At 60.1% G+C, this 57671-nt stretch carries 48 protein-coding genes (1 of these 48 cut by a window edge); 18 read left to right on the top strand and 30 right to left on the bottom strand.

Features of this window, described 5'->3' with window-relative positions:
• A protein-coding gene (locus BLQ41_RS19205) for a LysR substrate-binding domain-containing protein (protein WP_090188661.1) crosses the window boundary here: on the bottom strand, window positions 1–136 show its beginning. The gene continues 749 nt to the left of window position 1, outside the view; only the first 136 of its 885 coding nucleotides appear in the window; it begins with the start codon at window positions 134–136; its stop codon lies beyond the left edge, outside the window.
• Between the two features lie 159 nt (window positions 137–295).
• On the opposite strand from BLQ41_RS19205, the gene BLQ41_RS19200 reads away from it, so the two are divergent.
• Window positions 296–784: a GFA family protein gene (locus BLQ41_RS19200; RefSeq protein WP_090183298.1), complete on the top strand. Its 489-nt coding sequence runs from the start codon at window positions 296–298 to the stop codon at window positions 782–784.
• Between the two features lie 148 nt (window positions 785–932).
• Here the strand turns inward: BLQ41_RS19200 and BLQ41_RS19195 are convergent, their stop codons facing one another.
• From BLQ41_RS19195 to miaE, 3 genes are all read right to left on the bottom strand, one after another.
• The gene (locus BLQ41_RS19195; RefSeq protein WP_090183297.1) at window positions 933–2219 is read right to left on the bottom strand and encodes an ATP-binding protein; all 1287 of its coding nucleotides are present in this window, start codon (window positions 2217–2219) and stop codon (window positions 933–935) included.
• Complete coding sequence (locus BLQ41_RS19190) at window positions 2220–2927, bottom strand: response regulator (protein ID WP_090183295.1); 708 nt, start codon at window positions 2925–2927, stop codon at window positions 2220–2222.
• A 210-nt stretch (window positions 2928–3137) separates the two neighbouring features.
• Window positions 3138–3746, bottom strand: coding sequence for a tRNA-(ms[2]io[6]A)-hydroxylase (gene miaE, locus BLQ41_RS19185; RefSeq protein WP_090183294.1), 609 nt, complete (start codon window positions 3744–3746; stop codon window positions 3138–3140).
• Window positions 3747–3908: 162 nt separating this feature from the next.
• Between miaE and BLQ41_RS19180 the strand changes: the two genes are divergently transcribed.
• Complete coding sequence (locus tag BLQ41_RS19180) at window positions 3909–4772, top strand: universal stress protein (protein ID WP_090183292.1); 864 nt, start codon at window positions 3909–3911, stop codon at window positions 4770–4772.
• Between the two features lie 39 nt (window positions 4773–4811).
• Here BLQ41_RS19180 and BLQ41_RS19175 read toward each other — a convergent pair whose 3' ends face one another.
• Complete coding sequence (locus BLQ41_RS19175) at window positions 4812–5282, bottom strand: DUF1289 domain-containing protein (RefSeq protein ID WP_008149863.1); 471 nt, start codon at window positions 5280–5282, stop codon at window positions 4812–4814.
• 407 nt (window positions 5283–5689) lie between these two features.
• On the opposite strand from BLQ41_RS19175, the gene acnB reads away from it, so the two are divergent.
• Window positions 5690–8299, top strand: a complete 2610-nt coding sequence (gene acnB / locus BLQ41_RS19170) for a bifunctional aconitate hydratase 2/2-methylisocitrate dehydratase (protein WP_090183290.1) — start codon at window positions 5690–5692, stop codon at window positions 8297–8299.
• A gap of 222 nt (window positions 8300–8521) precedes the next feature.
• Here acnB and BLQ41_RS19165 read toward each other — a convergent pair whose 3' ends face one another.
• Window positions 8522–13426: an NAD-glutamate dehydrogenase gene (locus BLQ41_RS19165; RefSeq protein WP_090183289.1), complete on the bottom strand. Its 4905-nt coding sequence runs from the start codon at window positions 13424–13426 to the stop codon at window positions 8522–8524.
• A 503-nt stretch (window positions 13427–13929) separates the two neighbouring features.
• Here BLQ41_RS19165 and BLQ41_RS19160 point away from each other — a divergent pair.
• The 10 genes from BLQ41_RS19160 (at window position 13930) to BLQ41_RS19115 (ending at window position 27115) form a co-directional block, all read left to right on the top strand.
• On the top strand, window positions 13930–14286 hold the full coding sequence (locus BLQ41_RS19160; protein WP_090183288.1) for a hypothetical protein: 357 nt from the start codon (window positions 13930–13932) through the stop codon (window positions 14284–14286).
• A gap of 276 nt (window positions 14287–14562) precedes the next feature.
• Window positions 14563–15522 (top strand): AAA family ATPase, encoded by a 960-nt coding sequence (locus BLQ41_RS19155; protein WP_020800601.1) that lies wholly within the window; start codon window positions 14563–14565, stop codon window positions 15520–15522.
• 5 nt (window positions 15523–15527) lie between these two features.
• Window positions 15528–16472: a DUF58 domain-containing protein gene (locus BLQ41_RS19150; protein ID WP_090183286.1), complete on the top strand. Its 945-nt coding sequence runs from the start codon at window positions 15528–15530 to the stop codon at window positions 16470–16472.
• Complete coding sequence (locus tag BLQ41_RS19145; RefSeq protein ID WP_090183285.1) at window positions 16469–16963, top strand: DUF4381 domain-containing protein; 495 nt, start codon at window positions 16469–16471, stop codon at window positions 16961–16963. Before BLQ41_RS19150 ends, BLQ41_RS19145 begins: the two co-directional genes overlap by 4 nt.
• Entirely contained in the window at window positions 16956–18035 is a 1080-nt protein-coding gene (locus BLQ41_RS19140) for a vWA domain-containing protein (protein WP_090183283.1), read from the top strand. Before BLQ41_RS19145 ends, BLQ41_RS19140 begins: the two co-directional genes overlap by 8 nt.
• Entirely contained in the window at window positions 18032–19774 is a 1743-nt protein-coding gene (locus BLQ41_RS19135; protein ID WP_090183282.1) for a vWA domain-containing protein, read from the top strand. Before BLQ41_RS19140 ends, BLQ41_RS19135 begins: the two co-directional genes overlap by 4 nt.
• Window positions 19771–21411 carry a BatD family protein gene (locus BLQ41_RS19130; protein ID WP_090183280.1) on the top strand — a complete coding sequence of 547 codons (1641 nt, stop codon included), beginning with the start codon at window positions 19771–19773 and terminating at the stop codon, window positions 21409–21411. The genes BLQ41_RS19135 and BLQ41_RS19130 overlap by 4 nt, the downstream gene beginning before the upstream one ends.
• A gap of 228 nt (window positions 21412–21639) precedes the next feature.
• Window positions 21640–22884: an exonuclease SbcCD subunit D C-terminal domain-containing protein gene (locus BLQ41_RS19125; protein ID WP_090183279.1), complete on the top strand. Its 1245-nt coding sequence runs from the start codon at window positions 21640–21642 to the stop codon at window positions 22882–22884.
• On the top strand, window positions 22881–26522 hold the full coding sequence (locus BLQ41_RS19120) for an AAA family ATPase (RefSeq protein ID WP_090183277.1): 3642 nt from the start codon (window positions 22881–22883) through the stop codon (window positions 26520–26522). The genes BLQ41_RS19125 and BLQ41_RS19120 overlap by 4 nt, the downstream gene beginning before the upstream one ends.
• Window positions 26519–27115 (top strand): glutathione S-transferase, encoded by a 597-nt coding sequence (locus BLQ41_RS19115; protein ID WP_090183276.1) that lies wholly within the window; start codon window positions 26519–26521, stop codon window positions 27113–27115. Before BLQ41_RS19120 ends, BLQ41_RS19115 begins: the two co-directional genes overlap by 4 nt.
• A 127-nt stretch (window positions 27116–27242) precedes the next feature.
• Here BLQ41_RS19115 and BLQ41_RS19110 read toward each other — a convergent pair whose 3' ends face one another.
• The 9 genes from BLQ41_RS19110 to BLQ41_RS19075 form a co-directional block, all read right to left on the bottom strand.
• Window positions 27243–27500, bottom strand: coding sequence for a hypothetical protein (locus BLQ41_RS19110; protein WP_090183274.1), 258 nt, complete (start codon window positions 27498–27500; stop codon window positions 27243–27245).
• Entirely contained in the window at window positions 27497–27709 is a 213-nt protein-coding gene (locus BLQ41_RS19105) for a hypothetical protein (protein WP_090183273.1), read from the bottom strand. The genes BLQ41_RS19110 and BLQ41_RS19105 overlap by 4 nt, the downstream gene beginning before the upstream one ends.
• Window positions 27710–27824: 115 nt before the next feature.
• Window positions 27825–27950, bottom strand: coding sequence for a hypothetical protein (locus BLQ41_RS31155; protein ID WP_269458060.1), 126 nt, complete (start codon window positions 27948–27950; stop codon window positions 27825–27827).
• Between the two features lie 210 nt (window positions 27951–28160).
• Window positions 28161–28340: a hypothetical protein gene (locus BLQ41_RS19100; RefSeq protein WP_090183271.1), complete on the bottom strand. Its 180-nt coding sequence runs from the start codon at window positions 28338–28340 to the stop codon at window positions 28161–28163.
• Window positions 28341–28496: 156 nt separating this feature from the next.
• The gene (locus BLQ41_RS19095; RefSeq protein WP_090183269.1) at window positions 28497–29672 is read right to left on the bottom strand and encodes a lactonase family protein; all 1176 of its coding nucleotides are present in this window, start codon (window positions 29670–29672) and stop codon (window positions 28497–28499) included.
• Window positions 29659–29955 carry a DUF5629 family protein gene (locus BLQ41_RS19090; RefSeq protein ID WP_090183268.1) on the bottom strand — a complete coding sequence of 99 codons (297 nt, stop codon included), beginning with the start codon at window positions 29953–29955 and terminating at the stop codon, window positions 29659–29661. Before BLQ41_RS19090 ends, BLQ41_RS19095 begins: the two co-directional genes overlap by 14 nt.
• A gap of 199 nt (window positions 29956–30154) precedes the next feature.
• Window positions 30155–31735 carry an aldehyde dehydrogenase (NADP(+)) gene (locus BLQ41_RS19085; protein ID WP_090183266.1) on the bottom strand — a complete coding sequence of 527 codons (1581 nt, stop codon included), beginning with the start codon at window positions 31733–31735 and terminating at the stop codon, window positions 30155–30157.
• A 10-nt stretch (window positions 31736–31745) separates the two neighbouring features.
• Window positions 31746–32738, bottom strand: a complete 993-nt coding sequence (araD1, locus tag BLQ41_RS19080; protein ID WP_090183264.1) for an AraD1 family protein — start codon at window positions 32736–32738, stop codon at window positions 31746–31748.
• A gap of 153 nt (window positions 32739–32891) precedes the next feature.
• Complete coding sequence (locus tag BLQ41_RS19075) at window positions 32892–34214, bottom strand: MFS transporter (protein ID WP_090183263.1); 1323 nt, start codon at window positions 34212–34214, stop codon at window positions 32892–32894.
• A 192-nt stretch (window positions 34215–34406) separates the two neighbouring features.
• On the opposite strand from BLQ41_RS19075, the gene BLQ41_RS19070 reads away from it, so the two are divergent.
• Complete coding sequence (locus BLQ41_RS19070) at window positions 34407–36143, top strand: IlvD/Edd family dehydratase (RefSeq protein ID WP_090183261.1); 1737 nt, start codon at window positions 34407–34409, stop codon at window positions 36141–36143.
• 208 nt (window positions 36144–36351) lie between these two features.
• Window positions 36352–37080: a FadR/GntR family transcriptional regulator gene (locus BLQ41_RS19065; RefSeq protein ID WP_090183259.1), complete on the top strand. Its 729-nt coding sequence runs from the start codon at window positions 36352–36354 to the stop codon at window positions 37078–37080.
• Between the two features lie 166 nt (window positions 37081–37246).
• On the opposite strand, the gene BLQ41_RS19060 is transcribed toward BLQ41_RS19065, so the two are convergent.
• The 8 genes from BLQ41_RS19060 to BLQ41_RS19025 all read right to left on the bottom strand — a co-directional run bounded on the left by BLQ41_RS19060 (window position 37247) and on the right by BLQ41_RS19025 (window position 48255).
• The gene (locus BLQ41_RS19060) at window positions 37247–39631 is read right to left on the bottom strand and encodes an efflux RND transporter permease subunit (RefSeq protein ID WP_167360496.1); all 2385 of its coding nucleotides are present in this window, start codon (window positions 39629–39631) and stop codon (window positions 37247–37249) included.
• A gap of 16 nt (window positions 39632–39647) precedes the next feature.
• A complete protein-coding gene (locus BLQ41_RS19055) occupies window positions 39648–40700 on the bottom strand; it encodes a WD40/YVTN/BNR-like repeat-containing protein (protein ID WP_090183255.1) in 1053 nt (350 codons plus the stop codon).
• 1036 nt (window positions 40701–41736) lie between these two features.
• Entirely contained in the window at window positions 41737–44394 is a 2658-nt protein-coding gene (pepN, locus tag BLQ41_RS19050) for an aminopeptidase N (RefSeq protein WP_090183253.1), read from the bottom strand.
• A 10-nt stretch (window positions 44395–44404) separates the two neighbouring features.
• On the bottom strand, window positions 44405–45235 hold the full coding sequence (locus tag BLQ41_RS19045) for a DUF2797 domain-containing protein (RefSeq protein WP_090183251.1): 831 nt from the start codon (window positions 45233–45235) through the stop codon (window positions 44405–44407).
• The gene (locus tag BLQ41_RS19040; RefSeq protein ID WP_090183249.1) at window positions 45232–45492 is read right to left on the bottom strand and encodes a YeaC family protein; all 261 of its coding nucleotides are present in this window, start codon (window positions 45490–45492) and stop codon (window positions 45232–45234) included. The genes BLQ41_RS19045 and BLQ41_RS19040 overlap by 4 nt, the downstream gene beginning before the upstream one ends.
• Before the next feature lie 35 nt (window positions 45493–45527).
• Window positions 45528–46397, bottom strand: a complete 870-nt coding sequence (locus BLQ41_RS19035) for a rhomboid family intramembrane serine protease (RefSeq protein WP_090183248.1) — start codon at window positions 46395–46397, stop codon at window positions 45528–45530.
• Entirely contained in the window at window positions 46394–47368 is a 975-nt protein-coding gene (locus BLQ41_RS19030; RefSeq protein WP_390899747.1) for a metallophosphoesterase, read from the bottom strand. Before BLQ41_RS19030 ends, BLQ41_RS19035 begins: the two co-directional genes overlap by 4 nt.
• Window positions 47365–48255 carry an NAD(+) kinase gene (locus tag BLQ41_RS19025; protein ID WP_010459816.1) on the bottom strand — a complete coding sequence of 297 codons (891 nt, stop codon included), beginning with the start codon at window positions 48253–48255 and terminating at the stop codon, window positions 47365–47367. The genes BLQ41_RS19030 and BLQ41_RS19025 overlap by 4 nt, the downstream gene beginning before the upstream one ends.
• A gap of 111 nt (window positions 48256–48366) precedes the next feature.
• Here BLQ41_RS19025 and BLQ41_RS19020 point away from each other — a divergent pair, with 111 nt between their 5' ends.
• Entirely contained in the window at window positions 48367–49317 is a 951-nt protein-coding gene (locus tag BLQ41_RS19020) for a DUF1853 family protein (RefSeq protein ID WP_090183245.1), read from the top strand.
• A gap of 69 nt (window positions 49318–49386) precedes the next feature.
• On the opposite strand, the gene BLQ41_RS19015 is transcribed toward BLQ41_RS19020, so the two are convergent.
• From BLQ41_RS19015 to BLQ41_RS19005, 3 genes are all read right to left on the bottom strand, one after another.
• Window positions 49387–50670, bottom strand: a complete 1284-nt coding sequence (locus BLQ41_RS19015; protein WP_090183244.1) for an arsenic transporter — start codon at window positions 50668–50670, stop codon at window positions 49387–49389.
• A 12-nt stretch (window positions 50671–50682) separates the two neighbouring features.
• A complete protein-coding gene (locus BLQ41_RS19010) occupies window positions 50683–51048 on the bottom strand; it encodes a metalloregulator ArsR/SmtB family transcription factor (RefSeq protein WP_090183242.1) in 366 nt (121 codons plus the stop codon).
• A 150-nt stretch (window positions 51049–51198) separates the two neighbouring features.
• Window positions 51199–51759, bottom strand: a complete 561-nt coding sequence (locus BLQ41_RS19005) for an NADPH-dependent FMN reductase (RefSeq protein WP_090183241.1) — start codon at window positions 51757–51759, stop codon at window positions 51199–51201.
• A gap of 173 nt (window positions 51760–51932) precedes the next feature.
• Here BLQ41_RS19005 and BLQ41_RS19000 point away from each other — a divergent pair, with 173 nt between their 5' ends.
• Together BLQ41_RS19000 and BLQ41_RS18995 are read left to right on the top strand one after the other, a co-directional pair.
• Complete coding sequence (locus tag BLQ41_RS19000) at window positions 51933–52193, top strand: hypothetical protein (protein WP_090183239.1); 261 nt, start codon at window positions 51933–51935, stop codon at window positions 52191–52193.
• A gap of 88 nt (window positions 52194–52281) precedes the next feature.
• Window positions 52282–53175 (top strand): LysR family transcriptional regulator, encoded by an 894-nt coding sequence (locus tag BLQ41_RS18995; protein ID WP_090183237.1) that lies wholly within the window; start codon window positions 52282–52284, stop codon window positions 53173–53175.
• Here BLQ41_RS18995 and BLQ41_RS18990 read toward each other — a convergent pair.
• The 4 genes from BLQ41_RS18990 to rnhA form a co-directional block, all read right to left on the bottom strand.
• Window positions 53141–53755 (bottom strand): GNAT family N-acetyltransferase, encoded by a 615-nt coding sequence (locus BLQ41_RS18990; RefSeq protein WP_090183236.1) that lies wholly within the window; start codon window positions 53753–53755, stop codon window positions 53141–53143. The genes BLQ41_RS18995 and BLQ41_RS18990 overlap by 35 nt on opposite strands.
• Window positions 53756–53769: 14 nt before the next feature.
• The gene (locus tag BLQ41_RS18985; protein ID WP_090183234.1) at window positions 53770–56025 is read right to left on the bottom strand and encodes an Orn/Lys/Arg family decarboxylase; all 2256 of its coding nucleotides are present in this window, start codon (window positions 56023–56025) and stop codon (window positions 53770–53772) included.
• A 128-nt stretch (window positions 56026–56153) separates the two neighbouring features.
• Window positions 56154–56912, bottom strand: a complete 759-nt coding sequence (gene dnaQ, locus BLQ41_RS18980) for a DNA polymerase III subunit epsilon (protein ID WP_090183233.1) — start codon at window positions 56910–56912, stop codon at window positions 56154–56156.
• 221 nt (window positions 56913–57133) lie between these two features.
• Entirely contained in the window at window positions 57134–57586 is a 453-nt protein-coding gene (gene rnhA, locus BLQ41_RS18975; RefSeq protein ID WP_008028618.1) for a ribonuclease HI, read from the bottom strand.
• Window positions 57587–57671 lie beyond the last annotated feature (85 nt).

The raw sequence follows: 57671 nt of genomic DNA, 5'->3' as shown, positions 1-57671 counted from the left end.
GTTCTTCGAGTTGGCGAATCTGATGACTGACAGCGCTGTCGGTGACGCACAGCTCGGCGGCGGCCCGGCCGAAATGGGCGTGCCGCGCGGCGCATTCGAAGGTTCTGAGTGCTGCCAGAGAAGGCAATCGTCGCATGAGTTCAGCCCCTGTGATGAAGGCGCCCATGCTGCCTTGGCGATCGATAGGCGTCCAGCCACACCTGACACAGATTCATCCGGCGCCGCGATGCTGCAGTCGAGAGGCGCTGACGGTCTAGGCTGTATCGGGTCAGTCCCAGACCCGTTGGAGGATGCCATGCAGCTCGAAGGTTCCTGCCATTGCGGCGCCGTGTCGTTCAGTTTGACCAGCGCCCACCCCTACCCTTACCAGCGCTGCTACTGCTCGATCTGTCGCAAGACCCAGGGCGGTGGCGGGTATGCGATCAACCTCGGAGGCGATGCCCACAGCCTCACAGTGCGCGGCCGCAAGCACATCTCGATTTACCATGCGCGACTCAAGGACGAGGGCGATAAGCGCGCCCGACGCAGCACCGCCGAGCGGCATTTCTGTTCCCTGTGCGGTTCGGGCTTATGGCTGTTCAGCCCTGAATGGCCGGAGCTGATTCATCCGTTTGCATCCGCCATCGACACCCCGCTGCCGGTGCCGCCGGAACACACGCACTTGATGCTCGGCTCCAAGGCGCCGTGGGTGGAAGTCACCCTGCGTCCCGGGGACAAGCAGTTTGACGAGTATCCAGAAGAGTCCATCGCCGATTGGCATGAACGTCTGGGGTTGAGCCGCTAAGCCTATTCACGGTCTTTGACAGACTTGCTGAAGGCCCCATCGCGGGCAAGCCCGCTCCCACAGTAATAGGTGTCGTACACAAATCCCGTAAACACCAGAAATCCTGTGGGAGTGGGCTTGCCCGCGATAGGGCCTTAGCGCGACACACTCAATCCAGATGCGCCCAGGTCATGCGAAACGACGCCCCGCCCCATGGCGAATCCGCCACTTCCACTTGCCCGCCATGGGATTGCGACACCCGGCGCACCAGCGCCAATCCCAGGCCAAAACCACCGGTGCGACGGTCGCGGCTGGCATCGAGCCGCGAGAACGGTTCGAAGATTTTCTCCCGTCCGTCCACCGGCACGCCCGGCCCATCATCGTTGACCTGCACTTCATAATGATCACCGGTGCGCACCAACGACACCTCAACCCGCTCATCGGCATAGCGAATGGCATTGCGCAGCAGGTTGATCACTGCTCGCGCCATAAAGCGCGGTTCGATGCGCACCTCATCGACCTGGCACTCGACGATCACCAGCTGCACCCCGGCGGCTTCGGCTTCAAGCGCCACACTGCCCACCACGCTGTCCAGCCAACTGATAGCCTGAATATTCTCTCGGTTGATCACCGTGGCGCCACGCTCCAGGCTGGCGTAGGTCAGCAACTCGGAGACCATTTCCTCCAGCTCGCCGAGGTCGGCGTACATGTCGGCGATCAGTTCGCCGCTCTGGGTCGGATCGGGTTGCTGCTTGAGCTGATCGAGCTCAAACGACAGCCGGGCAATGGGCGTGCGCAACTCGTGGGAGACGGCGTTGGTCAGCTCACGCTGATTGGCGATCAAACCTTCAATGCGTGCCGCCATCAGGTTGAAGTGTTCGGCCAGGTCGCGAATGTTCGAGCGTTTGGACAGCTGGATGCGTGACGACAAGTCGTTATCGCCAAAGCGCTCGGCCGCCAGGCGCAGTTTTTCCAGATCGCGCCAATGCGGTCGAACCCAGAAAAACAGCACGATGCCGATCAACACAGCCAGCATCAGATAGGCCGCCGTGATGTAGAACGGCATCAGGCTCGGCTCGGGCGGCAGCTTGATGCTCAATAGCTGGGCACCGCCATCGATCGAGGAAATGAACTGGGTGTACTTCTCGCGAATCACCAGTTTGCCTTCGGCCAGCAAGGCTTTCTCATAATCGTCGAGAGCCAAATGATCCGACTCGACCAGACTCAGCCCCAGTCCGTAGTGCTGGCGTAGCGTGTCCAGTTGTTGCTCGCGTTGCGAGCCTTCCAGACCGCGCAATTGCTCGACCAGCGAATACGCCTGCCCCCGAACCGCCTCGCGGTTATAGGCCTGCATCTGCCCGTCGAGCAGCACGTTGAACGTGTGCTCGACCGTCTGCAAGGCCAGCACCAACCCCACCGCCAGTACCACGTACAACCCCAGAAATAACCGCAGCATTTACAGCTCCCACGCAAACGGATTGAAGAGGTAACCCTTGCCCCAAACGGTCTTGATGCACATCGGTTCGCGCGGGTTGTCCTTGAGCTTGCCGCGCAACTTGCTGATGTAGACGTCAACGCTGCGGTTGAGGCCGTCGAAGGCAATGCCGCGCATGCGGTTGAGGATGTCGTCGCGGGACAGGATCTTGCCGGCGGCGCTGGCGAGCAGCCACAACAGTTCGAACTCCATGGTGGTCATGTCGATGACTTCGTCCGCCAGCCTGACTTCGCGACAGCTGCGGTCGATGCTCAGATGGCCGAACTCCAGGGCGTTGCACACGTTGCTCTCGGGCGTCTGGCGGCGCTGCAAGGCTCGCAGGCGTGCGAGCAGCACTGGCGGCTTGATCGGTTTGATGACGTAATCGTCGGCGCCGGACTCCAGGCCGAGAATATGATCGAGGTCGTCTTCCTTGGCCGTCAGGATGACGATCGGTGTATCGGACACACTGCGAATTTCGCGGCAGACCTGCAGGCCGCTCTGGCCCGGCAGCATCAGGTCGAGCACGACCATTTTCGGCTTGAATTCCAGGAACGCGGCCAACGCCAGGTCACCGCGATGCACCTGCCGGACTTCAAAGCCGTGTTGGGACAGGAAATACGCGATCAACCCGGCCAGTTTTTCGTCGTCTTCCACCAGCAATACTTTGCCAAAACCCAGGTTATCCATAACGACCGTCTGCCAACCCCTTGTGTGAAGTGGCCAGCATTATGGGGTCAATCGATGACGGGACGGTTATCGCAGGCAGCAAAAACCGGCCTCCAGGGCCGGTTTTTGGCGATGTTTCATACAATTAAGAGTTTTTAACAATTTAAGATCAAAAGATCGCAGCCTCGTTTCACTCGACAGCTCCTACATCGAAATGCGATCCCTTGACCTTTACGCCGCGACCGGGACGCCGCTGTGAAAGCGAAACTCCACGTCCGGCGATTCGATCAGTTCCTGCTCGGCGGCGCGGACCTTGTCGATGACGTGAGCGATATCCTTGGCATCGCCGTACTGGTAAGCCAGTTTCAGATAACCCTGGAAATGCCGCGCTTCGCTTTTCAGCAGGCCGAAGTAGAACTTGCCCAGCTCTTCGTCCAGATGCGGCACCAGCGCCTCGAAACGCTCGCAACTGCGGGCCTCGATAAACGCGCCCACCACCAGGGTATCCACCAGTTTCACTGGCTCGTGGCTACGTACCACTTTGCGCAAACCCGAGGCGTAACGCCCGGCGGAGAGCTGACGCAGCTCGATCTTGCGTTTTTTCATCAGGCGCATGACTTGTTCGTGGTGCACCAGCTCTTCCCGGGCCAGGCGCGACATCAGGTTGATCAAGTCGACGTGAGAGTGATATTTGGCGATCAGGCTCAACGCCGTGCTGGCCGCCTTGAACTCACAGTTCTTGTGGTCGATCAGCAGGGTTTCCTGATCGGCAAGCGCGGCCTGGACCCAGCCATCGGGGGTGCGGCAGCCGAGGAACTCGTGAATTTCGGGAAGGATCATGGGGCTCACGGATAAAAGGTTCAAAACGAAGGGCGCCGATTATACCGGCCTGCCGGCAGACCACCAGTCGCGACCGTTGATATGCATCAAGTACCCGGTTGGCGACCAGCAACTATAGTTGTCCAACGCCATGCTTTTTAACCGTAAATGGAGATCCCGATCATGCAAGCCATTCGCAGCATTCTGGTGGTCATTGAACCCGAACACTCGGAAAGCCTGGCGCTCAAGCGGGCCAAGTTGATTGCTGGCGTGACCCAGGCACATCTGCACCTGCTGGTGTGCGACCGCAAGCATGACCATAGCGCGATGTTGGGCGTGCTCAAGGCGGCCCTGGTGGCGGACGGCTACAGCGTCACTACCGAACAGGCCTGGAACGAAAGCCTGCATGAAACCATCATCGATGTGCAGCAGGCGGAAGGTTGCGGGTTGGTGATCAAACAGCATTACCCCGACAGCCCACTGAAAAAGGCACTGCTGACGCCCGAGGACTGGAAGATATTGCGCAACTGCCCGACGCCGGTGCTGCTGGTGAAAACCGTCGGCTCCTGGAAAGACAAGGTGATTCTGGCGGCGATTGATGTCGGCAATACCGATGACGAACACCGCCATTTGCACAACACCATCATTGATTACGGCTATGACATTGCCAGCCTGGCGAAGGCCAAGCTGCATGTGATCAGCGCCCATCCGTCGCCGATGCTGTCGGCCTCCGATCCAACGTTACAGCTCAGCGAAACCATCGAGGCTCGTTATCGCGAGCAGTGCAAGGCGTTTCAGGCCGAGTTCGACATTGATGACGAACACCTGCATATCGCCGAAGGACCCGCAGATGTGTTGATCCCGTACAAAGTGCACGAGCTTCAGGCCGCGTTGACGGTGATTGGCACAGTGGCACGGTCCGGGTTATCAGGAGCGTTGATCGGCAATACCGCCGAAGTGGTGCTCGATGCGGTGGAGAGCGATGTGCTGGTGCTCAAGCCGGAAGAGATCATGGATCATCTGGAAGAGATCGTGACCCACCATTGAGATGTTCGGCGTCAAGCAGATCGCCTTCGCGGGCAAGGGTTACCCGCCGAAGGCGTCCTTGAGAAAGCCCGGCGCGATGTAGCGCTGGTAATGCGCCTCGGACAACAGAAAGAACTCCCGATCAATGGCATCGCGCAGCTCCGGCAGGTTCCAGTCGCGAAACTCCGGCATCAGCACCATCCCGTAGGCTTCCAGATTGTTGATCACCCGCGCCCCACGGGCGATCAATTGATACGCCCAGCAATACTCGGACTGGTGCGGCACGAAGCGAATCTTGCGCTGCTCCAGCTGCAGACGCAGGCGCTGGGGATCGAACACTTCCAGCTTGCTGGCCATCACCTGCGAAAGCAGCAGCTCCAGACGCAGCCACACCGCGCGCTTTTCTTCCTCGTTGTAACCATTCCAGTTGATCACTTCATGGTGGAAACGCTTGCAACCACGGCACACCAGATCACCGTAAACAGTGGAACAGAGGCCGACGCAGGGGGTTTTGATGGTCTGATTGGGCATAGTTAGGCAAAACACGGGAAAGCAGAACAGGCCGGCATGTTAGCCCTTTGTCTAACATTGATCACCCCTCAATCTTGATGGCCTAACTTACCTTTAATTTTTTTTTGCCGTAGAATCAGCCAGCCTTTTAAGGCGCCAATGTCCGTTAGAAGCTGTTTTCAAAGCGTCACGAGCACAGTCGTTCCTTCAGAGCGGTGTTGGCGACGGGTTTTTCCAGCGGGGAAAAACCCAACGCCAACCCTCATCAGCTCCCGTTCTGCAGGCGTAAAACTTTGAAAGCAGCTTCTGTAAGGAATTGTCGGTAATTCTGGCTAAGTGGCCCAAAACGCCATGCAGCGCATGAGTACGGCAATTTCGGGATGAGCGTCCCGGACACCCATTTGGGACCACTGATGAGGGTAATAACTGTGCTTGAAGCCTACCGCAAACATATCGAAGAGCGTGCAGCACTGGGTATCGTTCCCCAGCCGCTTAACGCCGAACAAACTGCAGGCCTGGTCGAGCTGCTGAAAAATCCCCCGGCTGGCGAAGAAGCTTTCCTCGTTGACCTGATCACCAATCGCGTTCCGCCTGGAGTGGACGAAGCAGCCTATGTAAAGGCCGGTTTCCTCTCTGCCCTCGCCAAAGGCGAAGCTACCTCCCCTCTGATCGACAAGAAACGCGCTGTTGAACTGCTCGGCACCATGCAAGGCGGCTACAACATCGTGACCCTGGTCAACCTGCTGGACGACGCCGAGCTGGCGCCAGTCGCAGCCGAAGAACTCAAGCACACCCTGCTGATGTTCGACGCCTTCCACGACGTCGCAGAACGCGCCAAAAAAGGCAACGTTCACGCCAAAGGCGTGCTGCAATCCTGGGCTGACGGCGAGTGGTTCAAGAACCGCCCTGTCCTGGCCGACAAGATCAGCCTGCGCGTGTTCAAGGTCACCGGCGAAACCAACACCGACGACCTGTCCCCTGCCCCTGATGCCTGGTCCCGCCCGGACATCCCGCTGCACGCCCTGGCCATGCTGAAAATGGCCCGTGAAGGCATCGTGCCTGACGCCCAAGGCGTTACCGGCCCGATGAAACAGATCGAAGAAATGCGCGGCCAAGGCTTCCCGATCGCCTACGTCGGCGACGTGGTCGGTACTGGTTCTTCGCGTAAATCCGCCACCAACTCGGTGCTGTGGTTCTTCGGCGACGACGTTCCTTACGTCCCGAACAAGCGTGCCGGCGGTTTCTGCTTCGGCAGCAAGATCGCTCCGATCTTCTACAACACCATGGAAGATGCTGGCGCACTGCCGATCGAATTCGACGTCACCAACATGAACATGGGCGACGTGATCGACCTGTACCCGCATGCTGGCAAAGTCTGCAAACACGGCACTGACGAAGTCCTGACCACTTTCGAAATGAAGACTCCGGTGCTGTTGGACGAAGTCCGTGCCGGCGGTCGTATTCCGCTGATCATCGGCCGTGGCCTGACCGAAAAAGCCCGTACTGAACTGGGCCTGCCACCTTCGACCCTGTTCAAACTGCCGGAAGTTCCGGCTGAAAGCACCAAGGGTTACACCCTGGCGCAGAAAATGGTCGGCAAGGCGTGCGGTCTGCCAGAAGGCAAAGGCGTTCGTCCTGGTACCTACTGCGAACCGAAAATGACCACCGTGGGTTCCCAGGACACCACCGGTCCTATGACCCGTGACGAACTGAAAGACCTGGCGTGCCTGGGCTTCTCGGCCGATCTGGTCATGCAGTCGTTCTGCCACACCGCGGCTTACCCTAAGCCGATCGACGTGACCACCCACCACACCCTGCCTGACTTCATCATGACCCGCGGCGGCGTTTCCCTGCGTCCGGGCGACGGCATCATCCACAGCTGGCTGAACCGCATGCTGCTGCCGGACACCGTCGGTACCGGTGGTGACTCGCACACCCGTTTCCCAATGGGCATTTCGTTCCCGGCCGGTTCCGGCCTGGTTGCGTTCGCTGCAGCCACCGGCGTCATGCCGCTGGACATGCCGGAATCGATCCTGGTGCGCTTCAAAGGCAAAATGCAACCGGGCGTCACCCTGCGTGACCTGGTTCACGCCATTCCTTACTTCGCGATCCAGGCTGGCCTGCTGACCGTCGAGAAGAAAGGCAAGAAGAACGCCTTCTCCGGCCGCATCCTGGAAATCGAAGGCCTGGACAACCTGAGCATCGAGCAAGCTTTCGAGCTGTCCGACGCTTCGGCTGAACGTTCGGCTGCCGGTTGCACCATCAAGCTGTCGAAAGAGTCGATCACCGAGTACCTGAACTCCAACATCACCCTGCTGCGCTGGATGATCGGCGAAGGCTACGGTGACGTGCGTACCCTGGAACGTCGTGCTCAAGCAATGGAAGCCTGGGTTGCCAACCCTGAGCTGATGGTTGCCGATGCTGACGCCGAATACGCTGAAATCATCGAAATCGACCTGGCTGACATCAAAGAGCCTGTGCTCTGCGCGCCAAACGATCCGGACGACGCCCGTCTGCTGTCCAGCGTTGCTGGCGAGAAGATCGACGAAGTGTTCATCGGTTCGTGCATGACCAACATCGGTCACTTCCGCGCTGCCGGTAAACTGCTGGATCAGGTCAAGGGTCAGCTTCCAACCCGTCTGTGGCTGTCGCCTCCGACCAAGATGGACGCTCACCAGCTGACCGAAGAAGGCTACTACGGCATCTACGGCAAAGCCGGCGCACGCATGGAAATGCCAGGCTGCTCGCTGTGCATGGGTAACCAGGCACGCGTAGAGCCGAACTCGACTGTAGTGTCGACATCGACCCGTAACTTCCCGAACCGTCTGGGTGACGGCGCGAACGTCTACCTGGCCTCGGCTGAGCTGGCGTCCGTTGCTTCCATCCTGGGTCGCCTGCCGACCGTCGAGGAATACATGGAATACGCTGGCAAGATCGACAGCATGGCGGCCGATGTCTACCGCTACCTGTCCTTCGACCAGATCGCCGAGTTCCGTGAAGCTGCTGCGAACGCCAACATCCCGGTCGTTCAAGCCTAACGCTGCAACGCCATAAAAAACGCCGCCCATCGAGAGATGAGCGGCGTTTTTTTATGCCTGCACGTTTCAATTGAAGGGTGTACATCTGCTAAATAATGGTCGGCTGGCAGGTCCGATCGTCGGATCGCCACTCGGAGGGGCCCTAACTGACAACACAAAACCGCCAGACAAAAAAAAGCCCCGCATCTCTCAATGCGGGGCTTTTTCATTCAGCGGCTGATATCAGGCCGCAGGCTCCAGCTCGTCAGCGCTGACAGGCGCAGCGGCCGTCACCACTGCTTGCCCGCTCAACGCCAGATCCAGCAGCTCACGGTTGGCGACCGCGTACATGGCGTAGTCAGTGCCGCTGGCGGCACGGATTTCCACCAGCATGGCGCGCCAGCGTTCGATCATGCCTTCGTGCTCTTCCATCCACAGCGCCAGACGGGTTTCCACGTCCTGAGTGCCGTCGCCCTGTTGCAGGACGGAGATGGTGATCGCACGCTGTTGCCAGTCGACGTCATCGCGGAACGCTTCACGGGCCAGGGCTTGCCAGTTGTTTTCAACCGGCAGAGCGCTGATCTGTTGCAGGTACCAGGTGATGTCCAGCGCGCTGCCCACGGCGAAGTAAGCCTTCGCGACGTCTGCTGCGTTCTGGCCGGTCACGTCGGAGGCTTCGATGATCGGCAGCAAGGTGTACAGGTGGGTAGTGCCTGCAACCATGCGCGCCAGCAACTCAGGGACGCCAGCGGCGACGTAAGCCTGATAGCGGGTCTGCCAGCCTTCGCGGGTCGGGCCTTCCAGCAGTTCGTCGAGTTTGAGGCCCAGCGCTGCCAGGTGTGGACCGAAGTGTGCGACGTCACGGGCAGCATTCTGCTCGTTACGGCGGCTGCGCAGGAACCAGCGCGTAGCGCGGCGGCCCAGACGCATCAGCTCGTCCATCAGCTCCAGTTGCACGTCGGCCGAAACCTGATAGTCCAGGGCTTCTATCTGCCGGAACCAGTGCGGGAGGTGGAAGATATCCCGAACTATTACATACGCACCCGCAACATTCGCCGGGCTCATGCCGGTCGACTCTTTGAGTCGTTGAACGAAGGTGATGCCCATGTGGTTCACCAGATCGTTGGCGATCTGGGTGCTGACGATTTCACGCTTCAGACGGTGACGGCGCATGGCGTCGGAGAACTTGCTCACCAGACTCGGCGGGAAAGCGGTTTCCATGTCGCGCGTCAGGTAGTCGTCGTCCGGCACCAGGGAGTTGAGCAGCGCTTCCTTGAGGTCGATCTTGCTGTAGGAGATCAACACCGACAGCTCGGCACGGGTCAGGCCGTGGCCTGCCGCAACACGCTCGTTGATCGCTTCTTCAGCCGGCAGGAACTCGATGGCGCGATCCAGCTTGCCGCGGCCTTCCAGATCGTTCATCAGACGCTTGTATTCAGCAATACGCGGCAAGGCACGACGGGCAGCCAGCGACAGCGCTTGGGTCTGCTTGTAGTTGTTGCCGAGCACCAGGTTGCCCACTTCGTCGGTCATGCTCGCCAGCAACTGGTTACGTTGCTTGTCGGTCATGTCGCCGGCGTGAACCACTTCGTTCAGCAGGATCTTGATGTTCACTTCGTGGTCGGAGCAGTCCACGCCACCGGCGTTGTCGATGAAGTCGGTGTTGGAACCGCCGCCATTGAGGCCGAATTCGACACGACCCAGTTGGGTCATACCGAGGTTACCGCCCTCGCCCACGACTTTGCAGCGCAGTTCGTTGCCGTTCACGCGCAGAGCATCGTTGGCCTTGTCGCCGACATCGGCGTGGCTTTCGGTGCTGGCTTTGACGTAAGTGCCGATACCGCCGTTCCACAACAGGTCCACTGGCGCCTTGAGCAAGGCGTTCAGCAGTTCGGTCGGGGTCAGCTTGTCGGCCTGAATGTCGAAGCGCTCTTTCATCTGCGGGGAAATCGCGATGCTTTTCGCGCTACGGGAGAAGATCCCGCCGCCTTCGGACATGATGCTGGTGTCGTAATCCGACCAGGCCGAACGAGGCAGGTCGAACAGGCGCTGACGCTCGGCGAAGCTGTTGGCAGGCTCCGGGTTCGGGTCGATGAAGATGTGCAGGTGGTTGAAGGCTGCGACCAGTTGCAGCTTGTCGGACATCAACAAACCGTTACCGAACACGTCACCGGCCATGTCGCCGACGCCGACTACGGTAATGCTGTCTTTCTGGACATTGATGCCGCGTTCACGGAAGTGGCGTTGAACGCCGACCCACGCGCCCTTGGCGGTGATGCCCATCTTCTTGTGGTCGTAACCGGCCGAACCACCGGACGCGAACGCGTCACCCAGCCAGAAGCCGTAGTCGATGGCGATGCCGTTGGCGATGTCGGAGAAGGTTGCAGTGCCCTTGTCCGCGGCCACTACCAGGTACGGGTCATCGTCGTCATGACGCACGACGTTGGCCGGCGGCACCAGAGCGCCGTCCTTCAGGTTGTCGGTGATGTCCAACAGGCCCGAGATGAAGATGCGGTAGCAGGCGATGCCCTCGGCCGCGATCTCGTCACGACTGCCGCCCAGTGGCAGGCGACGCGGCAGGAAGCCGCCCTTCGCGCCGACGGGCACGATGACCGAGTTCTTCACTTGCTGGGCTTTTACCAGGCCCAGGACTTCGGTGCGGTAGTCTTCTTCGCGGTCGGACCAGCGCAGACCACCGCGAGCAACGTTGCCGAAGCGCAGGTGCACGCCTTCGACGCGAGGCGAGTAAACGAAGATTTCGAACTTCGGTACTGGCTTCGGCAGCTCAGGGATCTGGTGCGGATTGAACTTGAAGCTGAAGTAGGACTTGTTCTGACCGTGGGAGTCGGTCTGGTAGAAGTTGGTGCGCAGGGTCGCCTTGATCAGGTCCAGGTAGCGACGCAGGATGCGGTCTTCGTTCAACACCTGAACGTCGTCCAGTGCCGTCAGAATCGCCTGTTCCAGACGCTGCTGCTTGTCTTCCAGATCGTCGCTGGTCAGCTTGCGCGCCAGGTAGAAACGGGTCTTGAACAACCGGGTCAGCTCACGAGCGATGTCGGTGTGGTTGTTCAGGGTGCTGGCGATATAACCCAGGTCGAAGCCAAGGCGGATCTGCTTCATGTAACGCGCATAAGCACGCAGCAGCGCCACGTCGCGCCACGGCAGGCCGGCGGTCAGTACCAGGCGGTTGAATGCATCGTTCTCGGCATCGCCACGCACGATGTGGACGAAAGCGTCCTGCAAGGTGTCGTTGAGTTGCTGGATGTCGAGTTCCAGGCCTTCGGCAGCGGTGAACGCGAAATCGTGAATCCAGAACTCGCGGCCGTTGTTGTGACGCAGGCGGTACGGGAATTCACCCAGAACGCGCAGACCGAGGTTTTCCAGGATCGGCAACACGTCGGACAACGCCAGCGGAGTATCGGCGTGATACAGCTTGCAGTGCAGTTCGCGTTGGCCCGATACCTGACCCAGTGGCTGATAAAAGCTCATGACCAGTGGATTTTTTTCGCTCAGGCTCAGCAGGTGCTGCATGTCGACCACGGCCGAGTGGGCAGCGAAACGCTCGCGGTAACCGGCCGGGAAGCCTTTCGGGAAGTCAGCCAGCACGTTGGTGCCGTGTGCTTCGCCGAAGCTCTCGACGACCAGGCTCGCGTAGTCGTCCTGCCAGCTGCGGCAGGCTTGCACCACTTCTTTTTCCAGCAGAACCGGGTCGATGTCCAGGCGGTTCTTCGGATCGACACGCAGAATCAGCTGCACGCGCGCCAGCACGGACTCGGAGAAGAAGGTCCAGAACTCGCAGTCCGAGGCTTTCAGGCGATCCATCAGCACTTGCTGGATCTTCTGGCGCACTTCGGTGGAGTAGATGTCGCGTGGCACGTAAGCCAGGCAGTAGCAGAAGCGGCCGTACGGGTCTTTGCGCAGGAACACGCGGATCTTGTTGCGTTCCTGGATCTGCACGATCGACATCACGGTGCTGAACAGCTCGTCGACCGGGGTCTGGAACAGATCATCACGCGGCAGCACTTCGACCACCTGCGCCAGTTCCTTGCCCAGGTGAGCCTTGGGCTGGAAGCCGGAACGGCGTTCGATTTCTTCGACCTTGCGGCGGATGTACGGGATGACCCGCACGCTCTCGCCATACACCGAAGAGGTGTACAGGCCCATGAAACGGCATTCCTTGATGACATTGCCGTCGGCATCGATTTCACGGATCGACACGTAATCCGGGTAAGCCGGACGGTGCACACGGCTCGGATGCGCGGCCTTGGCGAACGACAGCAGGGTCGGTTCGCGCAGGTAGTTCACGGCATAGTCTTCGATGCGCAGGTCATCGTAGGTCAGGCCGGTGCGCAGCAGCTTGGTCAGACCGAGGAAGGAATCCTGGTCATAGACGATATGGCCGCCATCGGCTTCGTCGCGAACCACGAATTCTTCATAGCCGAGGAAGGTGAAGTGGTTGCCCACCAGCCATTCCAGGAAGCTTTTGATCTCGGCTTTTTCTTCCGGATCGACCGCGAACTTGCTGTTGTCCAGGCCGGTCAGGATTTCCTGGACCTTGTCTTTCATCGGTTCGAAATCGGCGACCGCAACGCGGACTTCGCCGAGAACCTGTTCCAGTTCCTTGCTCAGGACATTCAGTTCGGCCGTGTTGGCACAACGGTCGATTTCCAGGTACATCAGGGATTCTTGCAAGATCCCTTCGCCCTGGGTGCCTTTTGGCAGGATTTCCAGCAGCTCGCCCTTGCTGCCGCGACGCACGCTCAGCACAGTGGTTTGCAGGGTATGGATGCTGTAGCCGCGACGATTCAGCTCGGTGCGCACCGAGTCCACCAGAAATGGCAGGTCGTGGTGCAGCACTTCGACCGCGGTGTGGGTCGACTGCCAGCCGTGGCGTTCGTAATCAGGGTTGTAGACGCGCACTTGCGGTTGCGCGTGATCGAAGCGCTCAAGCAGGCGCCACGCAGAAAGGGTGCAGCCGGCGAGGTCGGACAACCGACGCTGGGTCAGCTCGTCCAGGGAAATGATGCCGAAGAATTGTTCAGCGAACAGCGCCACTTGTGGCAGTGCCTGTTCACTGATGTGCTGCGCCAGTGCCGCTTTCAGTTGGTGCTGGAAGTCGGCTTTGCTGGCTGCGGTGAAGAACGCCATCTGTGGTACTCCGCTTGGGCTTGTTATTGATGGAAGCGTCGCGTGCAAAACCCCTTTCGGGGCGATCCGTCACCCTGTTCCTGATTCTCGGGCAGAGGAAACAGGGTGACAGGTGGGTGAAGCTGGACGAGACACTCAGGTCACATTCACCTTCCAAGAATGGGCATCTGCAAAAACGACTCTGCGATCAATTGCACAATGTCTTTACAGGTATCCATTCGATGCGCAGCTTAACGAGTGCGGCAAGGCCTGTGCTTGCGGTGCTGCGACATATTCGGTCATCGGTACGCAGCTCTCGGCATGCGCCTCGAACAACACTAGCAGTCGTGCAGGAAAACGGGCGTTTTATGCCTGCTTTTACGGCACCTACGTACTCGAAATGACCAGCAACACTTCAAGTGTTCACGACACTTCCTCTGACACTCAGACGAGCAGAAATTCCCGCGGGCTGGCAGAATCGGCTTTTATTGCGTTCATAACGCTCGCCGAGCCAGGAATTACCCATGCAAATGACCACCGCCCTCTTGATCGTCAACCCGTGCGATGACGAAGAAGACAACATGGCCATGCTCTGCTGTCACAGCGATCAGGGCGACATGTTCCTGATGACCCGTTACCCGGACGAGGACGAGCTGGAAATCACCCTCGACGGTGAGCCTTCAACGCTGGACGGCGTGAAAGTCACCCTCAGCCCTACCCGCCTGCTGATCGAAATCGCGGCTGGCGATGCTGATGCGCTCAATGGTGATGATTCGCTGGAGATCACGCACAGCACCGACTCAGCGGATTTGGCCGAAGTGGAAGAAACACTGCAAAACATTCTTAAGGGCACTGGTACCTACATAAGCCAACTGAGCTGACTCCTCCCTTCCGGACACTGATCGTTCCAACGCTCCGCTTGGGAATGCAACCTGTCACGCTCTGCGTCACGACTATAAAGCTGGACGCAGAGCGTCCGATGATGCATTCCCACGCAGAGCGCGGGAACGATCTGTCGTAAGGCGGGGGAACGAGCGTTAATCCGCACTTTGCACAAAATGCCGTTAGTCGCCGCCCCCCGCGATGGATTAAAGTAACGCCCCCAGCCCTGGCGTTATTCGAACGTCTTCGGTCCCCCTTTCCAGGAACAGTCATCGATGGAACATCGTGAAGCGCTGCTAGCGCTGCGAACCTTTCTTTCAACGCAGATTCTAGGCCAGGAAAAACTCATCGAGCGCTTGCTCATCGCCCTGCTCGCCGACGGCCACATGCTGGTCGAAGGTGCCCCTGGCCTGGCCAAGACCAAGGCCATCAAAGAACTCGCCGAAGGCATCGAAGCCCAGTTCCACCGCATCCAGTTCACCCCCGACCTGCTGCCGGCCGACATCACCGGTACGGAAATCTATCGCCCGGAAACCGGCAGTTTCGTGTTCCAGCAAGGCCCGATCTTTCACAACCTGGTGCTGGCGGACGAAATCAACCGTGCCCCGGCCAAGGTGCAATCGGCACTGCTGGAGGCCATGGCCGAGCGTCAGGTCAGTGTCGGGCGCAGCACGTATGAGCTGTCGCCGCTGTTTTTGGTCATGGCCACGCAAAACCCGATCGAGCAGGAAGGCACCTACCCGCTGCCCGAAGCCCAGCTCGACCGCTTCCTGATGCACGTGAAAATCGGTTTCCCGGACGCTGCCGTCGAACGCCGGATCCTGCAACAGGCCCGTGGCGAAGCGCTGAACGGCGAAACCAAACCCGAACGCCGGGTCAGCCAGCAGGCGATCTTCGCCGCCCGCAAGGAAATCCTTGGCCTGTACATGGCCGACGCCGTGGAGGAATACCTGGTGCAACTGGTCATGGCCACGCGCACGCCGGGCAAGTTCGACCCGGAAATGGCCGAGTGGATCGCCTACGGCGCCAGTCCGCGCGGCTCGATTGCCCTCGACCGCTGCGCCCGGGCTCACGCCTGGCTGGCCGGTCGCGACTTCGTCAGCCCGGAAGACATCCAGGCGGTGTTGTTCGACGTGTTGCGCCACCGCATCATTCTTTCCTTTGAAGCCGAAGCTGCTGGCATCGACCAGGACCGGGTGGTCCAGCGGATTCTCGACGTCGTAGCCGTCGCTTGACCCCGATGAACGCCCTCCTGCCGCCCGAGCCGGGCATCCGCGTCAGCCTCTCCGAGCTGATCGAGATGCGCCATCGCGTGCGCGAAGTGCAGCTGTTTTCCACGCCGAGCCAGCGCAGCCCGCTGATCGGCCTGCACCACTCCAAGCTGCGCGGGCGCGGCGTGGACTTCGATCAGGTGCGGGTCTATCAGGCCGGCGACGACGTGCGCACCATCGACTGGCGCGTCACCGCCCGGACCCAGGAACCGCACACCAAACTGTTCCACGAAGAACGCGAGCGGCCGATTTTCATCATGGTCGAGCAAAGCCGCCGGCTGTTTTTCGGCTCGGGACTGATGTTCAAATCGGTGCTCGCAGCTCAAGCGGCGAGCCTGATTGGCTGGGCAGCCCTAGGCCATAACGACCGCGTGGGCGGGCTGGTATTCGGCGACAACGAGCACTACGAGATCAAACCCCGGCGCAGCAAGCAAAGCCTGCTGCAGTTGCTCAACCGCCTGGTGCGGGTCAACCAGTCGCTGCACACCGAGACCGAGCAGCACCGCGATTCGCTCAACCTGGCCCTGCGTCGCGCACGGGAAGTGCTGCGTCCTGGCAGTCTGGTGATCGTGATCTGCGATGAACGCGCCTTGACCGAAGGTTCCGAGCAGCAGCTGAGTTTGTTGTCGCGCCATTGCGACCTGTTGCTGCTGCCGCTGTCCGATCCGCTGGACCACGCCCTGCCCGCCGCCGGGCTTTTGCGCTTTGCCGAGCGAGGCGCGCAGCTGGAACTTGACACGCTCAATTTCGACCTGCGCCAGACCTACCGCGCCCAGGCCGAAGCCCGCATCGCCCGCTGGGAACTGCTCGCGCAGAAGTTGCGGGTCTTGCTGATGCCGCTGAGCACCCAGAGCGAAATGGTCGAGCAGCTGCGCGAGTACTTGAACCCACAGAAACCGGGGAAAGGTCGATGAGCAGCCTCGATCAATTGCAACCGCTGATCACCCCGCCCCCCATCGATTTCTGGCCACCCGCGCCCGGCTGGTGGCTGCTGCTGTTGTTGCTGCCGCTGATCGGTTTCGGACTGTGGAAGGCGCGGCGCTTCATTCCGAACAAACGCCCTGTCGTGCGTGCCGAACAACCGCTGGATCCGGTGCGTATCGCCGCGCTGGCCGAACTGGCGCGGATGCCCAAGCCTTATGACGGCGCACCGGCCGGCGCCTGGCTGCAGCAACTCAACGGCTTGCTCAAGCGCCTGTGCCGCAACCATTACCCCTACAGCCAGAGCCACACTCTCAACGGGCGCAAATGGCTGGCGTTCCTCGACAACCGCTGCCCAGCCGCCGGCCTGACCCGCTGGATGGTGCTGGTCGAAGGCGCCTACAAACCCGAATGCAAACTCGACGACAAGGCCATCGCCGGCCTGACTCAAGCCGTCGACACCTGGATTCGCAAACATGTTTGAGTTCGCCTGGCCGTGGATCTTCGTCCTGCTGCCGCTGCCCTGGCTGATGCGCATCCTGCTGCCAGTGGCCGACAGCGGCGAACCGGCGCTCAAGGTCAGTTTCCTCAACGACCTCGAGGGTCTGGCCCGTCGCCGCGCCCGGGCCAACCTGCCGGCATGGCGTCAGCAAGCACCGTTCATCCTGCTGTGGCTGTTGTTGCTGATGGCTGCCGCTCGCCCGCAATGGCTGGGCGAACCGCTGCCGATCGCGGCCAGTGGTCGCGATTTGCTGGTGGCGGTGGACGTGTCCGGCTCCATGGATTTTCCCGACATGCAGTGGCAGGACGAAGACGTCAGCCGCCTGTCGCTGGTCAAGCATTTGCTCGGTGACTTCCTTGAAAGTCGCGAAGGCGACCGCGTCGGCCTGATCCTGTTCGGCAGTCAGGCTTACCTGCAAGCGCCGCTGACGTTCGACCGGCACACCGTGCGCGTGTGGCTCGACGAAGCGCGCATTGGCATTGCCGGCAAGAACACCGCCATCGGCGATGCCATCGGCCTTGCTCTCAAGCGTCTGCGCCTGCGTCCGGCGCAAAGCCGCGTGCTGATCCTGGTCACCGACGGCGCCAACAATGGCGGTGAAATCGACCCGCTCACCGCAGCACGTCTGGCGGCCAGCGAAGGCGTGAAAATCTACCCGATCGGCATCGGTGCCGACCCGGAGCAAAGCGGTACATTAGGGTTTCTTGGGGTCAATCCGAGCCTGGACCTCGACGAGCCGGCCTTGAAGGCCATCGCCCAAGCCACGGGCGGCCAGTATTTCCGCGCCCATGACGGCAAGGAATTGCAGGCGATCAAGGACACCCTCGACAAACTCGAACCGGTGACCCAGCAGCCGACTCAGGCCCGCCCGGCTCAGGCGTTGTATCACTGGCCCCTGGCGCTGGCGCTGCTGCTGAGCATGTTGCTGGTGGTGCGCGAGCGTTGGCCGAATAACCCGCTGCAGCGACTGTTTACCAAGGATCTGTTTTTGCAAACGCAATTGCCCGACTGGCGCCAGCGGCTCAACCGCCTGCGCCTGCGGAGGCGCCGATGAGTGCGCTGTGGCCGTACTGGTTCCGTCCTTGGTGGCTGCTGTTGTTGCCCGTTCTCGGCTGGTTGCTCTGGCAGCTCTGGCATCGGCAGAAACGTGCCGGACGCTGGCAGATGATTCTGCCACCGGCCTTTCACGCCGCGTTGCTGAGCGGTGGCAGCGGTCGCGACAGCAAACTGCCATGGATCACCCTGGGAATCGCCTGGGTTCTGACCGTTCTGGCCCTGTTGGGACCGAGCTGGCAGCGGGTCGAACAAATCAGCCAGAAACCCGCCGACCCGGTGGTCGTCGTGCTTGAACTGACCCCGGAAATGCTCGCCACCGACGTCGCCCCAAATCGACTGGAGCAAGCCCGGCGGAAATTGCTGGACCTGCTGCAAAACCGCAGCGACGCCCAGACGGCCATTGTCGTCTATGCCGGCAGCGCCCACACGCTGGTACCTTTGTCGGATGACCTCTCCACCAGCCGCAACCTGCTGGACGCGCTCAAGCCTTCGCTGATGCCCGTGACCGGCCATCGTGCCGATCTCGCGGTGACCAAAGCCCTGTCCCTGCTCCATCAGGGTGATTTGGGCGAAGGCCGAATCCTGCTGATCGGCTCAACCCTGACCGAGCTGGAACGCGAAGGTATTCAACAGGCGCTGGATGGCAAATCGACACAGTTTCTGATGCTTGGCATCGGCACTGCTGAAGGGGCGCCGGTGGCGCAGGAGGACGGCAGTTTCCTCAAAGATGATCAGGGCGCGATTCTGGTGCCTCGCCTGGACAACCCAAGCCTGAAAGCCTTTGCCAACGACCTTGGCGGGCGATATCACCAGGCGCGTCTTGACGATTCCGACCTGCGCGGGCTCGGCCTGCTCGACGGTCCACGCAATCTGCGCAACGACGGCCAGACCCTGCGCCTCGACACTTGGGCCGATCAGGGTTACTGGTTGCTGCTACCGTTGTTGTTGCTCGCTGCGTGCGCCGGTCGCCGCGGCTGGTTGTTCTGCCTGCTGCCGCTGTTGCTGGCGCTGCCGCAACCGAGCTATGCCTTCGATTTTGAAGACTTGTGGCTGCGCCCCGATCAACGCGGCTTGCACCTGCTCAAGCAAGGCCATCCGGCGAAGGCCGCGCAGCATTTTGAAGACCCGCAGTGGCAAGGCGTGGCGCTCTATGAAGCCGGCGACTACGCCGGTGCCGCCCAGCGGTTCGCCGAAGGCAACGACGCCCACGCCCACTACAATCGTGGCAACGCCCTGGCCAGAAGCGGCGAGCTGGAAGCGGCGCTGGATGCTTACGATCAAGCGTTGGAGCGCCAACCGGATTTGCGCCCGGCACAGACCAACAAGGCCCTGGTGGAAAGCCTGCTCAAGCAGAAAAACACTCCGCCACCGGTTGAGCCGGACAAAAACGCAGACGAGCAAACCGACACAGCGGCGCAAGAACCACCGCCGGGAACCACCACGCAGCCATCGGACAGTGGCGAACCGCAAACCGAGGCCCAGCAAGCCGCATTGGAGACTAATCAGTCGTCCACCACGCCGCCCAAACCGGGCACCAATGAAGTCCCGGGCAGTGAACTGGGGGATGAGCAAACCACCACGCCGCCGCTGCGCCCGGCCAACGACAACATCGATGGCGAACAGCGTCAGGCGCTTGAGCAATGGCTACGCAAAATTCCCGATGACCCGGGTGAATTGCTCAGGCGTAAATTCTGGTACGAACAGCAACAACATCAGGATCAGGGAAAAACTCGATGACCCGCTTCACCCTTTTTATCCTCGCGCTGTTGTTCTGTGCCGTTCAGGCCCAGGCGGTGGAACTGGTCGCCAGTGTCGACCGCAGTCGCCTGAACTCCGGCGAGACGGTCGAACTGACTCTTGAATCCAACGACGTGACGCAGTTCGGCAAGCCAGATCTGGCGCCACTGGAGCCGCAGTTCGAAGTGCGCGGCACCCGCCAGGTCAACCAACTGACGACTCTCAACGGCGATAACCGCGCCACCACGCGCTGGATCATCACCCTGCTGCCCAAGGAAAATGGCAGCGTGACGATTCCTTCGTTGCAGTTGGGCGAGGTCCAGAGCCAGCCGATCACCCTGCAAGTGGTCGAAAGTGAAACCCAGGACACCGCAAACAAACTGGCCCCGGTGTTCATCGATGCGAGCCTCGACCAGACCAGTGTGTATGTACAGGCCCAGGCCATCCTGACCTTGCGCATCTACCATTCGGTGTCGCTTTACGACGACAGCAGCCTGACCCCGCTGCAGATTCCAGACGCGCGCATTGAACAGTTGGGCGAGACACGCACCTACGAAAAAGCCATCAACGGTCTTCGCCATGGCGTGATCGAAATGCGCTATGCGATTTATCCGCAGCTAAGCGGTGAGTTGACCATCCCGGCGCAGATGTTCAGTGCCACGCTGGTGGACGCCCAGCCCGCCCAGGACGCTGCGACCCAAACGCCCAAAACCGGCAAACTGATGCGCGTCAGCTCTGCGCCGATTCTGCTGACAGTGAAAGCCAAGCCCATTACGTACCCGGCCGACATGCCGTGGCTACCGGCGCGCAGCCTGGACCTGAGCGAAAGCTGGAACCCGGAACCGGACCACACGCAAGTCGGTGACTCGCTGACCCGCAGCCTGACCATGAAGGCCGAAGGCCTGGCCAGTTCGCAGTTGCCGCCGTTGCCCGCCACGGACGTCAACGGCCTGCGCCGCTACCCGGATCAACCGGTGTTGAGCAACCAAAGCACCGAACGCGGTTTGGTCGGCCACCGTGAAGATCGCGAGGCCCTGGTGCCTGGCCGCAGTGGCGCCATCGAGCTGCCAGCGGTGGACGTGGTCTGGTGGAACACCTTCGAAGACCATCTGGAACACAGCAGCCTGCCCGCCCGAACCCTGCAAGTGGCGAACAACCCAAGCCTGGTTGTCGACACCCCGGCCAGCGGCGCCCAACTCACGTCCACGGCCGACAGCGAAGCCCTTTGGCGCTGGAAACTCAGCACCCTGATCCTCGCCTGCACCACCCTGCTGGGCTTCGGCCTCTGGTGGCGGGCGCGCTGGCAACCGGCAATATCACGCGCCGCGCAGGCCGGCCCAAGCCCGCGCACGGTGCTCGATGAACTCAAGCGCGCCTGCCAAGCCAATGACCCGCACGCCACCCGCCAGGCCCTCGACGCCTGGGCCCGGCAACAACCGGAAACCCTGGCCGACATGGCCGCCCGCTTCGTGCCGCTGTCCGATGCACTGGACGGCCTGAACGGCGCGCTCTACAGCGAAACCGGCCAGTACTGGCAAGGCGAAGACTTGTGGCGGGCGATCAAGGCGATCCCGATTGCCGAGCGGGTTCATGACCCAGTGGGTGACAGTGGGTTGCCGCCGTTGTATCCGAAGTAAGATCGCGTCACCGTTCATCGCGAGCAGGCTTGCTCCCACATTTGGAATGCATTCCCCTGTGGGAGCGGGCTTGCCCGCGATGACGACCTAAAAATCACCAGACAGCTCAAGTCGGGGCAAAAATAACGGCCCTGATGCGCCCAATCGACGGTTTGCCAGTAAACTCTCTCCCCTTTCGCCGCCATCATTTTCCTCGCGGCCATTACCTTATTTCCTACGGAGTTCGCCTTGCGTCTGTTTCACACCTCCGACTGGCACCTTGGGCAGAACCTGCACGGCCAGGACCGCGATTTCGAGCACGGTTGTTTTCTTGAATGGCTGTTGCGCCAGCTGAAGCTGGACCAGCCCGACGTGCTGTTGATCGCCGGCGATATCTTCGACACGGTCAATCCGCCGGTCAAAGCCCAGGAACGCCTCTACGAATTCATCGTCAGCGCCCACGAGCAGCAGCCGCTGCTGACCATTGTGATCATCGCCGGCAACCACGACTCCGGCTCGCGGATCGAGCTGCCAGCGCCGTTGATGCGCCGTTTGCGCACTCACGCGCTCGGTCGGGTGTTGTGGCTGGATGACGGCCAGCTGGATGCCGAACGGCTGTTGCTGCCGTTGCCAGATGCCAGCGGCGAGATTGCCGGCTGGTGCCTGGCGCTGCCCTTCCTGCGCCCGGCTGAAGTGACGGGTGCGCAGCTTGGCGATAACTACCTGCGCGGTATCGGTCAGGTTCATGAATGGCTGATCGAAGCCGCCAATGCCAAACGCAAGCCGGGGCAGGCGCTGATTGCTATCAGCCATGCGCACATGGCGGGCGGTTCGGTGTCGGAAGACTCCGAGCGCAGCCTGATCATCGGTAACGCCGAGGCCCTACCCGCCAGCCTGTTCGGGCCGAGCATCAGCTACGTCGCCCTCGGGCATTTGCACAAACCGCAGAAAGTGAACGGTGAAGAGCGCATTCGCTACAGCGGCTCGCCAATTCCGCTGTCGTTCTCGGAAATCGGTTATCAGCATCAGATTCTCGACGTGAAGCTCGATGGCGAAACCTTGGTCAGCGTCGAACCGAAGCTGATCCCCCGCGCCGTGAACCTGCAACGCATTGGCCCGGCGCCCTTGGCGGAGATCCTGCTGCAACTGGCTGACCTGCCGAACATCGATTTGCTCGCCGATATCCAGCGCCAACCGTGGCTGGAAGTGCGCGTGCGTCTGGACGAACCGCAACCCGACTTGCGCCATCAAGTGGAAAGCGCCCTGCAAGGAAAGGCCGTGCGCCTGGTGCGCATCGCCGCCGAATACGCCGGCAACGGCAGTCGCGAGGGCGTCGATGACGGCACCGCGTTGATCGAACTGGACCAACTGACGCCACAGGAATTGTTCAGCCGCGCCTGGCAGGACAACTACGGCAGCGAGGTTGATGAGCAAACGCTGAAGGACTTTGCCGAGCTGTTGCAAGACGTGCAGACGGAGAGCGAACAACCATGAAGATTCTCGCGATCCGCCTGAAAAACCTGGCCTCGCTGGCCGGACCTTTTGAAATCGACTTCACCGCCGAACCGCTGGCCAGCGCCGGCCTGTTCGCAATCACCGGGCCTACCGGCGCGGGTAAAAGTACGCTGCTTGACGCCTTGTGCCTGGCGCTGTTTGGCGCCGTACCTCGGTTGAGCAATGCCCAGGTTTCTGCCAAGGCGCCGGACGCCGATGGCGAAATCAGCACCGGCGACCCACGCACATTACTGCGTCGCGGCACTGGTGAAGGTTATGCCGAAGTGGATTTCGTCGGGATCGACGGCCGCCGTTACCGCGCGCGCTGGGAAGCCAATCGCGCTCGGGAAAAGGCCGGCGGCAAGCTGCAAGCCAGCCGTCAGAGTCTGCGCGACATCGATCAGGATCAATTGCTGGCCAGTCAGAAAGTCGAGTTCAAGACCCAGCTCGAAGCCGTGCTGGGTCTGAACTTCGAACAGTTCACCCGTGCCGTGCTGCTGGCCCAGAGCGAGTTCAGTGCCTTCCTCAAGGCCAACGACAACGAGCGTAGCGAACTGCTGGAAAAGCTCACCGACACCGCGCTCTACACCCGCCTCGGTCGGCGCGCCTTCGACAAAGCCAAGGAAGCCCGTGAAGCGCACAAGCTGTTGCAGGATCAAGCCACAGGCGTGACGCCGCTTTCACCCGAAGCCCGGGCCGAGCTCGATGAGCGTTTCAACGAAGCGCAGCAGCAGCTCAAGACCCAGCAGGCACAGCTCAAGCAACTTGAATTGCAGCACACCTGGCTCAAGGACTTGCGTCAGTTGCAGGATGAGCAACAGAGCGCCACCGAGCAGTTGACCAGTGCCCGGCAACATTGGGAAAGCCTGGCCGGCGAACGCCTGAAGCTGACGCGGCTGGAACAACTGGCCCCGCAACGGCACCAGTTCGCCCGCAAGACCGAGCTCACCGCTCAGCTCACACCGTTGGCGGCGCAGATTCAGCAGCACACTCAACAGCAGATCGAGCTGAACGCACGTCAGGCGCAACTCGAACAGAGCCTGAGCGCTGCGCAGACGGCACTGATCGAAGCCCAACACCAACACACATCCAGCGCGCCGTTGCTGCGTCAGGCGTTCGAAGCACAAAGCGCCCTCGCCCGCCTGGTCAAAGACGTCAGTGTCAGCGCCGACCTCAAGCAGCAAGCGGAGCTGGCCTGCACTCAGGGACAAACCACGATTCAAGGTTTGCTCGAGCAGCAACAGCAAGTGGCCGCACGTCTGCAGCGGATCGCCGGGGAGCTTGAGCAAAGCGCGCATCTGGCGCCATTGAGCGATGCGTGGAACGCCTACCGTGATCGCCTGCAACAGCTGATGTTGATCGGCAATCGCTTGAACAAGGGCCAGGCCGAGTTGGCTGCGCTGGAGCAAAGTGCCGCCCGCGCCAGCGAAGAACTGGCCACGCAAAAACAGAATCTGGAAGTGCTCTACAAAGAGGCCGGGGCCGAGCCCGAGGCTGTGGCTGAACAGATCCAGCTGTTGGGCAACCTGTTACAGGACAACCGCAAACAATTGCGCGCGTTCGAAGAGCTGACGCGGCTGTGGGCCAGTCAGCAGGAGATCGACAAGCGTGGCGCAGATCTTCAGCAGCGCCAGCTCACTGCTCAGCAGGAACGTGATCGCCTGACACAGGACGGGGTGAAGACCAAGAACGAATTGGTCGTCGCCGAACAGACCTTGAGCGTCACTCGCGAATTGCTGGAACGCCAGCGTCTGGCCCGCAGCGCCAGCGTCGAAGAACTGCGCGAACAGTTGCAGGATGATCAGCCATGCCCGGTCTGCGGCAGCCCTGAGCATCCATATCACCAACCCGAAGCGTTGCTGCAAAGCCTCGGGCGTCATGATGAAAGCGAGCAGGCCAACGCGCAAAAAGCAGTTGACCTGCTGAAAGAAAAGCTCACCGATCTGCGCGCTGAAGTCGGCGGCTTGATCGCGCAACAGAAAGAGCTGTTGCAGCAACAGGACCAACTCGCCACCCAGCAACAAGGCCTGACGCCGAGCCTGCAAGCGCACCCATTATCCGCTCAGTTGCTGGCGCAAGACGCGATCAAACGCGATGCCTGGTTGAACCAGCAAAGCAGCCAGTTGAATCAGAGCATTGCCCAGGACGAACAACGCCAGACCGCGCTGCTCACCCTGCAACAAGACGCCGCCCGCCTCGCGCAGCAATTGCGCAGTGCCGAAGCGGCGAGTCTGCAAGCGAGCCAACACCTGAGCAATCAGCAACGCGAGCTGAGCAGTGATCGCCAGCGTCTGGATGAAGAACTCAGCGCATTCAGCACCCTGCTCCCGGCCGAAACCCTGGAGGCCTTGCGTCACGAACCGGCCGCTACGTTCATGCAGCTCGACCGGCAGATCGCCCAGCGTCTGGAACAACTCGAGCAGCAACGCGATGAACTCGGCGAACAGCAACAACGTCAGCAGACGCTGGAAAAGGAACAGGACCGCCAACTGGCCCGCGCCCAGGCACTGGACGCGGCGCAACAGCAGTTCAGCGTCCTCGCCGAGCAACAACATGCTTGCCAGCAGCAACTGGCGCAACTGCTCGGCGAACACCGCAGCGCCGAACACTGGCAGCAGCAACTCGATCAAGCCGTCGACCAGGCACGCAACGCCGAAGTCACGGCCAGTCAGGAACTGCAAACCGTGCGCACGCGCCTGGTCGAACTGGCCGCCGAGCTCAAAGCCAAGCAAGAGCGCCTGCTGGCCCTGGAAACCGAAGACCGCGAGCTGAGCGCGAAGATCGCCGACTGGCGAGCCTTGCACCCAGAACTGGATGACGGCGGTCTGGAGGCTCTGCTGAGCGTCGACGACCAGCAGGTCAGCGAACTGCGCCAGCAATTGCAGCAAAGCGAAAAAGCCATCGAACAAGCCAGCGTGCGCGTGCAGGAGCGCGATCAGCGCCTGCTCAATCATCAGGCGCAGCACAACGGCAATCTCGACGCCGAGCAGTTGGCAACGGCACTGACCGAGCTGCAAAACCTGTTTGCAGCCAGCGAACACCGCTGCGCCGAACTGCGCGCGGAACAGGCAGAGGATCAGCGTCGGCAGAACGCCAATCAGGCCCTGGCGCAGCAGATCGCTGACGCCTACGCCGAGTACCAGCGCTGGGCGCGTTTGAATGCGTTGATCGGCTCAGCCACTGGCGACACCTTCCGCAAGATCGCCCAGGCCTACAACCTCGATTTGCTGGTGCATCACGCCAACGTGCAGTTGCGTCAATTGGTGCGGCGCTATCGCCTGAAACGCGGCGGCAGCATGCTCGGATTGCTGGTGATGGACACCGAAATGGGCGACGAACTGCGTTCGGTGCATTCATTGTCGGGTGGCGAGACGTTCCTGGTGTCGTTGGCTTTGGCGCTTGGTTTGGCGTCGATGGCTTCCAGCACGTTGAAAATCGAGTCGCTGTTCATCGACGAAGGCTTCGGCAGCCTCGATCCGGAATCCCTGCAACTGGCCATGGACGCCCTCGACGGCTTGCAAGCGCAGGGCCGCAAGGTCGCGGTGATCTCCCATGTGCAGGAAATGCATGAGCGGATTCCGGTGCAGATTCAAGTCCAGCGCCAAGGCAACGGCCTGAGTACCCTGGAGGTGAAATGAATACGCTGTATTCGTTCCGCCGCTGCCCTTATGCCATGCGTGCGCGCATGGCCCTGCGCTACTCGGGTGTTGCGCTGGACATTATCGAAGTGAGCCTCAAGGCCAAACCGGCCGAGATGCTCGCGCTATCGCCCAAGGGCACGGTGCCGGTGTTGAGTGTCGATGGCCAGGTCATCGATGAAAGCCTGGCGATCATGCGCTGGGCCTTGGCGCAGAACGATCCGCAAGACTGGTTGCTCAAGGATGATCCTGCCGGGAAAACGCTGACTGCCGCGCTGATCGAAGAGAACGATCAGGTGTTCAAGCTGCACCTCAATCGCTACAAATACGCCGAGCGTTATCCCGAACAACCAATGACGGTTTATCGGGCTGAGGGCGAGGTGTTCTTGCGCAAGCTGGATGAGTTGCTTGATGGGCGTGATTACTTGCTGGCCGAGCATCCGACGCTGGCGGATGTGGCCCTGATGCCGTTCGTACGGCAATTCGCCCATGTTGATCGCGAGTGGTTTGCACAGACGCCTTACGTGCGGTTGCAGGCCTGGTTGCAGCGGTTTCTGGAGTCAGAGTTGTTCACCACCGTGATGACAAAGTAGAACGCGGTCAATGTAGGAGCTGTGTAGGAGCTGTCGAGTGAAACGAGGCTGCGATCTTTTGACTTTGTTTTTTACAAGCAAGATCAAAAGATCGCAGCCTCGTTTCACTCGACAGCTCCTACAGGGTTCACGCGAACACTTCGCACATCTTCAGCACCGAGCAATCGACGTGGAACGGTCCGAAGAAATCGACTTGGCGTTTCATCGGTGGATTGCCGACCGGCAGCCCAATGGCTTTGGCCGTTTCAATGTTACGCGCCAGGTTGTGATTGGCTTCTATCGAGCGGGCGACGGACCCTGCCGAACCTTGCCCGAACCCCAACAGCGAAGCGCCATTGGTCATGAATGCCAGGAAGGCAATGACCCAGAGTTTGCCCCCTTTCATGCCCCTGCCACTCCCGCCAGTTCTGAGTGATCGATCATCACGTTTTGAGCGCGGTGTTCGAACTGGATGGCGGGATAAGCGACCTGAATCGGCGCTTCGAAGGTGTGTTGCGACTGTGCCGAAATGCTGACCACCAACACCATGGTCACATAGAGACCTATGGCCAGGTAGGCGCCGTATTTGGCAGAAGTAATGATTGAGCTGGCCATGGTGTTCTCCGTGGGCATGTTTCAGAGCCCACAGAATCGATCAAAAAAGCTGTGATAACCACTCAGCGTTATCCATAGTCACCATCAGCTTCGTTGATCATTAAGCCAGTCTATTTCAGTCTTCAATAAAACTCATCAAGCGCTCACGGGCCGCATCCGGCTCGTCTGGAACGGGCTGGGCAGCCGAAAGAAGGGGGGTGGAATAGAGAAACAGAAGAACCACTGCCAGACGCATCGCCATGCTGCCGATCCTTGTTATTAGAGTATGAGTCAAAAAAACAACGTCAAATCTAAACGCATGGCTATGTGATATCAAGCGCTGCGGTGATGGCTATGTGATGCTGTCGTAAACGCGTTATGCAGGAGCGACATCACTCATCGTCTTTCGAAGCATTCAGTTCGATCGGCGCAAGTGACTTCACTCCTGCATAAAAGGTGCAGGGCTGGAATTTCAGGCTTGGGTCTTGTGATCCAATGCGGCGTAGAAGTTGGCGCTTTGTTGCAGGTATTTCTGGGTGTAGCTCTGGGTGTGGGATTTTTTGTCGTTGATTTCAACGTTGGCGCTGGCTGGCAGAGCAACGGTGGCAGAGATGGCGGAAGCAGCGATGATGGAGAAGAGATTGAAGTTCATGTCGGTATTCCTCGGAGTCAGTTGGCTTGCATGCCCGGTGGGGCCGTGAAGCAAACTTAACCTCCGAGGAACGACGCCTTGAAATGCTTTGTAGCATTACCAGATATCAGCGTCGTTGATACAAGGATGCAGGCCCTATTAATCGGGGCCTGCGGCCTATTGACGCACCAGGAACTTGAGGTCACTCGGCGCATCCATCGGCAGCTTTTGTACGGTTTTACCCAGCAGACCGGTCTTGGCATCGCGTTCGACGACGATAATCTGGTTGCTCTTCTGGTTGGCAATCAGCAAGAACTTGCCGCTGGGGTCAAGACTGAACTCCCGCGGGTGGTCACCTTCGACCGAACGACGCTGCAGCTCTTTGAGATGCCCGGTCGCAGGATCGATGGCGAACACCAGCAACTGATTGGCGGTGCCACGGTTGCTGACGTACAGGAACTTGCCATCGGCAGAGGCGTGAAGTGCCGCCGCGGCCTTGTCCGATGTGGGCTGGCCGGATGCGAGGTCGACCATCTGCGTTTGTTCAAGCTTGCCGTCCCGGTAATCGAACACAGCCACTTGAGCACTCATTTCCATGGTCAGCCAGGCATGTTTGCCATCCGCGCTGAACAGCAAATGACGCGGCCCACTGCCGGCCGGCAACTGCACGGACGCCGGCGTGGCCGCCGTCAACGGCAGCTGCGGGTTGGCCTTGGGGTCGAAACGGTAGACAAAGATCTTGTCTGCCCCCAGGTCATTGGAAAACACGTAATGGCCGTCGGGCGATGAGACGGTCGAATGCACATGCGCCGACATCTGCCGCTCGGGATTGACCCGACTCGAGGGATGACTGCTCATCTGCACCACGGGTTTGAGCGCGCTATCGGCGCCCACCGGCAACACCGCCAGCGTGCCACCCGGGTCCTCAACCACCGAATAGTTGCTCACGAACAAATGGCTGGCATCAACGCTGAGGCTTGAATGGGTCGGCTCGTTACCCAGGCTTTGAACCTGATTGATCAGGCTTATCGCATGGGTCTTGGGATCGATCGCATAACTGCTGACGCGCCCGACGGGGTCTTTTTGTCCCGGGCCGTTTTCGTTGACCACGAACAGATGACGCTGGTCCTTGGACACGGTCAGCCAGGACGGGTTGTCGCTCTTGACCACTTGCAGCGGCTTGGGGTCGATCTGCCCGGTGGCGCTGTCGAATTTCAGGCGATAGATGCCCTGACTCTGCCCCGCCGTGTAGGAGCCGACCAGCAATTGATAGTCTTCGGCCAATGCCGCCTGAGCGCCCATTGCGCCAATGCTGCCGGCCATCAACAGCGGCCAGAGATTACGCATCCTCATTCGCTTCTTCCTCGTCGTCATCACCGCGAATTGCGGTCATGCACACCAACCGGTGCTCGCCGGAAGTACCGGTGATCAGCCAGCTTTGCAGGGTAGGATCGAAGGTCGCGGCCTCGACCTCGGCCGGGGTGAACTCCCAGTGTTTTGACACGCGGCCGTCGAGGCATTCGATGTGCAGATTGTCGTCTTCATCGAGGGAGAATTCGAAGGCGTGAAGCCCGTCGATTTCCACCATATCGCAATGTTCGAGGGTGGCGAGCAAGGTGTCGGTTGCGGCAGTCATGGCAGTCAATCTTTGAATGGGAAAGACGCAATGATAGCTCAATGTGAGAGCGGCCCCGTGCCTGTCACAAAACTCACTGACGACACTAAAACTGTGGGAGCGGGCTTGCCCGCGATAGCGATTGAACAGTCAACATTGATGTTGATAGTTAGTCCGTCATCGCGGGCAAGCCCGCTCCCACAGGGGTGGTGTTTAGCTGTCAGAGGGCATCGCGTGATGGCTTGCCGTCCACCAGACGCTGGATTCGCAGTGGGTTAGCGTTCTTCAACGCCTCCGGCAGCAGACTGTCCGGATAGTTCTGGAAGCACACCGGACGCAAGAAACGGTCGATCGCCAGCGTGCCCACCGACGTGCCGCGCGCATCGGAAGTGGCCGGATACGGCCCGCCGTGGACCATCGAATCGCAGACTTCCACCCCGGTCGGATAACCATTGAGCAAGATCCGTCCGACCTTTTGCTCGAGCAATGCCGTCAGCTCGCCAAACTGCTCGAAGTCAGAAGGTTCGCCAATGATCGTTGCCGTCAGTTGCCCATGCAGGCCGTTCAACGCGGCATTGAGTTGCGCTTGATCGGCGACTTCGACGAACACCGTGGTCGGGCCGAAGACTTCTTCCTGCAAGACCTCGTCACCATTGATCAACAGGCTGACATCGGCCTTGAACAATTGCGGCTGGGCCTGATTACCTTGTTGCGCGCTGCCGGCCAGATGCGTGACGCCTCGGTGCGCGAGGAGTTTTTGCAGGCCTTTGCCGTAGCTGCTTAACGTCCCGGCGTTGAGCATGGTTTGCGCAGGTTGATCATTGATCAGCCCAGCGACCTGTTGCACGAACGCAGTGAACTGCGGCGAGGCAATACCAATCACCAATCCCGGGTTGGTACAGAATTGGCCACACCCCTGAACCACGGAGGCCGTCAGGTCGCGGGCGACGGTTTCAGCTCGAGTGGCGAGGGCCTGCGGTAAGACGATCACCGGGTTGATGCTCGACATTTCGGCGAACACCGGAATCGGTTGTGGGCGCGCAGCGGCCATGTCGCACAGCGCGCGACCGCCCTTGAGCGAACCGGTAAAGCCGACCGCCTGAATGGCCGGGTGCTTGACCAGCGCTTCGCCAACACCGCCGCCGTAGATCATGTTGAACACGCCAGCCGGCATGCCGGTTTTTTCCGCAGCGCGGATGATCGCGTCAGCGACTCGTTCCGCGGTGGCCATATGACCGCTGTGGGCCTTGAAAACCACCGGGCAACCGGCGGCCAATGCCGAGGCGGTGTCGCCACCGGCCGTGGAAAACGCCAAGGGAAAGTTACTGGCGCCAAACACGGCGACCGGCCCCAAGGCAATGCGGTATTGGCGCAGGTCCGGACGCGGCAGCGGTTGGCGATCGGGCAATGCCTGATCGATCCGCGCACCGTAAAAATCGCCACGGCGCAACACTTTGGCGAACAGACGCATCTGGCCGCTGGTGCGACCACGCTCGCCTTGAATGCGTCCGGCAGGCAGCGCGGTTTCACGGCAGACCAGCGCGACAAACTCATCACCCAAAGCGTCGAGTTCATCGGCCACGGCATCGAGAAATTGCGCACGACGCTCGGCGCTCAGACTGCGATAAGCCGGATACGCGGCGGCGGCAGCCTTGGCGGCGGCATCGACTTCTTCGGGCGTGGCCTGGAAGAAATCGTGTGGCAACGCTTCGCCGGTGCTGGCATCAAGGCTCTGCAGCTTGAGCGAGCCGGCGGCGCTGCGCTGGCCGCCGATGTAGTTGTGACCAAGAATCTGGGTCATGCCTGTCTCCTTAAAGGGTGCCGATGGTGCCGGGCTCGAACGCCGCTTCAACCGGTGCTATCCCGTTGATCAATGGCGCGCCGAACTCGGCCTGACTGATCTCGAACACGTCACCCGGTTGGGTGCGAATGCCGTCGGCAAAGGACAGGGTCGCGGTGCCGAAGAAATGAATGTGTACGTCCCCCGGACGCAGGAACTGGCTGTACTTGAAATGGTGATACTCGAGGTTTTCCAGGCTGTGGCACATGTTGGCCTCGCCGCTGAGAAACTCGTTCTGCCAGAGCACTTCACCGTCGCGCAGGATGCGGCTGGTGCCGGCCAGGTGCTGCGGCAGCTCGCCGACGCGAAGTTCCGGGCCATAGCTGCAACTGCGCAATTTGGAGTGCGCCAGGTAAAGGTAGTTCTTGCGCTCCATCACATGGTCGGAAAACTCGTTGCCTACCGCAAAACCGAGGCGATACGGTTTGCCGTCGTGGCCGATGACGTAGAGACCGCTGATTTCCGGTTCTTCACCGGCGTCTTCGGCAAAGGGCGGCAGCGGGAAAGGTTTTCCCGGACGCACGACGATGCTGCCATCGCCCTTGTAGAACCATTCCGGTTGCACGCCGGCCTGACCAGCCAACGGTTTACCGCCCTCCACGCCCCATTTGAAGATGCGCATGGTGTCGGTCAGCGCGGCTTCATCGCCGGCCTGCTGATGCATTTTGTCCCGCGCCGAGGCACTGCCCAAATGGGTCAGGCCGGTGCCACTGACCAGCATGTGCGCCGGGTCCGGGTGGTCCAGTGGCGGCAGGATCTGCAAGTTGGCCAGCAGTTGTGCATAGTCATGGCTGATGCCCAGGCCCAGGGTTTTCACCTGTTGCTCAAGATTCACGCCCGCTTCGATCGCCGCCAACGCCAGGTCGCGCACCGTGCGCGCGTCCTGCACTTCGCGCACCTGCCCTTCCTCGACGACACCGATCCGGCGCTCGCCGTTACTCAATTCGAACTGAACTAAACGCATGAATTTTCTCCTGTGTATTCAGAACACCTCCGCCCCCTGTGGGAGCGGGCTTGCCCGCGATTGCGATCTGTCCGACACATCAATGGTGAATGTGCCGCCGTCATCGCGGGCAAGCCCGCTCCCACAGAGTCGGTGGTGATTGTCTGTTTCGTGTCAGGTACGGCTCGCGCCTCGTGCACTGGCCGCAAACTGGTCCGCAGGCAGCACATGCTTGCGCTCCAGCAGGCGATAAACCACGCCGGTCAACACCAGCCCGAACACCATCACCCCCGACAGGAAATACAGCCCCGACGCCAGGTTGCCGGTGTATTCCTTCAGCGCACCAATCACGAACGGACCGATATAGCCGCCCAGGTTGCCTACCGAATTGATCAACGCGATCCCGGCCGCCGCACTGGCGCCGGCAAAGAAACGACCCGGTAAGGTCCAGAACACCGCCGTGCAGGAAAACAGCGCGAACGCCACCAGGCACAACGCCGCCAGTTGCAGCACCGGCAAGGTCAGCCAGGCGCTGAGGAACAAGCCGATGGCGCCCAACACGTAAAGCACCGCCAAGTGGCCGTAGCGATCATTCAGACGATCGGAACTGCGCGGAATGATCAGCAAGCCAATGATCCCGAAGATGTACGGCACCGAAGACACGAAACCGGTCACCAGGTCAGTCCCGCCGAACTGTTTGATCAATGTCGGCAGCCACAAGCCCAAGCCATAAATGCTCAACGTCACCGGCAGATAAAACAGCGCCAGCAACAACACGCGTTTGTCTTTCAGGGCGTGCAGCGGATTGCCATGACGAGTCTGGCCGTAGGTCTCAAGGTCTTTTTTCAGTTCGCCGGTCAGCCAGTCCTTCTCGGCCTGGTCCATCCATTTCACCTGTTGCGGGCCATCCGGCAGGTAACGCAGCACCGGCCAGGTCAGCAGAATCGCCGGTGTGCCAATGACGATGAACAACCACTGCCAGCCGTGCAGACCAAGGGTCCCGTCCATGCCAAGCAGGCCACCGGACACGGGGCCGGTGATCATCATCGCGATGGGTTGGGACAGGATGAACAGCCCGAGGATCTTGCCGCGATGGCGAACCGGAAACCATTGGGTGATGTAGTAGAGAACGCCCGGGAAGAACCCGGCCTCGGCGGCACCGAGCAGGAAGCGCATCACATAGAAGCTGTGTGGGCCCTGGACGAAAGCCATGCCGATGGTGATCGCGCCCCAGGTGATCATGATCCGCGCAAACCAACGGCGGGCGCCGAAGCGTTCGAGCATCAGGTTGCTGGGGATTTCCAGCAGGAAGTAGCCAATGAAGAACAGCCCGGCACCGAGGCCGTACGCCGCATCACCGATGCCGATGTCCGCGCCCATGTGCAGCTTGGCGAAGCCGACCGCAGAGCGATCCACATAGGCAATCAGGTACAGCAGGATCAGGAAGGGAATCAGTTTCAACGTGATGCGACGAATAAGCCGCAGTTCCTGGCTCATGAGATCGGTCTCCGATTGTTGTTGTTATAGAACCTCGGGGGCCGCCTCTCGCCAAAACTGCCAGGGCCATCCCTCCGTTGAAAACGACTATATAGTAATACTAATTACCCAACAACACTTCCAAATGGCCGAATTTGCGCTTATGTTACGCCTTAGATTGAACAATATAGTTATACAATAAGAGAATCGATCATGTCTGATAAGAAACCCACCCTGCGTTCCGCCCAATGGTTTGGCACCGCCGACAAGAACGGCTTCATGTACCGCAGCTGGATGAAGAATCAGGGCATCGCCGACCACCAGTTCCACGGCAAGCCGATCATCGGCATCTGCAACACATGGTCGGAACTGACCCCATGCAACGCGCATTTCCGCCAGATCGCGGAGCACGTCAAACGCGGGGTGATCGAGGCCGGTGGTTTTCCTGTGGAATTCCCGGTGTTCTCCAATGGCGAATCGAACCTGCGCCCCACCGCCATGCTGACGCGCAACCTGGCGAGCATGGACGTTGAAGAAGCCATTCGCGGCAACCCGATTGACGGCGTGGTGCTGCTGACCGGTTGCGACAAAACCACCCCGGCGCTGCTGATGGGCGCCGCCAGTTGTGACGTGCCGGCCATCGTCGTGACCGGCGGACCGATGCTCAACGGCAAGCACAAAGGCAAGGACATTGGCTCCGGCACCGTGGTCTGGCAGCTCAGCGAGCAAGTCAAAGCCGGCACCATCACCATTGACGATTTCCTGGCGGCCGAGGGCGGCATGTCCCGCTCGGCGGGCACTTGCAACACCATGGGCACCGCGTCGACCATGGCCTGCATGGCCGAAGCACTGGGCACTTCCCTGCCCCATAACGCGGCGATTCCAGCCGTGGATGCGCGCCGTTATGTGTTGGCGCACATGTCCGGCATGCGCGCCGTGGAAATGGTGCGCGAGGACTTGCGACTGTCGAAAATCCTCACCAAGGAAGCCTTCGAAAACGCCATCCGCGTGAACGCGGCCATCGGTGGTTCGACCAATGCCGTGATCCACTTGAAGGCGATTGCCGGGCGCATCGGCGTGGAACTGGACCTCGATGACTGGACCCGCATCGGTCGCGGCATGCCGACCATCGTCGACCTGCAACCGTCCGGGCGCTTCCTGATGGAAGAGTTCTACTACGCCGGTGGCTTGCCCGCCGTGCTGCGCCGCCTCGGCGAAGCCAACCTGATCCCCAACCCGAACGCCTTGACCGTGAACGGCAAGACGCTGGGCGAGAACACCAAGGACGCACCGATCTACGGCGAGGACGAAGTGATCCGCACCCTCGACAACCCGATTCGCGCCGACGGCGGGATCTGTGTGTTGCGTGGCAACCTGGCGCCACTCGGTGCGGTGCTCAAACCGTCCGCCGCCAGTGCCGAGCTGATGCAACATCGCGGCCGTGCGGTGGTGTTCGAGAACTTCGACATGTACAAGGCGCGCATCAACGATCCGGAACTGGACGTGGATGCCAACTCGATTCTGGTGATGAAGAACTGCGGACCGAAGGGTTATCCAGGCATGGCCGAGGTCGGCAACATGGGCTTGCCGGCGAAATTGCTGGCCCAAGGTATAACGGACATGGTGCGCATTTCCGATGCGCGCATGAGCGGCACCGCGTATGGCACGGTGGTGTTACATGTGGCACCGGAGGCGGCAGCCGGCGGACCTTTGGCGACCGTGAAGGAAGGTGACTGGATCGAGCTTGATTGCGCCAACGGACGCCTGCACCTGGACATTTCGGACGCGGAACTGGCCGCGCGCATGGCCGACCTGCAACCGCCACAGCAATTGATCGTGGGCGGTTATCGTCAGCTGTACATCGACCATGTGCTGCAGGCGGATCAGGGTTGCGATTTCGACTTCCTGGTCGGCTGCCGCGGTTCCGAAGTCCCGCGCCACTCTCACTGATCACCACCAACCCCTGTGGGAGCGGGCTCGCCCGCGATAGCGGTGGATCAGTCGCCATCACCGCTGAAAGTGATGGCTCCATCGCGGGCAAGCCCGCTCCCACATGGGCTCTACGTTCCTTTCAAGACTGCGCTTGCTCTGGCGACCGTGCGCGCCGCGCCTGCTATCATGCGCGACACCTCCATCGCACAGGATCGCGCCGTTCCCCATGGATTACCGCAAACCCTCCGACCGCAAAAGCATGCACTCGCGCATCGTCCAGGAACTGGGCATGCAGATCGTTTCCGGGCGCTTCAAACCGGACGACAAACTGCCCGCCGAAGCCCTGCTGTGTGAGGAGTACGCGGTCAGCCGCCCGGTGCTGCGCGAAGCCACTCGCGTGCTGGTCGCCAAGGGGTTGGTGTATTCCCGTCCGCGCGTCGGCACCGTGGTCAAGCAGCGCAAGGAATGGCACATGCTCGACCCGGACGTACTGCACTGGCTGATGCAAAGCAGCCCGCAGAATGAATTCTTCGATTTGCTGACCAGTGTGCGCAGCATCATCGAACCGGCCGCCGCCGCCCTCGCCGCGCAATTCGCAACCGACGCCGACATCGCCTCCATCGGTGAAGCCTACCAACGCATGGAAGCGGCGCCGACCCCTGAAGCGCTGTTGCAACCAGACCTGGATTTCCACAGCCGCATCGCCGATGCGACCCACAACGACCTGTTGGCCAACCTGTGCAACATGTTGGCGGTGGCGATTGCCGAAGCGTTGAAGCATTCCAACCAGCGGCCAAACCTGCATGAACTGGCGTTGCCACGGCACAAGGCGATTCTGACCGCGATCGAGAACCGTGATGCGCTGGGCGCACGGCATGCAACGCTGGTGCAGCTCGATGATGCGCGCAGTGCGCTGAACGTGGTGCTGGGCAGCGATCCAGCGAACCAACACTGAACCCTGTGGGAGTGAGCCTGCTCGCGATAGCGGTCTAACATTCAACATCTATGTTGAATGACACTCCGTCATCGCGAGCAGGCTCACTCCTACAAGGGTTTGGTGTGAAATTTGAGACATAAAAAAGCCGCAACCCGAGTTGCGGCTTTTCTGTTTCAGCCAGGGATCAATGAGCGAACAGCGAGTTGCCCTTCTGTCCCGCCAGTTTCTCTGGTTTGATCAGGAACCGCGCCAGTGCAGGCAACAGCCACAGTGCGCCAAACATGTTCCAGAGCAGCATGAAGGTCAGCATCAGGCCCATGTCGGCCTGGAACTTGATGGCCGAGAAGATCCAGGTGCACACGCCAATCGCCAGGCACAGGCCGGTGAACAGCACGGCTTTACCGGTGGACTTCAGCGTCTGGTAGTACGCCTCTTGCAACGGCAGGCCCGCACGCAGGAAGCTTTCCAGACGGCTGTAGATGTAGATCCCGTAGTCCACGCCAATCCCCACACCCAACGCCACCACCGGCAGCGTCGCGACTTTCACGCCGATGCCCATGAACGCCATCAGGGCGTTGCCCAAGACCGAAGTCAGGACCAGTGGCAACACGATGCACAAGGTCGCCGCCCAGGAACGGAAGGTGATCATGCACATGGTCGCGACACAGATGTAGACGAGGATCAGGATGGTCAGCTCGGACTCCTTGATCACCTCGTTGGTGGCCGCCTCGATACCGGCGTTACCGGCCGCGAGGATGAATTCCAGGCCTTCCTTGTTGTTCTCCTTGGCGAAGTCCTGCACCGCATGCACCGCACGATCCAGGGTGGCAGCCTTGTGATCATTGAGGAACACCAATACCGGTGCCAGGGAGCAACTGTTGTTGTACAGGCCGTCAGCGCGAGCGATGGAGTTGTTCAACACGTCCGGGTTGCGCGACAGGGTTTCCCATTTCAGGTTGCCCTCGTTCATGCCCTTGATCATCTGCTTGGATACCGTCACCAACGAGATCGCCGACTGCACGCCCTCGGTGTTCTGCATCTTCCACATCAGTTCGTCGATTGGCGCCATGGCTTCATAACGCGAGCAACCTTCGGCTTTGGTCTTGACCATCACCACCAACACGTCGGAACTGGTGGAGTAATTGCTGATGATGAAGTTGTTGTCCTTGTTGTAGCGCGAATCCGGGCGCAGCTCCGGCGCGCCTTGATCGAGGTCACCGATTTTCAGGTTCTGGCTGTACCAGAGACCACCGCCAAAGGCCAGCAAGGCCAGGACGATCGACACCGGCGCCACTTTCGGGCTGGCAAAATTCGACAGCAGGCGCCAGAACGGGTGTTCGCGGTGGGCGTCTTTCTTGCTGCGCGCGACGGCACGTTTACTGATACCAACGTAGGAAATCGCCACCGGCAGCAGGATCAGGTTGGTGAACACGATCACCGCCACACCGATGGAGGCACCGATCGCCAGTTCACGGATCACCCCGATGTCGATGATCAGCAACGTGATAAAGCCCACGGCATCGGCAAGGATCGCGATCATCCCCGGCAGGAACAGCTGGCGGAACGTGCGGCGTGCCGCGGTCAACGCGTTGTCCGCATCACTGGACTGCAAGGCGATGCCGTTGATCTTCTGCACGCCGTGGGAAATACCGATGGCGAAAATCAGGAACGGCACCAGCATCGAGTATGGATCGAGCCCGAAACCAAAAAAGTGCATCAGCCCCAACTGCCAGACCACCGCCACCAGCGTCGTACTCAATACCGCCACGGTGCTGCGCATGCAGTTGGTGAACCAGTACAGCAGGACCAAGGTGATGATGAAGGCGACGCCGAAGAACATCACCACCATGACCAGACCATCGATCAGGTCGCCGACTTTCTTGGCGAAACCGACGATGTGGATCTTCACGTTAGGGTTCTGGGCTTCGAACTTGTTGCGGATCTTGTCTTCGAGTTCGTGGGAGAACTTGCGGTAGTCCAGCGCCAGCAACTTGCCTTGGTCCTGCGGGTCCGGGTACGACTCCAGCAACGGAATATCGACGATGCTCGACTTGAAGTCGTTGGCCACCAAACGCCCGACCTGGCCGGACTTGAGCACGTTGTTGCGCAGCAGGTCGAGGCTTTGCTGGGAGCCGTTGTAGCTCTGCGGGATCACTTCACCGCCGGCGAAGCCCTCCTCCGTCACTTCGGTCCAGCGTACGCTCGGGCTCCACAGCGACTTGAGGCCGGAACGGTCGACACCGGAAATGTAGAACACTTCGTCGTTGATCTGGCGCAGGGTCTCCATGTATTCCTTGGAGAAGATGTCGCCATCAGTGGCCTCCACGGAAATCCGCACCGTGTTGCCCAGGTTCGCCAGGTCGTTGCGGTGCTCCATCATCTTCTGGATGAATGGATGCTCGAGCGGGATCATTTTTTCGAAACTGGTGGACGGCCGGATCAGCGTTGCCTGCCAGAACAGGAAAATGCTGACCAGCAGGCAGATGACGATCACTGCCGGGCGGTTGTTGAAGATCAGGCGCTCAAGAAACGTCGCCTTGTCCTGTTGATGGGTTGTCATGGATGTCATAGCTCCGCCCTTCTTATTATTTGCCCAGCTCTGAGCCGGTTGGCGAAGTAGCGCGAACGCCGCCCTGTCCTGCCAGAATCAGATTACCGTTGCCTGCCGCCGTCACCGCCGACACGGAAATGCGATCCGGCCGGTTGAACACGCTGAAGGTTTCGCCGTTGTCATTGCTGCGAATCACCGAACCGCCGTTTCCGACGATCACGATGGAACCGTCGTCGAGCAACGTGGCGCCCGACAGGCCAAACTCCAGCGCACCGCGAGCCGCCTTGAGCTCGACCGGCTCCCAGGTGGTGCCGAAATCGGTGGAGCGAAACAGGTTGCCGCGCAGTCCGTAGGCCAACAATGTGTTGGGCTGGGCGGTGCCGATCACGCCGAACAGCGACCCCTGGTAAGGGCCTTCAAGCTTCTCCCAGGTCTGGCCCCAATCGGCGGAGCGGAACATGCTGCCCTGCTCGCCGACGATGAACAGCCCGGCATCCTTGACCGCGGCGATGGCGTTGAGGTGGTACTGGTCTTCGTTGTCCAGGCGATCGCTGGCGTCTTCCCAGTGTTTGCCGCCGTCGGTGGTGGTCATCAAATTACCGTAGGCGCCCACGGCAAAGCCGCTGTTGACGTCCTGGAACCAGACGTCGAGCAGCGGCGATTCGCGTTTAAGATCTTCGAATTGCTTGGTCCAGGTGACGCCGCCGTCCTCGCTGGCGAGGATCTGTGCGTCATGACCGACGGCCCAGCCGTGTTTGTCATCGACGAAATACACCGAGGTCAGCAGTTGCCGGGTCGGCACCTTGGCCTGGGTCCAGGTTGCGCCCTGGTCATCGGAATAAAGAATGTGCCCGCGATCCCCGACGGCCACCAGGCGTGTGCCGGCGTGGGTGACGTCGAGCATCAGGCTTTTGCTGGCTTTGGCGGATTCGACGGAATAGACCACATCGGACGTCGGCGCGGCAGTGGCCAGCGCGGGCCCCGACAACATGGCACAGCCCAACAGCGAGAGCGCTGTAGCCAGCAACGCGAATTTGCGTAATGCCGGCGGGCGGCAGATACCCACACCCATGACAGGCTCACTCATAGACCTTCCCCCATTATTATTGTTAGGTCGTTTAACCTTTCAGGGCGCCGTAAGGGGTGCTCATTGCGATTGCCTGTTCTGGAGCATAGTCCTGAAATGCGCAATCTAGAGCCCCTTCGGAAGCTGGCTTATCCTATCGGGGTTTGGAAAGGTCTGACAATCGACGCCACGTTATGTTTTGTTAACCTGGGGGTAATGCGGATTTCCTGAATGATTGGGTATCAGGTGGGGTGATTGGGGGGTCGGAGTACATATCCGTTTCTGCGGTAACGGCGGCTGGCGGTTTCGCCCTTACGGCGAGTCACTTTTGACAAACGCCTCAAAAGTAACCAAAAAGTCTTCGCCCCGGCGTACGGCGCCTCGCTGAGGCTCCGCGTTCCCTCGCTACGGTGTCCATCAGGGGGCATCGCCTCCGGTCTGCTTCGCGACGACCTCCTCTCGATGTGTGCGGCTCCGCCGCACGGCGCTACGCGCCTAACCCCCTGATGAACACCTACGCTCGGCCTGCCGAAGGGGCGAAAGATCAAAAGCAGATCAAGATCAAAAGCCACAGCAAGATCAAAAGATCGCAGCCTCGTTTCACTCGACAGCTCCTACAGGGGATGGGTGTGCATGCGCTTCTCACCACTCAACAGGATGAGCGTTAGCTCGGCTGCAGCTCTTGATCTTGATCCACGGGCGACATCGGAAGGCTGAGCGTAGGGATTCATCCGGGGTGGGAGCGCAGCGACCGTTCGACGAAGTCGAACACATCGAGAGGAGGTGCAGCGAAGCAAACCGGAGGCGATGCCCCCCGGATGGATCCCGGAGCGAAGGAACCCCGAGCCTCAGCGAGCGGGCCGAACGTAGGAGCAAGCGTTTTTTTGCTTACTTTTTTGAGGCGTTTGTCAAAAAAGTGAGTCGCCGTAAGGGCGAAACCATAAGCAGCCGTTACCGCTGCAACGGATATGTACCCGGTCAACCCAAAACATGGTCGGCCCCAAGGCCGCCACGACAAGCAAGCTCCCACAAGGACCCTGTGGGAGCCAAACCAACCTCAAGCCAGACTTTTACTGACCACCTCAAACACATCACTGGAAAGCTGCCCAGAAGCACGAATCCGCTCCAGCTCACCTTTCATCAACGCCTGACGCTCATCATCATATTTGCGCCAGCGAGTCAGCGGCGCCAACTGACGGGAAGCAATCTGCGGATTAAACCCGTTCAACTCAATCACCAGATCAGCCAGGAACCGATACCCCGAACCATCCGCCGCATGGAAATTGATCAGATTCTGCCCGGCAAAAGCACCGACCAACGCCCGCACCTTGTTCGGGTTCTTGATATTGAACGCCGGATGCTGCATCAACTGACGAACCCGCTCCAGACCACCCGGCAACGTGCTGCCCGCCTGAACACTGAACCACTGATCCATAACCAGCGGATTGTCCTTGAAGTGCTCGGCAAAACTCGCCAACGCCTTGGCCTTCTCGTCATCGAACGGCGAATTCACCAACACCGCCAACGCCGTCAGGCGTTCGGTCATGTTGTCGCTGGTCTCGAACTGCTCCAGCGTCGCCGCCAGAACTTCCGGTTTGCCGCTAAGCATCAGGTACGACAGCGCAATGTTCTGCAACGCGCGACGAGCGAAATGCTCGGCCTCCGCCACGTACGGGGTTTTCTTCGACAGATCGCGATTGGCCTGATAACGCAACCACAACGCCTCGAACAAACCGTCAGCCAATTGCTTGCGAGCAAACTCGCGAGCGATATGGATAGCGTCAACATCCGCCACTTCGCTGATTTCAGTCAGGTACGCCTCGCCCGGCAGCGAGAGCATTTCCGCAACCATCGCCTGGTCCAGCGTCTCGTCGGACAGCACAGTGCGTAGAGCAGAAATCAGGCGCTGATCCAGCACCAGTTTCTCGCCCTTCTGCTGCTGAGCGATCAACTCCTGCAACACCTGAACCGACAGTTGCTGACCGGCATCCCAGCGGTTGAACCCATCGCTGTCGTGCTGCATCAGGAACATCAACTGATCGCGGTTATACGGGAAGCTCAGTTTCACCGGCGCCGAGAACCCGCGAAGCAGCGAAGGCAACGGCTGTTCGGCGATGTCGACGAAGGTGAACGTCTGTTCCGCTTCAGTCACCGAAATGACCCGCGATGTGCCTTGAGCGCGGTCTTCACCGGCAAGACGCAACGCGATTGCCGCGCCTTTGGCGTCCAGCAGGCCCAGTTCCACCGGAATCACGAACGGCAATTTCTCGACCTTGTCCGGGGTTGCCGGGCAGCTCTGACGGAAGGTCAGGCTGTAGGTTTTCGCCGCCGCATCGTAAGACTCGCTGACCGCCAGACGCGGTGTGCCGGCCTGGCTGTACCAGCGCTTGAATTGGGTCAGGTCGACGCCGTTGGCGTCTTCCATGGCCTTGATGAAGTCATCGCACGTCACAGCCTGGCCGTCATGGCGATCGAAATACAGGTCGCTGCCTTTGCGGAACCCTTCGGCGCCGAGCAAGGTGTGGATCATGCCGACGACTTCCGAACCCTTTTCGTACACAGTCAGGGTGTAGAAGTTGGAAATCTCGATGAAGCTGTCCGGACGCACGGCGTGGGCCATGGGACCCGCGTCTTCGGCGAACTGGTGGGTACGCAGGTACGCCACGTCCTGGATGCGTTTCACGGTTGCCGAGTTCATATCGGCGGAGAAACCGGAATCGCGGAACACAGTGAAACCTTCCTTCAACGACAACTGGAACCAGTCGCGGCAGGTCACGCGGTTGCCCGACCAGTTGTGGAAGTATTCGTGAGCGACGATCGCTTCGACACGCTGGTGCGCAGCGTCGGTCGCGGTTTCGGCGCGGGCCAGCACGGCGCTGGAGTTGAAGATGTTGAGGCCCTTGTTCTCCATCGCGCCCATGTTGAAGTCGTTGACCGCGACGATCATGAAGATGTCCAGGTCGTACTCGCGACCGTAAACCTCTTCGTCCCAACGCATCGACTTCTTCAGGCTGTTCATCGCGTGCTGGCACTTGTCGATGTTTTCCGGCTCGACATAGATGCGCAGCGCCACGGAGCGCTCGGTCATGGTGGTGAAGGTGTCTTCAACACACCACAAATCACCGGCCACCAGCGCAAACAGGTACGCCGGCTTCATGAACGGGTCTTCCCAGGTCGCCCAGTGACGGCCGTCTTCGCCAGGACCACTGGCAATCGGGTTGCCGTTGGACAGCAGCACCGGATAGCTGTGCTGCTCGGCGACCACCGTGGTGGTGAACTTGCTCATCACGTCCGGGCGGTCGAGGTAATAGGTGATCTTGCGGAAGCCTTCGGCCTCGCACTGGGTGCAGAACATGCCGCTGGATTTGTACAAACCTTCCAGCGCGGTGTTGGTTTCCGGGTGAATGCGCACGCTGGTGTCGACCGTGAAGCGTTCGCTCAACGGCTGCAGCGTCAGATGATTTTCGGTCAGCTCATAGTCGCCGACGCCGAGTTCGCGGTCGGCCAGGTTGACCGTCAACAGCTCCAGTTGCTGGCCGTCGAGGACCAGCGGCGGCAAGCCCGGGCCACGCTCAGGATTGCGGCGCATCACCAGTTGCGCATGGACCAGGCTATGGTCCTCGAACAACTCGAAGGTCAGGTGCGTCTCGTCGATCAGGTACTCGGGCGCCTGATAGTCCTTCAGGTAAATCATCTTCGGTTGTTCGGTGCGCATGCTGGAGTCCTTACTGATGCACGGCGAGCTGATAAGCCGTGTACTTACGAATATTGATCACGCCAGTGTCGAAAATCAGGTATTGGCCCTTGACCCCCAACAGCGTGCCTTCGGCGATCGGATTCTTGTCCAGGTTGAAGCTGACAATCTTGGCCGGGTATTGCTCGACCGGATAGCGGATTTCGAGAGTTTCTACGTCGGCAATGGTCTGGATTGCCTGTAGCCCAAATCGTTCCTGCAAACCTTGCAAACCTTCGGCACAGCTTTCAAACAATTGATCACGAACCTGAGCCAGGTCCACCGAAATCGCATCGCCCTTGAGCAATGCACGCCAGTTGGTCTTGTCCGCTACCTGACTGCGAAACAGGTCTTCGACAAAGCCCGACTGCTGGCGCGTCGACACACGCATGATCGGCAACGCCTGACGCGCGCCCTGATCGATCCAACGGGTCGGAAGCTGAGTGGCGCGGGTAATCCCGACTTTCACTCCGGAAGAATTGGACAGATACACAATGTGATCGGTCATGCAGAACTTCTCGCCCCACTCCGGCTCACGGCAAGTGCCCGCGTCGTAGTGGCAACGCTCCGGACTCATGATGCAGAGGTCGCACTGGGCCAATTTGGTCATGCATGGGTAGCAGTAACCCTGGCTGAAACTGGTTTTGGTCTTGCGTCCGCAATGGGAGCAAAAAATCGCCCCCAGGTATTCCAGACGCACCGTGCTCCCGATCAACGGATTGACCGGGATCTCGACGTCATCCAGACGAAACGCGTATTGCACGTTCGGCCCGTCAAGGCGCGCCGACATTTTGCTGATTGCACCGCGGCCAATCTCAATCAATGGACGGCATCCGATTTGAACAGGATATTCGGCACGCTGATCGACTTCGAGCTGCACTCCTGCGGCCCCATGTAGCCGGTACGCTCTTCCTCGGGCAGGTTCTGGATTTCCCAGGCGATCATCGCCTGCAACGACAGTTCGCGTTGCTCGGCGGTGAGCTTGCCACCGTCGGACCATTTGCCGATTTCCACCGCCAGTTTCAGGCTCTGGTAGATATCGGGGGTGATGTTTTGGATCATTTCGTTAAAAGAGGACATCAAGAGCTCCGCGCGCTTCAATTCACATAACGGTTTCAGACGGCCAGTTTACGGCGGTTGTACAAACCGCCCAACAAACCGGTCAAGCATCCGACGAGCAACCCGCCGACGTGGGCGGCATTGGCTATTTCACCGAAGCCGATCATCGAGACCAGCCCGGACATGCACAGCACCAGCCACACCAGCATCATCACGAGCACGCCGCGCGGCAGGCGATACGCCGGGTTCGGCGACAACAGCTGAAAAATCCAACAATGCCCGAGCAAGCCGTACAGCACGCCAGACAACCCGCCAAACAGGGTCGGGCCGCTGAAATAATACTGGGCGTAGTTGGAGACCAGGCTGAACAGCAAGGTCAGGCCGATCAGGTTGATGCTGCCCTGACGCGACTCGATGCGCCGCCCCAGCTCCCAGTACCACATGCCGTTCATGGCCAGGTGCAGGATGCCGAAGTGGATCAGCATCGGCGTCACCAGACGCCACCACTGCCCTGCCGCCAGGCCGTCAGCCAGCGGCACGAACTGGATATAGTCGCCGACAATGCGGAAATCGAGGAAGGTCAGCCAGCGCATCGTGTCGAGGTTGTCACCCAGCAGCGTCACGGCGCCGACAATCAGGCTCAACAGCAGCACCAACCCGGTCGCCCTGGCGTGACGCAGTTGCTCGACGAAACCGGGCCGCCTGGTGGTGTGCGCCACAGGAATGTCCAGCTGCTGATCCGGGTCACCCGCCGGAAAGCGCTCGTACAGGGAGCGCACGTCTTCGCTGATATTGGCCGGCACCCACAGCACCTGCTCGCCCGCTTCTTCGCTGACGCGATGCGGCACTTGCATGCGCTGCAGCAGTTTGACGAACCCGCTCAAATCCACCGCCAACGGCAGACGCAGTACGGCAACCACACTCATTGCAGCACCTCCGGACGCTCGACATCGACCCAGACGAATTTGTGCGGATCGAGCCGGGTTTCCTGATCCAGGCGATAGGCGACCAGTTTGCCGTAGAGCACCGCGCTGTAGTCCAGGCAGGCTAGGTTCGGACGGATCGGTGCCGGTTTGCCGCTGCGCCAATAGTGGCCGACGAACAGCAACGGTTCATCGACGCCATAGCGCAACAAGGTGTTTTTTTCCGTGGAAGACAGTGGTTTTTGGGCCACGGGCTCAGGCAAGGCGTCAGGCTGGAACACAATATCTCCGTAGGTTTGCGGGTCGTCTTCCCAGAACTTGGTGCGAAAGAACGAGCGCGTCAGGCCATCGCCGCTGGTCATGGTCAACCCGTCAGGCAAGCGCATGTCAGTGCCGCGCAGCAAGCGGTCGAACACGGTGCAGGCGAAACTGCCCGGCACGGCCGAAGCCTGGAGGAAATGTTCGTCAATGCAACCGTTGGGAAACAGCGCGCGCAACGGTTCGATCAAGCCCGAATCCCAGCAGGCGTGCACCACGCGAAAGCGGCCGGCGTCGACAAACAAAGGGAGTTCGTAGAACCATTGCTGGAAATCATGCCAGTCGGCGGGATGCTGTTCGAATTGAGTCAGGGTTTCGCCCAGCAAACGTGCATGACGTGGCGTGTGTTCGCGCACGAACTGCTTGCCGCTGCCCGGAAGTGCGGGTGTGACCCAGCCCAACGCGTTGAATTCATGGTTGCCCATGATGCACAGCGCCTGGCCGGCCTCGACCATGTCGTGGACGATGTACAGCGCCTCACGAATCCGCGGGCCGCGGTCGATGATGTCGCCAACGAACACCGCCATGCGCGACGGGTGTCGCCAGACGCCACCTTGTTTGTGATAACCGAGCCGGTCGAGCAAGTGCTCAAGGGTCAGAGCGCAACCGTGCACGTCACCGATCAGGTCGTAGCTACGCGCGGGATCGAGCATCAGTCGCCTCCACCACCCAGCCGACTGCCCCAGCCGAGCTTGGTCCGGCAGACTTCATAGTAATTGTGGTCGAGCGGGTGAATCAGCCGCAGTTTCTGGGCCTTCTTGCTGATGGTGATGGTGTCACCCGGCGCGCAGGTGAAATGGTTCTGCCCGTCACAGGAGACTTGCGGGTAGATCTGCATATCTTTGGACACGACGATTTTCAGCTCACTGTTGCCATCGACCACAATTGGCCTGCCTGACAAGGTATGGGGGTACATCGGCACAATCACAATAGCGTCAAGCTTGGGGTGCATGATCGGCCCGCCCGCCGACAGCGCGTAGGCGGTCGAACCGGTGGGCGTGGCGACGATCAGGCCGTCAGCCTTCTGGCTGCAGACGAACTGGCCGTCGATGTACAGCTCGAACTCGATCATGCGCGTGGATTTGCCGGGGTGCAGCACCACATCGTTCAGCGCATCGCCCTGGCCTATGGCCTCGGCATGGCGGCGGACTTCGGCTTGCAGCAGGAAGCGGTTTTCCACCAGATAATGGCCGTCGAGCACTTCGGCGACTTTGACTTCCAGCTCATCGGGGCGGATATCGGTCAGGAAACCCAGGCTGCCCCGGTTGATGCCAAGCACCGGGATATTGTGTCGGGCCAGGGCACGCGCGGCGCCGAGCAGGCTGCCGTCGCCGCCCACCACAATCACCATGTCACAGACTTCGCCGAGCATCTTGCGTGACGAGGTTTGCAGGCCATGGCCGGGCAGGACTTCGGCGATGGTGTCTTCGAGGATCACGTGCAGGTGTCGATCGAGCAGAAAGCGTTTCAGTCGGCGGACGGTATCCAGCACCTGCGAACTGCCCAGGCGACCGATGATGCCGATATTACGAAATTGCTCCATGGGGCCCCTGAGGTCTGTGACGGCGAAAAACACGATTATGGGCGAAAGCGCGGGATAGACAAAATCCTTTCAGCCACAAGGATGTACTCCGAATAAGGCTATGCTCGCAAGATGATCCTATTTCCAGATTTGCTCCAGTTACCCCATCGGTTGCGCCACCCTGAAGTGCGCGACCTGGCTTGGGTCATCCTCGCTCCGCCGATGCTCAGCGAAACGCCGTGGCCACAGCGCCATCCACTGGCTGGCAGTGACTGGGTGCAGGCGCCGGAACGGCTGGAGCATTGGCTGCGGCAACTGGACCACGACAGCTATGACTTGCTGCACTGGCTGGCGCAGGCCAGGACGCGGCGACTGGGCCTGTATTACGAGCGTTTGTGGCAGTACGCCGTGCGCCACGCCCCGGGCATCGACTTGATCGCGGCTAACATGCCGATCCGGCGCGAAGGCCACACGCTCGGTGAACTGGACATGCTATTGCGCGACCGCGATGGCGTGCACCACCTGGAATTGGCGATCAAGCTGTACCTGGGCCCGCAAAACGGCGACGGGCACGACACGGCGCAGTGGCTCGGGCCAGGATGTCATGACCGGCTGGACCGTAAACTGGCGCACCTGACCCAACATCAGTTGCCGATTTCTGCCAGGCCAGAAAGCCGCGAAGTGCTGGCGGCGCTGGATATCCAGCAGTTCAGCGCCCATCTGTGGTTGGGCGGTTACCTGCTCTATCCGTGGCCCGGGCAAGCCGAACCACCCAACGGCGCGCATCCGCAACATTTGCGCGGTAGCTGGCTGCATCAGAAGGACTGGGCGCAATTTGTCGTGCAGCGCCCATTCGGTCGCTGGCAACCCCTGCCCCGCCACGCCTGGCTGGCGCCGGCGCATTATCCGGTGGAGCTGACCTGGAACACTGAACAGTTGAATGCCTGGCTGAGCGATCTCGAACCGCTGGCACCAGCGCAATTGATGGTGCGCCTGACTGAAAATGCCGATGGGGAATGGGAGGAAGCCGAGCGGCTGTTCCTGGTGGCGGATCTTTGGCCGAATGTGCCGGGCAGTGGCTGATTTTTTGTCTGTACTGGCCGCATCGCGTCGCGGGCAAGCCCGCTTGCCCGCGACAGGATCGACGCGACTCTAAACGGACAACCGCAACGCCAACGCCGCCAACGTCACCAACAGAACAGGCAACGTCAACACGATCCCGACCTTGAAGTAATACCCCCAGCCAATCTGAATATTCTTGCGCTGCAGCACATGCAGCCACAACAACGTCGCCAGACTGCCAATCGGGGTGATTTTCGGCCCCAGGTCGCTGCCGATGACGTTGGCGTAAATCATCGCTTCCTTCACCACGCCCGTGGCCTGGCTCGCATCGATCGACAGCAAGCCGATCAACACCGTCGGCAAGTTGTTCATGATCGACGACAACAGTGCCGTCAGCACGCCAGTCCCCATCGCGGCGCCCCAAACGCCGTAATGCGCAAACCCGTCCAGCCACCCCGCCAGATACCCGGTGAGCCCGGCATTGCGCAGGCCATACACCACCAGGTACATGCCCAGCGAGAAAATCACGATCTGCCACGGTGCTTCTTTCATGACCTTGCGCGTGGAAATCTTGTGGCCACGGGCGGCGATGGCTAGCAGCAACGCGGCACACACGGCGGAGATGGCACTGATCGGAATACCCAGCGGCTCAAGGGCAAAACAGCCGAGCAACAGAATCACCAGCACCGCCCACCCGGCATAAAACGTCGCCTTGTCGTGGATCGCCGTAGCGGGATGCTCCAGTTGTTCGGGGTCGTAATCCTTGGGAATGTCACGACGGAAGAACCACATCAACACCGCCAATGTGGCGGCGACACTGACGACGTTGACCGGAATCATGACCGCCGCATAACGATTGAAGGTGATGTGAAAGAAGTCCGCTGAAACAATGTTCACCAGGTTCGACACCACCAACGGCAGGCTCGCGGTGTCCGCAATGAAACCGGCGCCCATCACGAAAGCCAACGTGGCCGCCGGGGAAAAGCGCAACGCCAGCAGCATGGAAATCACGATCGGCGTGAGGATCAGTGCCGCGCCGTCATTGGCGAACAACGCCGACACCAACGCCCCGAGCAGCACCATATAAGCAAACAGCTTGCGCCCGCTGCCCCTGCCCCAACGCGCCACATGCAAGGCCGCCCAGGCAAAGAACCCCGCCTCATCCAATAGCAGACTGATGATGATCAGTGCCACGAACGTGCCGGTGGCATTCCAGATGATCTGCCAGACAATCGGAATGTCGCTCAGGTGAACCACGCCGAAAATCAGGGCCAGCACCGCACCAAAAACCGCGCTCCAGCCCACACCGAGGCCTTTGGGTTGCCAGATCACCAGGGTGATGGTCAGCAGAAAAATCAGCGACGCTATGAGCATGCAAAACAGCCTTCAAAGAGAGATCAGGGATTGGCAGCAGCGTACCGGGCGATCAGCCATTGCCTGCAAACGGGCGACATCAGCGGCCAGCCAATCGGCGTGATCGGCCAGCGCGCCCTGTAACAGAGTGATGACCCACGGCGATAATTCCGGGTGCAGACGATAAAAAACCCACTGCCCCTGTCGACGGTCCGCCAACAGGCCATTGCTGCGCAGTTGCGCCAGATGGCGGGAAATTTTCGGCTGACTGAGGTCCAGCCCGGCCGTCAATTCACACACGCACAACTCACCTTCACGGGCGATCAACAGCGCGATTCGACTGCGTGTGTCATCGGCCAGGGCCTTGAAAATATCGACGGGAGTGCGAGAGCTGGACATGGGTAAACACGCCTCTGGACAAACGAGGCGTGAAATATATGGAATTCCGAATATGCAGTAAAGCGAATGCTTGGAATCGCGGCTTCATGCAGCCACTGACCAGCAGCGGCTACAGGCTTGACTTCAGGGGTTTCTTTCCATGGGTGCTTGTCACATTTTCTTATGCTGTTCGACCCACTTGCCGTAAGCATTGATGAAGTTCTGCAAGAACGGCTTCACCGATTCGGACAACTTGCCCGCCTCGTCGAACGCCGAGCCGGCGCCGCCCAAGTAGGCCTCTGGTTGCTGCATGCACGGCACATCCAGAAACACCATGGACTGACGCAAGTGATGGTTGGCACCAAATCCGCCAACAGCACCCGGCGAAACGCTGATCACCGCACCGGGCTTGCCGCTCCAGGCACTTTTGCCATATGGACGCGAGCCGACATCGATTGCATTCTTCAACGGTGCCGGCACCGAGCGGTTGTATTCAGGGGTGACAAACAGCACTGCGTCGGATGAACTGACTTGTTGCCGGAAAGTGCTGTAGGCTGCCGGCGGAGAAGTTCCGTCAATGTCTTCGTTGTAGAGCGGCAGCTCACCAATTTCAATGATATTGAGCTTGAGATTGGCCGGTGCCAGGTCGGCCAGAGCCAGTGCCACCTTGCGGTTGATCGATTCCTTTCTCAAGCTGCCGACAATAACGGCGATCGTGTAGACGTTGCTCATGGAAGATTCTCGACTGTTCGATGGAAAGACTTGTAGTTATAGATGACGAATCATCAGAGGGCAGCTGAAATCGCCGCCCCTGACTATTTTTTTCCTGTAGGAAAACTTACCTCGCCCAACCACGGTCTACAGAACCGCAAATTGAGTGATTTATCTCCAGAGGTTCTAAGCAGATGGCAGCAGTACTCGTCGGTCAGTTCCATGCAAGAGACGCGGAAGGCCGCGTTTATTCCGTGCATGAGTTCCAGGAATCCACCCCGTCGGCAGACGGCCTGACTGGCTCAGAGCCTGTCACCACCTACAAACTGGCCATTGGCGACCGCGTCAAAAAGCTCGATGACAATCAGTTTCTGCTGATCCAGTCGGACGTCACTATCGTGCGCGAACCCGACACTTATGTCGGCAACCTGCCGGAAACCACCGTCGCCTCATAACTTCGCGTTATGAGCAGAAGTCATATGCGCGCACTTGAGTTAGGATTCAGTGACTGACTCCCTCACCTGCTGAACATGGACTTCACGCATGCGTTTACGTCATATCGAAGTGATCCACGCGCTCTTGCAGACCGGTCACCTGGGTACTGCCGCCGAATGGCTGCAGTTGCCGGTGGCCGAGGTGGAAGGCCTTTTGCGAGATGCCGAGGATCAGTTGGGTTTCATGCTGTTTTCCAGCGTGCGTGGACGCTTGCAGGCTACACGCGAGGCGCGGGAACTCCAGGTCGAAATTGCCCACGTCTATGACGCGCTTGAGCCGGTGCAACGCCTGGCCAGCAGCCTCAAGCAATATCAGGCGCATCCGCTGCGCATCATCTGCACCCCGCCTTTGGCACACCAACTGTTGCCACAGAGCATTGCGGCCTTGCGCCGACGCCTTCCCGATGCCCCCTGCACCCTGCTAAGCCAACCGACTCGTGACATCGTCCGCAGCCTTCTGCTGCGCGAAAGTGATCTGGGGCTGAGCCTGCACGACCCTGATCACGCCGACATTCATTGCCAGGTGATTGCCCAAGGCAAGCTCCAGCTATTGGCGCCCCACGGCTGGCTTCAACCGAAACAGAAATACATTTCGTTGCAGGACCTGGCCGGTCAGTCGATGGTCGGTCTGGAAGGTCACGACCCGCTGAGCCCGGCGCTGGAGAACAAGTTGCACGCCTTGCGCCCCGCCCCCGTCATTCAGACACGGGTACAGACGCATCAAATGATGCGCAGCATGGTCGAGGCCGGCGAAGGCCTGGCGATTGTCGATCCGTTTACCGCCCTGGGCGCCAAATCGACTGGGCTCGACGCCTGCCCACTGGCACCCGCGGTGCCGATCAGCCTCTATGCCCTCACCCTGAAAAACGCCGAGACCACCCCGGCGGTTCAGGCCCTGCTGGACATCCTCACGGAACAAGCCGCGGCGATGCTTTCGAGCTGAGCGGATTTTCCAACGGATTATCGAACAAGCGGTACCAGAACAACGCCACCTCGGCGGTATTGGGGTCGATGCCGCGATAGCGCAGATGATCGATCCCGCCAATCACAAAACCGCAGCGCTCATAAAGCCGGCAGGCGCCCAGGTTGTTATTCTGGGTTTCGAGCATGATGCCCGGCAATTTTTTCTTGCGACTCCAGAATTGCGCCACATCCAGCAACGCCTTGGCCACACCATGGCGCCGCGCCGGCGCATGCACGGCCAATTCGTCGATGTGGGCAAAGCCGTTCCAGTTGGTGCTGACGACCAGATGCCCGACGGGTTCGTCATCGAGGTAGGCCATGAACACCGCGCTGTCGGCGGCATCGCGAAAACTGCTGAACTCTTCGGGATCGATGCCGTAGCACTTTCGATACGGGGTGATTGGCGTTACCCGCCACTGCTCCACCGGTTTGCCGATTTCGGCTACGCCATAGGCCGCGACTTCAAAACTGAAATCGCTGCCCCAGATATAGGGCGCGAAACCCTCATCGGCGACACGCACCGACAGGCCTGGATATTTTGGATTCATGATCGGTTGCATGCTGGGAAAGGTCCTCATTCCTTGATGCAATCAACGGTGTAATGCCGTCCATTGCCCTCGTCTTCGTGTTGCAGTCCATGCACATCAACGACAAACCCGGGAAAGCTGCTGTCGAACGTGCGAGCAAACGACAGGTAATCGATGATCGATCGGGTCGACTCGGTGAACCGCTCGCCCGGCATGATCAGCGGAATGCCTGGTGGATACGGAACCAGCATGACTGCGGCGATCCGTCCGTCCAGCGCATCGATCGACACGGCCTCCACTTCACCCCGCACCAATTGATCATAGGCGTCAGCCGGCTTCATGGCGATTTCCGGCAACACGGTGTACATGCGCTTGAGGTGTTTGGCCGTGGCATTGCTGCGATAGCAGGCGTGCAGTTGATCGCACAAATCACGCAAACCCATGCCCTGATAACGGGCGACATTCTGTTGCGCCACGCACGGCAGGCACGTCGCCAGACTGACGTTGGCGTCATAACTGCGCTTGAACTCCAGCAACTCGGTGAGCAACGTGCTCCATTTACCCTTGGTGATGCCCATGGAGAACAGCACCAGGAATGAATACAGCCCGGTCTTCTCGACCACCAGCCCACGCTCCCAGAGGAACTTGCTGACGACCGCCGCCGGAATCCCGCGCTCACTCAGCGCGCCGCCTGCCGTCAGCCCTGGCATCACCAGGGTGACTTTGATCGGATCAAGCAAGACATAGTCGTCGGTCACACCACCAAAGCCATGCCAATCGGCGTCAGGTTGCAGTAACCAGTCCTGGGTCTCGACGCGATCAATGCCTTCCACCGACGGCGGCTGCCAAATTGAAAACCACCAGTCATCCGCCGCGATGTGTTGCCGCAGATTGGCCAGGGCCCGGCGAAAACTCAGGGCCTCGTCGAACATTTCCTGCAACAGCGAACGCCCGGCCGGGCCTTCCATCATCGCCGATGCCACGTCCAGCGACGCGATGATGCTGTACTGCGGCGAAGTTGAGATGTGCATCATGAACGCTTCATTGAAACGGTCGCGGTCCAGTTGCCGCGCCCCGCCGTCCTGGACATGAATCATCGAGGCCTGACTGAACGCTGCCAGCAATTTGTGTGTGGAATGAGTGGTGAAGACCAGCGGGCCATCGTCGCTACGGGAGGTGCCCATGCCGTAACGCCCGGCGAAAAACTCATGGAACGCCGCGTAGGCATACCAGGCCTCGTCGAAATGCAGGACTTCGACGCTGTTGCCCAGCTGCTGCTTGATCAGCTCGGCGTTGTAACAGAGGCCGTCATAGGTCGAATTGGTCACCACCGCAAGCTTGACCTTGGGCGCTCGGCCCTTGGTCAGCGGGCTGGCGTCGATTTTTGCCTGGATCGATTCGCGGCTGAATTCGCTCAGCGGGATCGGGCCGATGATCCCCAGTTCATTGCGTTCCGGGCACAGGTACAGCGGGATCGCGCCGGTCATGATGATCGAGTGCAACACCGACTTGTGGCAGTTGCGGTCCACCAGCACCAGATCATCGCGAGCGACCATCGAATGCCAGACGATCTTATTGGCGGTTGAGGTGCCATTGATCACGAAAAAGGTGTGATCAGCGCCGAAATTGCGTGCAGCTCGCGCTTCGGCCTCGGCCAGTGGGCCAGTGTGATCGAGCAAAGAACCCAGTTCCGGCACCGAGACCGACAGGTCTGAACGCAGGGTGTTCTCGCCGAAAAACTGGTGAAACGCCTGCCCGACCGGACTCTTGTGATACGCCACTCCGCCGCCATGGCCAGGCGTGTGCCAGGAATAATTGGAGTCAGCCGTGTGCTGCACCAGCGCCTTGAAAAAAGGCGGGAGCAAACCATCAAGGTATTTGCGGGCGGCCCGGGCCACTTGCCGGGCGAGAAACGGCACGGTGTCTTCGAACAGGTAAAGAATGCCGCGCAGCTGATTGAGTTCGGCCATGGCGTCGGCCGGAGCGTTCTCCAGCGTCACCTGCTCACCCAGGGCGAAGATCGGCAGGTCCGGCGCACGCACCCGCGCGAGGCCGATAAGCTCCGCCATATTGTGTAACAAATGCGAATGGGTACTGGCGTCTTCGGCGGCAATCAACATGCAGGAGAGACCGTGATGGGTCGAAGCGACTAGCCGTCCCTCGGCGTAATCCACGGCCGAAACGATGCTGAAGCCTTCCTGCTCCAGTTCCCGGGCGATGCCTCGCACGCGGTCACCAGCGACAGTGTCGGCCTTGATGTCGCGGTGGACGATCAGGACCGGAAATTTCAAATCTTTATACATGAGGCTCAGTGTCCTGAGGCTGCAGGCCGCGGCCTGCCAATAACCTCAGGGTAGAGGGTTCAAGCGCATGTGGCGAGCGCCGATGCCCCGAAGCGGGTCAACCGGCGCACCATCATGTGGCCAGCAATTCAGGCCTGAGCCTTGGCCTCGGCCAGTTGCTGCCACAGCGACGGAGCCCCGGCAGCCTTGGCAATCGCTTCCAGACGCGCCACGTGCCGGGCCAGATCATCTTCGCTGGCGCGGATGATGCGGGTGGGTTGGCGATCGGCCGGCAAACGGCGGATTTCGGTGGCGGAGTTGTCCGCACCTTCACCCGAGCCGTTACCATCGGACGCATTACCGGCCAGCGACAGGCTGGTCTGGCCACCGGTCATGGTCAGGTAAACGTCGGCAAGAATCTCGGAGTCGAGCAAGGCGCCGTGCAGTTCACGGCCGGAGTTGTCGACGCCGTAACGTTTGCACAATGCGTCGAGGCTGTTGCGCTGTCCCGGGTGACGTTCCCGGGCCATCATCAGGGTGTCGAGGATCGAGCAGTGTTGGGTGATGTCCGCACGATCGTGCTGGCCCATCAAGGCGAATTCGTTGTTGATGAAACCAACGTCGAACGCCGCGTTATGGATGATCAGCTGTGCGCCCTTGATGAATTCGAAGAACTCATCGGCCACCTCACTGAATCGCGGCTTGCCCACCAGGAATTCGTTGGTGATGCCGTGGACGCCAATCGCGCCTTCGTCACTCTCGCGATCCGGTTGCAGGTAAACATGGAAATGCCGGCCGGTCAGGCGCCGACCGATCAACTCGACACAACCGATTTCGATAATCCGGTGGCCGTCGGTCACCGGCATGCCGGTGGTTTCGGTATCGAGTACAACGGATCTGGTGGCCATCAGTGCTCAGCTCTCAACGGGTCATTCGTGCAAAAGCGGCGATGTTAACACGCCGCGCCGCCAGGTGACTGGCGTCTTGATGCCGTGAATATGCCCCTTGTAGGAGCTGTCGAGTGCAACGAGGCTGCGATCTTTTGATCTCGTCTTTTTAAAATCAAGATCAAAAGATCGCAGCCTCGTTGCACTCGACAGCTCCTACACAGCTCCCACAGGAGTTGGGGTCAGGCCTGTTTGTAGCCGCGCACTTCATCCACGCCACGGTTAGCCAATTGGTCCGCGCGTTCGTTGCCGTGATGACCGATGTGCCCGCGCACCCATTTCCAGGTGACGTTGTGGCGATTGACCTGTTCATCCAGCAGTTTCCACAGATCGGCATTTTTAACCGGTTCTTTCGCGGCAGTTTTCCAGCCGCGCTTCTTCCAGTTGTCCATCCACTCGTTGATGCCTTTCATCACGTATTGCGAGTCAGTCACCAGCAGGACGTCGCAGGAGCGTTTGAGCTCTTCAAGGCCACGGATCGCGCCCATCAACTCCATGCGGTTGTTGGTGGTGTTGGCTTCGCCACCCCACAGCTCCTTTTCAACGCCCTTGCACACCAGCAGTGCGCCCCAGCCGCCTGGACCAGGGTTGCCTTTGCAGGCGCCATCGGTGAAGAGTTCTACGCTATCGCTCATGCCAATCTATCCAGAAAATGCGGTGGCCCGCCGATCGGTGACCGACGATGCCCGAGGCCGGAACATGTCCGGCCGGGAAAATAAA

This window comes from Pseudomonas arsenicoxydans (assembly GCF_900103875.1).
Classification (GTDB): domain Bacteria; phylum Pseudomonadota; class Gammaproteobacteria; order Pseudomonadales; family Pseudomonadaceae; genus Aquipseudomonas; species Aquipseudomonas arsenicoxydans.
Note: the sequence above shows the minus strand (reverse complement) of the source record. Positions and strands in the feature narration are given on the sequence as shown.

Bases quoted from the DNA above. Each gene is read 5' to 3' on its own strand.
- BLQ41_RS19200 (WP_090183298.1), top strand. From the start codon at position 296: ATGCAGCTCGAAGGTTCCTGCCATTGCGGCGCCGTGTCGTTCAGTTTG.
- BLQ41_RS19195 (WP_090183297.1), bottom strand. From the start codon at position 2,219: ATGCTGCGGTTATTTCTGGGGTTGTACGTGGTACTGGCGGTGGGGTTG.
- BLQ41_RS19190 (WP_090183295.1), bottom strand. From the start codon at position 2,927: ATGGATAACCTGGGTTTTGGCAAAGTATTGCTGGTGGAAGACGACGAA.
- miaE (WP_090183294.1), bottom strand. From the start codon at position 3,746: ATGATCCTTCCCGAAATTCACGAGTTCCTCGGCTGCCGCACCCCCGAT.
- BLQ41_RS19180 (WP_090183292.1), top strand. From the start codon at position 3,909: ATGCAAGCCATTCGCAGCATTCTGGTGGTCATTGAACCCGAACACTCG.
- BLQ41_RS19175 (WP_008149863.1), bottom strand. From the start codon at position 5,282: ATGCCCAATCAGACCATCAAAACCCCCTGCGTCGGCCTCTGTTCCACT.
- BLQ41_RS19165 (WP_090183289.1), bottom strand. From the start codon at position 13,426: ATGGCGTTCTTCACCGCAGCCAGCAAAGCCGACTTCCAGCACCAACTG.
- BLQ41_RS19160 (WP_090183288.1), top strand. From the start codon at position 13,930: ATGCAAATGACCACCGCCCTCTTGATCGTCAACCCGTGCGATGACGAA.
- BLQ41_RS19155 (WP_020800601.1), top strand. From the start codon at position 14,563: ATGGAACATCGTGAAGCGCTGCTAGCGCTGCGAACCTTTCTTTCAACG.
- BLQ41_RS19150 (WP_090183286.1), top strand. From the start codon at position 15,528: ATGAACGCCCTCCTGCCGCCCGAGCCGGGCATCCGCGTCAGCCTCTCC.
- BLQ41_RS19145 (WP_090183285.1), top strand. From the start codon at position 16,469: ATGAGCAGCCTCGATCAATTGCAACCGCTGATCACCCCGCCCCCCATC.
- BLQ41_RS19140 (WP_090183283.1), top strand. From the start codon at position 16,956: ATGTTTGAGTTCGCCTGGCCGTGGATCTTCGTCCTGCTGCCGCTGCCC.
- BLQ41_RS19135 (WP_090183282.1), top strand. From the start codon at position 18,032: ATGAGTGCGCTGTGGCCGTACTGGTTCCGTCCTTGGTGGCTGCTGTTG.
- BLQ41_RS19130 (WP_090183280.1), top strand. From the start codon at position 19,771: ATGACCCGCTTCACCCTTTTTATCCTCGCGCTGTTGTTCTGTGCCGTT.
- BLQ41_RS19120 (WP_090183277.1), top strand. From the start codon at position 22,881: ATGAAGATTCTCGCGATCCGCCTGAAAAACCTGGCCTCGCTGGCCGGA.
- BLQ41_RS19115 (WP_090183276.1), top strand. From the start codon at position 26,519: ATGAATACGCTGTATTCGTTCCGCCGCTGCCCTTATGCCATGCGTGCG.
- BLQ41_RS19110 (WP_090183274.1), bottom strand. From the start codon at position 27,500: ATGAAAGGGGGCAAACTCTGGGTCATTGCCTTCCTGGCATTCATGACC.
- BLQ41_RS19105 (WP_090183273.1), bottom strand. From the start codon at position 27,709: ATGGCCAGCTCAATCATTACTTCTGCCAAATACGGCGCCTACCTGGCC.
- BLQ41_RS31155 (WP_269458060.1), bottom strand. From the start codon at position 27,950: ATGGCGATGCGTCTGGCAGTGGTTCTTCTGTTTCTCTATTCCACCCCC.
- BLQ41_RS19100 (WP_090183271.1), bottom strand. From the start codon at position 28,340: ATGAACTTCAATCTCTTCTCCATCATCGCTGCTTCCGCCATCTCTGCC.
- BLQ41_RS19095 (WP_090183269.1), bottom strand. From the start codon at position 29,672: ATGAGGATGCGTAATCTCTGGCCGCTGTTGATGGCCGGCAGCATTGGC.
- BLQ41_RS19090 (WP_090183268.1), bottom strand. From the start codon at position 29,955: ATGACTGCCGCAACCGACACCTTGCTCGCCACCCTCGAACATTGCGAT.
- BLQ41_RS19085 (WP_090183266.1), bottom strand. From the start codon at position 31,735: ATGACCCAGATTCTTGGTCACAACTACATCGGCGGCCAGCGCAGCGCC.
- araD1 (WP_090183264.1), bottom strand. From the start codon at position 32,738: ATGCGTTTAGTTCAGTTCGAATTGAGTAACGGCGAGCGCCGGATCGGT.
- BLQ41_RS19075 (WP_090183263.1), bottom strand. From the start codon at position 34,214: ATGAGCCAGGAACTGCGGCTTATTCGTCGCATCACGTTGAAACTGATT.
- BLQ41_RS19070 (WP_090183261.1), top strand. From the start codon at position 34,407: ATGTCTGATAAGAAACCCACCCTGCGTTCCGCCCAATGGTTTGGCACC.
- BLQ41_RS19065 (WP_090183259.1), top strand. From the start codon at position 36,352: ATGGATTACCGCAAACCCTCCGACCGCAAAAGCATGCACTCGCGCATC.
- BLQ41_RS19060 (WP_167360496.1), bottom strand. From the start codon at position 39,631: ATGACATCCATGACAACCCATCAACAGGACAAGGCGACGTTTCTTGAG.
- BLQ41_RS19055 (WP_090183255.1), bottom strand. From the start codon at position 40,700: ATGAGTGAGCCTGTCATGGGTGTGGGTATCTGCCGCCCGCCGGCATTA.
- pepN (WP_090183253.1), bottom strand. From the start codon at position 44,394: ATGCGCACCGAACAACCGAAGATGATTTACCTGAAGGACTATCAGGCG.
- BLQ41_RS19040 (WP_090183249.1), bottom strand. From the start codon at position 45,492: ATGTCCTCTTTTAACGAAATGATCCAAAACATCACCCCCGATATCTAC.
- BLQ41_RS19035 (WP_090183248.1), bottom strand. From the start codon at position 46,397: ATGAGTGTGGTTGCCGTACTGCGTCTGCCGTTGGCGGTGGATTTGAGC.
- BLQ41_RS19025 (WP_010459816.1), bottom strand. From the start codon at position 48,255: ATGGAGCAATTTCGTAATATCGGCATCATCGGTCGCCTGGGCAGTTCG.
- BLQ41_RS19020 (WP_090183245.1), top strand. From the start codon at position 48,367: ATGATCCTATTTCCAGATTTGCTCCAGTTACCCCATCGGTTGCGCCAC.
- BLQ41_RS19015 (WP_090183244.1), bottom strand. From the start codon at position 50,670: ATGCTCATAGCGTCGCTGATTTTTCTGCTGACCATCACCCTGGTGATC.
- BLQ41_RS19010 (WP_090183242.1), bottom strand. From the start codon at position 51,048: ATGTCCAGCTCTCGCACTCCCGTCGATATTTTCAAGGCCCTGGCCGAT.
- BLQ41_RS19005 (WP_090183241.1), bottom strand. From the start codon at position 51,759: ATGAGCAACGTCTACACGATCGCCGTTATTGTCGGCAGCTTGAGAAAG.
- BLQ41_RS19000 (WP_090183239.1), top strand. From the start codon at position 51,933: ATGGCAGCAGTACTCGTCGGTCAGTTCCATGCAAGAGACGCGGAAGGC.
- BLQ41_RS18995 (WP_090183237.1), top strand. From the start codon at position 52,282: ATGCGTTTACGTCATATCGAAGTGATCCACGCGCTCTTGCAGACCGGT.
- BLQ41_RS18990 (WP_090183236.1), bottom strand. From the start codon at position 53,755: ATGCAACCGATCATGAATCCAAAATATCCAGGCCTGTCGGTGCGTGTC.
- BLQ41_RS18985 (WP_090183234.1), bottom strand. From the start codon at position 56,025: ATGTATAAAGATTTGAAATTTCCGGTCCTGATCGTCCACCGCGACATC.
- dnaQ (WP_090183233.1), bottom strand. From the start codon at position 56,912: ATGGCCACCAGATCCGTTGTACTCGATACCGAAACCACCGGCATGCCG.
- rnhA (WP_008028618.1), bottom strand. From the start codon at position 57,586: ATGAGCGATAGCGTAGAACTCTTCACCGATGGCGCCTGCAAAGGCAAC.